The 57,671-nt window shown below is 43.2% G+C and carries 48 protein-coding genes (2 of these 48 cut by a window edge); 16 read left to right on the forward strand and 32 right to left on the reverse strand.

Features of this window, described 5'->3' with window-relative positions; genetic code table 11:
• The 6 genes in view from NPE20_RS06200 to NPE20_RS06225 are tightly spaced (at most 49 nt apart) and all read right to left on the reverse strand, a layout consistent with a single transcriptional unit that may run on beyond the window.
• On the reverse strand, window positions 1–3,575 hold the 5' end (the start) of the coding sequence (locus NPE20_RS06200; RefSeq protein ID WP_256537744.1) for an RHS repeat domain-containing protein. 5,308 nt of this gene lie to the left of the window's left edge; the window shows 3,575 of its 8,883 coding nt (coding positions 1–3,575); its start codon is at window positions 3,573–3,575; the stop codon falls past the left edge of the window.
• A 21-nt stretch (window positions 3,576–3,596) separates the two neighbouring features.
• A complete protein-coding gene (locus NPE20_RS06205; protein ID WP_256537745.1) occupies window positions 3,597–4,385 on the reverse strand; it encodes a hypothetical protein in 789 nt (262 codons plus the stop codon).
• 11 nt (window positions 4,386–4,396) lie between these two features.
• Complete coding sequence (locus NPE20_RS06210) at window positions 4,397–11,050, reverse strand: hypothetical protein (protein ID WP_256537746.1); 6,654 nt, start codon at window positions 11,048–11,050, stop codon at window positions 4,397–4,399.
• A gap of 49 nt (window positions 11,051–11,099) precedes the next feature.
• On the reverse strand, window positions 11,100–11,516 hold the full coding sequence (locus tag NPE20_RS06215) for a hypothetical protein (RefSeq protein ID WP_256537747.1): 417 nt from the start codon (window positions 11,514–11,516) through the stop codon (window positions 11,100–11,102).
• Between the two features lie 17 nt (window positions 11,517–11,533).
• Window positions 11,534–12,610, reverse strand: a complete 1,077-nt coding sequence (locus NPE20_RS06220; protein WP_256537748.1) for a DUF928 domain-containing protein — start codon at window positions 12,608–12,610, stop codon at window positions 11,534–11,536.
• Entirely contained in the window at window positions 12,610–15,732 is a 3,123-nt protein-coding gene (locus tag NPE20_RS06225; protein WP_256537749.1) for a hypothetical protein, read from the reverse strand. Before NPE20_RS06225 ends, NPE20_RS06220 begins: the two co-directional genes overlap by 1 nt.
• Before the next feature lie 307 nt (window positions 15,733–16,039).
• On the opposite strand from NPE20_RS06225, the gene NPE20_RS06230 reads away from it, so the two are divergent.
• Window positions 16,040–19,615 (forward strand): gliding motility-associated C-terminal domain-containing protein, encoded by a 3,576-nt coding sequence (locus NPE20_RS06230; RefSeq protein WP_256537750.1) that lies wholly within the window; start codon window positions 16,040–16,042, stop codon window positions 19,613–19,615.
• The gene (locus NPE20_RS06235) at window positions 19,612–20,649 is read left to right on the forward strand and encodes a PorP/SprF family type IX secretion system membrane protein (RefSeq protein WP_256537751.1); all 1,038 of its coding nucleotides are present in this window, start codon (window positions 19,612–19,614) and stop codon (window positions 20,647–20,649) included. The genes NPE20_RS06230 and NPE20_RS06235 overlap by 4 nt, the downstream gene beginning before the upstream one ends.
• Window positions 20,650–20,765: 116 nt before the next feature.
• On the opposite strand, the gene NPE20_RS06240 is transcribed toward NPE20_RS06235, so the two are convergent.
• The 3 genes from NPE20_RS06240 to mnmE form a co-directional block, all read right to left on the reverse strand.
• Entirely contained in the window at window positions 20,766–21,077 is a 312-nt protein-coding gene (locus tag NPE20_RS06240; RefSeq protein ID WP_256537752.1) for a hypothetical protein, read from the reverse strand.
• A complete protein-coding gene (locus NPE20_RS26930) occupies window positions 21,013–21,195 on the reverse strand; it encodes a class I SAM-dependent methyltransferase (protein WP_354003236.1) in 183 nt (60 codons plus the stop codon). Before NPE20_RS26930 ends, NPE20_RS06240 begins: the two co-directional genes overlap by 65 nt.
• 96 nt (window positions 21,196–21,291) lie before the next feature.
• Complete coding sequence (gene mnmE / locus NPE20_RS06245) at window positions 21,292–22,656, reverse strand: tRNA uridine-5-carboxymethylaminomethyl(34) synthesis GTPase MnmE (protein ID WP_256537753.1); 1,365 nt, start codon at window positions 22,654–22,656, stop codon at window positions 21,292–21,294.
• A gap of 59 nt (window positions 22,657–22,715) precedes the next feature.
• Between mnmE and NPE20_RS06250 the strand changes: the two genes are divergently transcribed.
• The 3 genes from NPE20_RS06250 to msrA all read left to right on the forward strand — a co-directional run bounded on the left by NPE20_RS06250 (window position 22,716) and on the right by msrA (window position 25,155).
• Window positions 22,716–23,774 carry a nucleoid-associated protein gene (locus tag NPE20_RS06250; RefSeq protein ID WP_256537754.1) on the forward strand — a complete coding sequence of 353 codons (1,059 nt, stop codon included), beginning with the start codon at window positions 22,716–22,718 and terminating at the stop codon, window positions 23,772–23,774.
• Window positions 23,775–24,150: 376 nt separating this feature from the next.
• Window positions 24,151–24,444 carry a hypothetical protein gene (locus NPE20_RS06255; protein WP_256537755.1) on the forward strand — a complete coding sequence of 98 codons (294 nt, stop codon included), beginning with the start codon at window positions 24,151–24,153 and terminating at the stop codon, window positions 24,442–24,444.
• Between the two features lie 219 nt (window positions 24,445–24,663).
• Window positions 24,664–25,155: a peptide-methionine (S)-S-oxide reductase MsrA gene (gene msrA, locus NPE20_RS06260; protein ID WP_256537756.1), complete on the forward strand. Its 492-nt coding sequence runs from the start codon at window positions 24,664–24,666 to the stop codon at window positions 25,153–25,155.
• Window positions 25,156–25,171: 16 nt separating this feature from the next.
• Here msrA and NPE20_RS06265 read toward each other — a convergent pair whose 3' ends face one another.
• The 4 genes from NPE20_RS06265 to proS form a co-directional block, all read right to left on the reverse strand.
• The gene (locus tag NPE20_RS06265; RefSeq protein ID WP_256537757.1) at window positions 25,172–25,540 is read right to left on the reverse strand and encodes a DUF5655 domain-containing protein; all 369 of its coding nucleotides are present in this window, start codon (window positions 25,538–25,540) and stop codon (window positions 25,172–25,174) included.
• 178 nt (window positions 25,541–25,718) lie between these two features.
• Entirely contained in the window at window positions 25,719–26,573 is an 855-nt protein-coding gene (locus NPE20_RS06270) for a TIGR02757 family protein (protein WP_256537758.1), read from the reverse strand.
• Window positions 26,574–26,702: 129 nt separating this feature from the next.
• Window positions 26,703–27,875, reverse strand: coding sequence for a cystathionine gamma-synthase (locus NPE20_RS06275; RefSeq protein WP_256538674.1), 1,173 nt, complete (start codon window positions 27,873–27,875; stop codon window positions 26,703–26,705).
• Window positions 27,876–27,921: 46 nt separating this feature from the next.
• Complete coding sequence (gene proS, locus NPE20_RS06280; protein WP_256537759.1) at window positions 27,922–29,394, reverse strand: proline--tRNA ligase; 1,473 nt, start codon at window positions 29,392–29,394, stop codon at window positions 27,922–27,924.
• A gap of 106 nt (window positions 29,395–29,500) precedes the next feature.
• Here proS and NPE20_RS06285 point away from each other — a divergent pair, with 106 nt between their 5' ends.
• A complete protein-coding gene (locus NPE20_RS06285; RefSeq protein ID WP_256537760.1) occupies window positions 29,501–30,340 on the forward strand; it encodes a hypothetical protein in 840 nt (279 codons plus the stop codon).
• A gap of 20 nt (window positions 30,341–30,360) precedes the next feature.
• Complete coding sequence (locus NPE20_RS06290) at window positions 30,361–31,860, forward strand: OmpP1/FadL family transporter (protein WP_256537761.1); 1,500 nt, start codon at window positions 30,361–30,363, stop codon at window positions 31,858–31,860.
• A 131-nt stretch (window positions 31,861–31,991) separates the two neighbouring features.
• Here the strand turns inward: NPE20_RS06290 and NPE20_RS06295 are convergent, their stop codons facing one another.
• On the reverse strand, window positions 31,992–32,471 hold the full coding sequence (locus NPE20_RS06295) for a Dps family protein (protein ID WP_256537762.1): 480 nt from the start codon (window positions 32,469–32,471) through the stop codon (window positions 31,992–31,994).
• 101 nt (window positions 32,472–32,572) lie between these two features.
• Here NPE20_RS06295 and NPE20_RS06300 point away from each other — a divergent pair, with 101 nt between their 5' ends.
• Genes NPE20_RS06300 through NPE20_RS06310 form a run of 3 tightly spaced genes read left to right on the forward strand, consistent with a single transcriptional unit; the run spans window position 32,573 to window position 34,991 of the window.
• Window positions 32,573–33,328: a DUF4905 domain-containing protein gene (locus NPE20_RS06300; protein WP_256537763.1), complete on the forward strand. Its 756-nt coding sequence runs from the start codon at window positions 32,573–32,575 to the stop codon at window positions 33,326–33,328.
• 21 nt (window positions 33,329–33,349) lie between these two features.
• A complete protein-coding gene (locus tag NPE20_RS06305) occupies window positions 33,350–34,360 on the forward strand; it encodes a LysM peptidoglycan-binding domain-containing protein (protein WP_256537764.1) in 1,011 nt (336 codons plus the stop codon).
• The gene (locus NPE20_RS06310; protein WP_256537765.1) at window positions 34,353–34,991 is read left to right on the forward strand and encodes a uridine kinase family protein; all 639 of its coding nucleotides are present in this window, start codon (window positions 34,353–34,355) and stop codon (window positions 34,989–34,991) included. Before NPE20_RS06305 ends, NPE20_RS06310 begins: the two co-directional genes overlap by 8 nt.
• A gap of 12 nt (window positions 34,992–35,003) precedes the next feature.
• Here NPE20_RS06310 and NPE20_RS06315 read toward each other — a convergent pair whose 3' ends face one another.
• The 4 genes from NPE20_RS06315 to rpsO all read right to left on the reverse strand — a co-directional run bounded on the left by NPE20_RS06315 (window position 35,004) and on the right by rpsO (window position 39,315).
• Window positions 35,004–36,218: an erythromycin esterase family protein gene (locus NPE20_RS06315; protein ID WP_256537766.1), complete on the reverse strand. Its 1,215-nt coding sequence runs from the start codon at window positions 36,216–36,218 to the stop codon at window positions 35,004–35,006.
• A 122-nt stretch (window positions 36,219–36,340) separates the two neighbouring features.
• Entirely contained in the window at window positions 36,341–36,610 is a 270-nt protein-coding gene (locus NPE20_RS06320) for a hypothetical protein (protein WP_256537767.1), read from the reverse strand.
• 157 nt (window positions 36,611–36,767) lie between these two features.
• Window positions 36,768–38,906, reverse strand: a complete 2,139-nt coding sequence (pnp, locus tag NPE20_RS06325) for a polyribonucleotide nucleotidyltransferase (protein WP_256537768.1) — start codon at window positions 38,904–38,906, stop codon at window positions 36,768–36,770.
• Between the two features lie 130 nt (window positions 38,907–39,036).
• On the reverse strand, window positions 39,037–39,315 hold the full coding sequence (gene rpsO / locus NPE20_RS06330; RefSeq protein WP_256537769.1) for a 30S ribosomal protein S15: 279 nt from the start codon (window positions 39,313–39,315) through the stop codon (window positions 39,037–39,039).
• Between the two features lie 314 nt (window positions 39,316–39,629).
• Between rpsO and NPE20_RS06335 the strand changes: the two genes are divergently transcribed.
• Entirely contained in the window at window positions 39,630–41,054 is a 1,425-nt protein-coding gene (locus tag NPE20_RS06335; protein ID WP_256537770.1) for an MATE family efflux transporter, read from the forward strand.
• A gap of 410 nt (window positions 41,055–41,464) precedes the next feature.
• On the opposite strand, the gene NPE20_RS06340 is transcribed toward NPE20_RS06335, so the two are convergent.
• On the reverse strand, window positions 41,465–43,264 hold the full coding sequence (locus tag NPE20_RS06340; RefSeq protein ID WP_256537771.1) for a M61 family metallopeptidase: 1,800 nt from the start codon (window positions 43,262–43,264) through the stop codon (window positions 41,465–41,467).
• Window positions 43,265–43,400: 136 nt separating this feature from the next.
• On the opposite strand from NPE20_RS06340, the gene NPE20_RS06345 reads away from it, so the two are divergent.
• The gene (locus NPE20_RS06345) at window positions 43,401–43,811 is read left to right on the forward strand and encodes an acyl-CoA thioesterase (protein ID WP_256537772.1); all 411 of its coding nucleotides are present in this window, start codon (window positions 43,401–43,403) and stop codon (window positions 43,809–43,811) included.
• A 102-nt stretch (window positions 43,812–43,913) separates the two neighbouring features.
• Here NPE20_RS06345 and NPE20_RS06350 read toward each other — a convergent pair whose 3' ends face one another.
• Both NPE20_RS06350 and NPE20_RS06355 read right to left on the reverse strand, forming a co-directional pair.
• On the reverse strand, window positions 43,914–44,345 hold the full coding sequence (locus NPE20_RS06350; RefSeq protein ID WP_256537773.1) for a DUF1801 domain-containing protein: 432 nt from the start codon (window positions 44,343–44,345) through the stop codon (window positions 43,914–43,916).
• Window positions 44,346–44,415: 70 nt separating this feature from the next.
• A complete protein-coding gene (locus NPE20_RS06355; RefSeq protein WP_256537774.1) occupies window positions 44,416–45,342 on the reverse strand; it encodes a TolB family protein in 927 nt (308 codons plus the stop codon).
• 97 nt (window positions 45,343–45,439) lie between these two features.
• On the opposite strand from NPE20_RS06355, the gene NPE20_RS06360 reads away from it, so the two are divergent.
• Complete coding sequence (locus tag NPE20_RS06360) at window positions 45,440–45,901, forward strand: Lrp/AsnC family transcriptional regulator (protein ID WP_256537775.1); 462 nt, start codon at window positions 45,440–45,442, stop codon at window positions 45,899–45,901.
• A gap of 16 nt (window positions 45,902–45,917) precedes the next feature.
• Here NPE20_RS06360 and NPE20_RS06365 read toward each other — a convergent pair whose 3' ends face one another.
• The 5 genes from NPE20_RS06365 to NPE20_RS06385 all read right to left on the reverse strand — a co-directional run bounded on the left by NPE20_RS06365 (window position 45,918) and on the right by NPE20_RS06385 (window position 48,620).
• The gene (locus NPE20_RS06365) at window positions 45,918–46,373 is read right to left on the reverse strand and encodes a YciI family protein (RefSeq protein ID WP_256537776.1); all 456 of its coding nucleotides are present in this window, start codon (window positions 46,371–46,373) and stop codon (window positions 45,918–45,920) included.
• Window positions 46,374–46,417: 44 nt separating this feature from the next.
• Window positions 46,418–47,854, reverse strand: a complete 1,437-nt coding sequence (locus NPE20_RS06370) for a DUF3943 domain-containing protein (protein ID WP_256537777.1) — start codon at window positions 47,852–47,854, stop codon at window positions 46,418–46,420.
• A 111-nt stretch (window positions 47,855–47,965) separates the two neighbouring features.
• Complete coding sequence (locus NPE20_RS06375; protein ID WP_256537778.1) at window positions 47,966–48,217, reverse strand: hypothetical protein; 252 nt, start codon at window positions 48,215–48,217, stop codon at window positions 47,966–47,968.
• A gap of 5 nt (window positions 48,218–48,222) precedes the next feature.
• Window positions 48,223–48,393, reverse strand: coding sequence for a hypothetical protein (locus NPE20_RS06380; protein ID WP_256537779.1), 171 nt, complete (start codon window positions 48,391–48,393; stop codon window positions 48,223–48,225).
• On the reverse strand, window positions 48,390–48,620 hold the full coding sequence (locus NPE20_RS06385; RefSeq protein ID WP_256537780.1) for a hypothetical protein: 231 nt from the start codon (window positions 48,618–48,620) through the stop codon (window positions 48,390–48,392). Before NPE20_RS06385 ends, NPE20_RS06380 begins: the two co-directional genes overlap by 4 nt.
• Before the next feature lie 459 nt (window positions 48,621–49,079).
• Between NPE20_RS06385 and NPE20_RS06390 the strand changes: the two genes are divergently transcribed.
• Complete coding sequence (locus NPE20_RS06390; protein WP_256537781.1) at window positions 49,080–49,529, forward strand: KTSC domain-containing protein; 450 nt, start codon at window positions 49,080–49,082, stop codon at window positions 49,527–49,529.
• Between the two features lie 78 nt (window positions 49,530–49,607).
• Window positions 49,608–50,255 (forward strand): START domain-containing protein, encoded by a 648-nt coding sequence (locus tag NPE20_RS06395; protein ID WP_256537782.1) that lies wholly within the window; start codon window positions 49,608–49,610, stop codon window positions 50,253–50,255.
• A 71-nt stretch (window positions 50,256–50,326) separates the two neighbouring features.
• Here NPE20_RS06395 and NPE20_RS06400 read toward each other — a convergent pair whose 3' ends face one another.
• Window positions 50,327–53,182, reverse strand: coding sequence for a M16 family metallopeptidase (locus NPE20_RS06400; protein ID WP_256537783.1), 2,856 nt, complete (start codon window positions 53,180–53,182; stop codon window positions 50,327–50,329).
• Between the two features lie 147 nt (window positions 53,183–53,329).
• Entirely contained in the window at window positions 53,330–53,893 is a 564-nt protein-coding gene (locus NPE20_RS06405) for a sugar O-acetyltransferase (protein WP_256537784.1), read from the reverse strand.
• Window positions 53,894–54,072: 179 nt separating this feature from the next.
• Between NPE20_RS06405 and NPE20_RS06410 the strand changes: the two genes are divergently transcribed.
• Window positions 54,073–54,480: a hypothetical protein gene (locus tag NPE20_RS06410; RefSeq protein WP_256537785.1), complete on the forward strand. Its 408-nt coding sequence runs from the start codon at window positions 54,073–54,075 to the stop codon at window positions 54,478–54,480.
• Between the two features lie 245 nt (window positions 54,481–54,725).
• On the opposite strand, the gene NPE20_RS06415 is transcribed toward NPE20_RS06410, so the two are convergent.
• The 4 genes from NPE20_RS06415 to NPE20_RS06430 form a co-directional block, all read right to left on the reverse strand.
• Window positions 54,726–55,310 (reverse strand): C40 family peptidase, encoded by a 585-nt coding sequence (locus NPE20_RS06415; protein ID WP_256537786.1) that lies wholly within the window; start codon window positions 55,308–55,310, stop codon window positions 54,726–54,728.
• 70 nt (window positions 55,311–55,380) lie between these two features.
• Window positions 55,381–55,851, reverse strand: a complete 471-nt coding sequence (locus NPE20_RS06420) for a hypothetical protein (protein ID WP_256537787.1) — start codon at window positions 55,849–55,851, stop codon at window positions 55,381–55,383.
• Window positions 55,852–55,981: 130 nt separating this feature from the next.
• The gene (locus NPE20_RS06425; RefSeq protein ID WP_256537788.1) at window positions 55,982–57,070 is read right to left on the reverse strand and encodes a hypothetical protein; all 1,089 of its coding nucleotides are present in this window, start codon (window positions 57,068–57,070) and stop codon (window positions 55,982–55,984) included.
• Between the two features lie 39 nt (window positions 57,071–57,109).
• Window positions 57,110–57,671 carry the 3' portion of a hypothetical protein gene (locus tag NPE20_RS06430; RefSeq protein WP_256537789.1) on the reverse strand. The gene runs 527 nt beyond the window's last position, so only the last 562 of its 1,089 coding nucleotides appear in the window; its start codon lies beyond the right edge, outside the window; it ends in the stop codon at window positions 57,110–57,112.

Genomic DNA, 57,671 nt, shown 5'->3' on the forward strand with positions numbered 1-57,671 from the left:
ATCTTTACGTCAGTGATCGAAGCATCTTTTGGAATACACACATAAGCATATTTTTGACCAGGTGTAAATGTTACATACCTTATCACAGGAACCGATCTTGGCCCAAGATCTCCGGGATAGCCGAAGTTATAAAGATAACTGTTAACACCCGGCGAATAATAAAGCTCCAAAGTTGTATTGCTATTGATCGCGCCACCTAAATAACTGATCCGAATCGGTTGAGACCAGTTATCACAAGGAGAATGATAACCTTCGTCTTTTTCAAGCGAGAAATTTATTGGCGTTGGGCAGTCTCCGGGCACTTGAACTATCGGCGCGCTTCCCCCCACAGGGCAACTTAACTTTCCGGAACAGGTGGTTGCATTCATTATTTTTTCATAATAAATCGCCTTTAGTTCCATGTACATGTCCCGGTACATGTTAAATTCCTTTTCGGGGGCGTTGCAAACAGGGGTGCAATCCTGCCAGGGTGCCCCTGTAGCACTCGAACTTTTGCAATACAGCAGGTATTTGATATAACGGGGCAGAGATACATTCGTATAAGCAGACCCCGAGCCCGTTATTTTAAGCACACGGTCTGTATAAGACTGCAGATCAGCTATAAAATTATTTCGATAATTATAACCAGTGGCATTGAGTTTAAAGAAGGGATCAAGGTTGTACAGCAGTAAGGGCGTATTTTCATTATAAGCAAGACTCACGCCTCCGTTAATCTTTTTCAGGTCAGCTATCCGGGTTACAAAGTGCTTTACCTGCTCATCCCAGTTTTTTGACCCTTCATTGGCCTGGCAAAAAGTCAGTTTACAAGATTCCGGATGATATGGTAAAAACTTATAAGCCCAGACCGGGTTCCAGTTTTGGACCATATTAAAAAGAGTAAACTCCGCGCTGTATACCGAAATTCTTTTACCGTTTACAGAAACAGAATCATCACCAGTAAGTGTTCCGGAAGGCAGGTTTGCCAAACCGAATACATCATTAAAATGCACATATAGAACATTAAAAACTGGCTCAACTGGTATTAAATTATCTTTAAATAAGGCGTATTGGCCGCCCGGGCTAACATCGGCAAGCATTTGGTTTTCGTAACTGCTGCAGGGTGCAAAAGAACAATTTGCCTGGAGCGCTTCACATTTAATCTTGAGATTATTGAACGTAGTTAACGACCATGCCTCAAAATCATTTTTTATGACCGGGTCAGTATTTACATCAACACCAAAGGCACTGAACCTTGTTTTTACCAAAGCGGTAAATGCCGGTTCGCCCTGTGTCAACATCACCTGGCAGGTAACACAGTCTTTATAACAATCGGCAAGTTGAAGCGTACTTAAGTACTTAGTTTTTATAAAGTTATACTTGCCTAACAATAAATTATTACTGAGCGAGTAATTAACATAGTTATCTGTATAATTATCAATAACCTGCTGGTCCATCAGGAATTCAACACTGATATGGTACTCACCGGGCTTTGCAAAGTCAACATTGGCGATTGTTTTAACAGGTTGCGGATCGGTATAGCCGGGGTTGGATGTGGCAGATCCGAATGTAGGTAGATCCAGGCCGTTATTCACCGGTATATTGTTACCACAATCATCGGTCACTTTTACAACCAGCCGATAAAAACAATTGCTACATAATATATTATCGGGATAGCGGTCCTTCAACTGTTCAATGTTAACCTGTAAGCTAACACTATGATCGGGGATCGCAGCCAGGTAAGTTGTATTGGCAGTGATTTTCAGTTCCGACCTGTTGAATATAAACTGTGCAGGGTTAAGTACCTTTATGTAATCAGATTTTACATTCTCGGTGTTTAAAGCCGGCAGCGGATCAAGGGTTGAGGGGTTGGGGCCTGTCAATGCAGTAGCTATGGTTTTACCGCTTGCATTAAGGTAACTTAAGCTGATCTGGCCGTTCGGGTCAATAACCATATTTTTTGTGTAATGCTCTGCGTAGCCAACATCATTACCAAACAACTGGTCAAGCTCCCATTGTTCGGGCTTACCATAGTAATATTTACTGGTACGGCTCATTGTATTTACCGTACCTGTACCCGGTTGAAACGCCGGGCCTACCCCACCCTGCAGCTTGATCCTGCCAGTATTGTCTGCTGTATATTGTGTAACAGAAAACGGATATCCCTGGGCATCAGGGATGGCCTTGTTAAATTTTGACTTGACCAGGTTTTTAAAAAGATTGTTCGGAGAGTAATATTTTGAGGAGCCACTCAAGTTATTCATAACATCTGGCAGCATTTCGCATCCGCCGGGCATTGCAATCCCATTGATATTTTTGACAGAATATGGGATGCCATCGTTATCCATGTTGAAGTTCTGGAAATAATGAAGGGTGGCCTCGGCGTCATTCACTTCTGCGGGAGCCGGTAAGATGGCAACCGATTTACGGCCAAAAACATCATACACATCTTCCTGTACAATAGGTACCGGCGGCGTATTTGGTTCTGTGCTTGCTAAAGTTACCGATTGCCTGTTTCGCAACGTGCCATCGAAGTAACTCATCACTTCTTTCTTTTTACCATCTTCTGCGTAGGCAACGGCATACTGAAAGTTTTTTGTTTGCTCGGCCCAACTCTTCGGCCAGATATTATACTTGAGCTGTGCAATACCGTTTTTCTGGCATTTGTAATTCCATGCCCCTCTTAACCGGTTACCTGCCGCATCATAATTTACGGTCCTTACCCGCGCTAATACATAATCGTTATCAAACAGGGTGAACTGATAGCTGCTTGTGGAATTAGTTATGCGGGTGGTATTATTTCTGAATAACGCATCCAGGTTTTCATTCGATACAGAATTATCTGCCAGCATAGCGTTGATAACGATCATATAGGGGCTGCCAATGTCTATTGGCGCTATCTCCACATCATACTCCTGAGCGAGGGCGGCCTCATAGTTCAAACTTAAAATACCGGCAGCGTTGTTAACGGAACCGGTAACTGTAAGTGGGCCAACATCAACTATTTTGTTAGCGGGTAAAGCATATTTGCGGGTAACCAAAATGCACTCAGATACTTCAAGTCCGCGAATACTATCTTTGGGTAAAACCGATGCCGGAAGTTCCGCACAACGCACATCGGTAACGGTCATCTCCATTTTATAGGCACCCACCGGCAGGTCATAGTTATCAAATGCTTTATAAGTTGTACCGGCAAGGCGGTTATAAGTCACCTTCAATGTTCTTGTTTGTGGTGCAGATGCCTGGGTAGGGTTGTTTGCATCCGTGTAAGCTACTACACTTACATCCACTTCGAAGCTGAGCGTATTACTCTGGGTGGGCAACTTTGTAAAGTCGGTTATCCTGAGGCTAATACTACTTTTTATAAACGCCACCGGAAATTTAACTTTGTCAAATAACGGGTCGTCGTATTTATCATCCTTTATTGTAACCACTCCGGGGGCAGTTAAATCATCCCTCTTAAAGCCATATACCGGTTTACCATCGTCACCTGACAAATTGCTATTCAATGCATCTACAACAGCATACGGTTTTGCTTCATTAACTAATGAAAATAAGGTTACTATTGCCAGCAATACGCCTCTTCTAACAAAGTTCATACAGTGTGATAAGGTTGTTTTTTAATTAAGTTTAATAAGCGTGTAATCTTTGTACACACCTTTTAGCAAACCGCCGGCATTTAAAACATCTGTTGTTTGAGGCTCCCCGGTAAAATCCGCCTTATCTGAAGAGTTGAGGAAAAGTACTTCTACATATCTGTCTTTCTTACTGTTAAGCGGCTCTTGCGGCGAGGTTAGCGTTGTGGATATTTTCACAATTTTCCCGCGTTCTGTATCTACCTCCATCGCGTAGCGTTTGCAACCTGGGTGCCGGTCATTATTGAGAATGAACGTCCTGAATTTGCCCGCAACTTTTATGCTCAGTTCGTAGTCCTCCTGCTGCAATAGCATTTGCAGGTTATTGTTGCTTAACAGGTTCATATTTTGAAAAGGTTTTTGCGGGCCGGCAAATATTTTTTTCTTGTCATTCATCACGTTTAAATTAACCCCATGATCACTGATCACCATTTCATCACCAATACGGTAAAAGAATTGCCGGCCCGAACGTGTAAGTTTAAACGGCAATACCATTTTAATTTGGCCTGTATCACCCGGCGCATCCACTTTGATCGTACCGCCTATCGTAAATTTGTCACGATCCTGATCAATTTGTCGTAGCCATGTGCTGAATTCTTTTACCGTGAGGCTGTCATATTTGCTTTGTCTGGGTTTGTCAACCCGGGCTACCTTTGGCTGCTTGATACCGGTTCCGGCGGTTATTCTGTTCCGCATGGACCAGCCTGCCAGGGTTATACCTACTAATACCGATGCTATTAACACAACCTTAAAAAATGTTTTTTTACTTTCCATTAATATTCGTTTTAGGGAGCGACAGATTTAACATAAGATGACTTTGATTCTTTAAGGGTCACGATCCCCCTTTCGGTCTCTTTTTTAACCCTTGCTAACTGGCCCTGGCTGTCGTATTCATAAAATGTAGCAAATCCGTTCTCGTCCAGTTCCGCCATCAGGCGCATGCTTTTATCGTCGTAAGCATACGTCTTCATTTGGGAAGCTATCGGATGGATCCGGATATCATCAATATATACAGGGCCGGTACCAACCGGCTGTATATCAATATTCACGTCGTTCTGGTACAGAGTAGTAATCTCGAACACACCTTCCACCAGTTTCCAGTCCTCCACTACCGCTCTCACGGTCAACGGAACATTGCTTAGGTTTTTCAACAGGGTAATGCCAGTGGCCTGTTTGTTATAAACATCATTATCCTTTACCCAGGCTGTGAATAAATATTTGCCACCGTTAGCGGGCGTTGGCTGAAAACCTATCGGATATTTTGCATTCGGATTTTTGATAAATTCATTTTTGGCATTGAATTCAAAATATGGAAAGCTTTTTTGCTCAAGATCAGCGTAGCTTACTGTTTTAAGAGTTATTCCTCCGGCTGGAACAATCACGCTATAATTCCCGCTGTGGGAAACTCCTTGCCTAAGCAGCGCATTCAAATTTGAATTGGTAATATTTGCACGCTGAAATTGAATTACAGGGCTGGCATCAACGTAATTTGCACCACCAATTTTAAAGTAGCCATCTTCAAAAGAAGCAGCAAAAATCTCCCGGTTACGGGCATTACTTGCTACTGCCGCAGGCAATTCCCCGTTAAAGTCAAATAAGGCCGCGCTATACCTGTTTAAGGCATCCACATTCTCAGTCTGCTGGCCATATTTATCATAAATGGTAACTGTGTTGGCGGTGGTCCAGCGTTCTGCTGCAAGGTCGAGGTTTTGCAGCCATTTTGGGTTATTAGCTACCTGCTCGCAAAACCAATAGCTGTAAAAACCATTAATGTAGCCGGCGTCCTTAACATTGACCAGGCCAGGTGCGCCGTCAGTGATCGTTTTATAAAGTCTATCCTTTTGCAGCACCTTGGTTTTATAAGGCTTCCAGTTACCTGCGTATCCATAAATGTAAGGATTGATGGATGTGACGGGGACCGTACAAGGGCTATAGGGTGTATCGAAACCATCATTGTAGATGGACTTATAAAATGGTGCACTAACCCCGCTCTTATTCAAGTAAACAATCGTATTGGGGTTATCTCCCACCAGCTCCTGCGTCGAAAAAATCGAAACCAGCAACTCACCATTCTGGTTATTGGCTATGGTTGCCGCGTCATTATCCAAGATCTCAAGATATGCATAATCCTCATCAGGATGCGGAGTGCCAACTGACGGTAATTCTATCCGTAAGTCATGATAGCCTTTGTTTAAATATTTTGGTGAAACAGAATATTTCCTTTGCATCGCCCCCTGGTTCATTAAATCATAGTTCCATGCCGCGGTCGAGCAGTTATCATCAAATCTTATTTTGAAACCGCTCCCCACTACGGAGGTTACAATTTGATAAGTCCCGTCATGAGGCACCCAGAACTTTGAAAAAAGACCAAGGAGGTTTACACCGCTGCTCCGGCTTCTTGAAATGGAACGTGTATTGGACCTATCCACAATCGCTTTAAGGCTGGAGCTTAAGGGCATAAATGGAGGATTTACAGTGTTGTTGTAATAAACTATAGGGTATGTACCCGCTTGCTCTTGTTTTACCGTACCGGCAGGCACGCTGAAGTCATCCCCGCTATTTGCATCAAAAGCATGTATATCCGGCATTTCGGTTGCCCAGGTCTCATCATAGGTGGTAACCGAGGCATTGATCACCTTTAGCGCCGATGTCAGGTCATTTTTGCCTACCAATTGTAATGCCCCCCCTGCGATGGGGTTATTGAGGCTTACCAACTGGGTGATGTCTGCATCCAATATATTACGGGCGCCCGACCTGATAATTTTGACCAGTTTGCTGCTAAAACCGGTCTGGATCTGACCGTACCGGTTCATGATATATTTTTTAATAACACCAGAACGGTTCTGCTCTACCACCCAATAGTGATTGCCGAACCTTGGCATATTAGTTGGCGTATCGGTCTCGTCCACCTGCATGTCAATAAACTCATCACCCGATTTAAAAAAAGCATAACTGTTTACCGGTATTTCGCCCGATGCACTTGCGGTAAGCGGCCCAAACAGCAAGCCGACTGTTTGGTAAGCGGCAGACATGCCCTCGTAAGCCCAATAGGCCGGTATCCTCATCGTGAAGATGTCCCTTTTAAACTCGTTTTGGGTACGGGTGATCAATGGATCCCCTGTAACACCATCAAAGGCAATATTTTCGGTAGTGATCGAAGACCCGTTTTGGGTTTTGACAACCTTTTCCAGGATGCCATACGATTGCACTACCTTAAAGGCACAGGCCGACCGAAACAACCGGTAATCATCATTGCGTTTGATAGGCAAGTGGACAAGAAAAGCCCAAAAAATACCTAAGTTTAAGGTTTCGGCACCTGTATTAACGGCTGTTCCAAGGTTGACTGTCTCCTGTTCCCTGAAATCAGTATACAGTTCGATATCCTGCCCTAAAACACCGTCAACTACGGTACCACCGGGTTTGACCACCTTGACCAGATTATTCAGCTTCTGCGTTCCGGAACCGGTCGGGGTACTTTTGTAAAAGTATTCTGTCGCGCTGATCTCGGCACCTGCATTATTATAGATTCTTGTGGATCTTAGCTTGCCGTTCATATCATTCAGCTCAATACTGTAACCCTGGGACATGATCAGCTCTGAATCGCTAAAGGTTTCAATGAGGCTGAAAAGGCTGCCTTTTACCGGGGCGTAGCGTTCAGGCTGCAGTGCATTCACCTTTACCGGATAGTCCCTGCCGGTATAAAAGTCATTAACCGTATAATAATCACTTTTTACAGTAGAAGCACTTCCGTTTTTACCCAAGTCCCTAACAGTTACACGGCTATAGGTTACAGACGGGGCCGGAAAAACCGACTCCCCGAAAGGTTCTTCCAGATCCATATAATTATCTATCCCGCCTTTTATCTTTTGAATATAAGGTACAGGCATTTTAAAGGGGTTTTCGTCGTTACCGATTCCGGGTTCATATGCCGCAACGCCAGTGCTGATCAGCAGTCCGTTTTCAACTTTTGTATAATCAAATACTTGTCCGTACTGTGCCGTTCGGTCTGTCTGGCTTCCATCGGGGTTCCAGTTGTCGGTAATATAAATACTTTTTACCCGGGCGCCCCCTCCTGTCTTGGCAATAACCTCCTGTCCCGGGCTTATTTCATAACCATTATATTTTGCGAGCCTGATAAAACTTTTATTGAGATCAACCTTGGTAGCATAATGGTTATTATTCGCCGTCTGATAAAAATTCTCAAAAAGTTCACCAAAATTTGAAGCGGCATTGATCACTGCGCTAATGATCGAAAGAATACTTGATGAAGCAGTCGCTTTGTCTTTTTGCTGATAACCAGGGTAAGCAAACCTCGGGTATTCGTTTTTAAGGCGCTGTAATGCGGCGAGCATAATAGTATTCGTATTTATGCCATTCTCCGTGTAACGCGCCATAAAGATATTTAACCCATTAGTCCCGTCAGTTGCCTTTGTAACGTTTGTCACCTGGATATATGCGGGTACAAAGTCATGGCTGTTCACAACCGACAGGTCATTTTTCGTTTTCATATCTACATTCATTTTGGTGTAGAGGTAGTCGCTTCCATTTAAAAAATTCTTTTTGAACCAGGCGGTAATGTCCTGTCCATCGGGAGGCATTTTAGAAGCCGGAAGTGATACCCTGATCCCCTGCGCATTATATAAATATCCATCTGCATTGGGGTCTGGCAGCAGTGCGCCTGAACTGTTAACCAACCCACTGATGGAATACATGGCCATCGCTTTCCGGTCCTGAACGAACATATAATCGTCCGCCTCGTAGTTAACATTGATCTGGCCGCCAGTCGGGAGACTTACAGCTGTTAATTGCCAAAGTGCCGCATTCTCATCTACCGTGGAGCGCGAATTTTGGTTAGCATAAGGATATTCCTCATTGGTCATCCCGCCGCCGTTCTCTGTTTGCTCTTTGTACATACCCCACCTGTCCATAGCCATTTCCTGGTAACCCTTGGTATTGTTGTAGGTAAAGCGGTATGGAAAAGAGAGGCCACGCGGGCTGTTCTGATATTCAAACCAAACTTTTTTCAGGGTTAGTTTTCCATTGCCTGATGTGGTCTCCCCCGTAAAATTCGGAACGTTGGCGCAAAGAGTGTAGTCATAAGAAAATTTCACGACCTTTATGGGCCTTGACATATCGGCTTTTGAATAAAGCCGGATCTCTTTCAATCTTTTAAGTTTTTGATTATCATCTTTGCCCCCGACAGACCAGTCGGCCTGTGCACCAAGCGCGTCTTGCCGGTCTTCTGTGATAAAATAAGCGATCTTTGTTTTTGACTCTATTGAACTTACATACCAGATCTCTTTTCTTCCGAGGATCACGCTTCCTTTATCATCATCCGGATCGGCCAGGAGCCCCCTGTTGATATTTGCGCCCGCGAAGGGTGTGCGCCAATTGTATAAATAGGATAAGCGCGAATAATTAAATTTAACTGCGGTACCCTGGTCATCATCGCTGACGCCATCCCCGGTCTTGTCCGTGTAGTCGGGAGAGAGCACGGCTGTAAGCAGAAAGCTGGTTGCGTAAGGAGGTTTGGTCTCTTTATGATAATAATGATCAACGCCTTTATTTCTTCCGGGATAACTGGTACGGTTAACCCCCGTAACCGCATAACCTTTGTCCAGGGCGAATGAGTATTCATTTTGTTTAACATTATAAACAGGCAAACCATAAACCATCCGTTTTCCGCTTTTGTCTGTAACGGTCATTTCGGATATATGATGGCCCTTACGAGCCGGGAAGCCGTCCGCGTCGGCAGGGCTTTCTGCAGATGCTGGGTAATCGGCTACATTACCGCCAACTTCTGAAAGCTGCGGGTCAACCCTGGGATAAGCTTTTATTAATTTAGGTTTGGCGGCGATATCAATTGTGGAATTTATATCAATAAGTTTGTAATTTTTGATCGTAGTTTCCAGGCCATTCGTATTGGCCTCTGCTGCCGTTAAATATGAAACAGACGTAGCCCTGGGCTGGCGTGATGTTTTAACAAGCCCTGCCCCAAGGTCATTAGATCCGGAAAAAAAAGATTCCGCACGGTAATCACCTTCATTCAGCTTGACTTTAACCGGTAAGGTACCATTCATTTTTAAAGTCAATCCTGCATCTTGCGGGGCTATCTCCCCTAAAACTTTGAAATGAGCATTTTCCTTTAACGGATTGATAAAATCATTATTCTGGAAATCTCCTTTGCTGCGGTAATTATTATTTTGTGTCCACTTGTGTGTGGTACTTCGGGAGTCCTGTTTAAAATAGTTGACACCGACATGGATAGCTGAAAAGCTTCCTCCAAAGTCTAGTCCCCCGGTATTGGTATCGCTGATGTCATCAACCCTATTGTCAAAGAAAATCCCGGATCCGCCGCGATATAATCTAAACTGGCCGCTGCTTACCTGATTTGTAAAAGAAAACATATCAGGCATTTGAATGGGGACAGCCAGATTAGGCAATTCCGGTATAACCGGATTTTCGTTTTCCCTGATAAAATCCATTACCGCATCCTCGCGGTCTTTACCATTTTCTGCGTAAAGCAAACCGTAAGTGGGTGTAAAAAGTGCCGGTTTAGCTACTTCCCTTACTGTTTTGTAACCGGTTATGCCGCCGCCGCCGAATATTCCGAAATCATCAAGGCCGCCGCTTACAGTAAATGACCCTGAAGTATTTTTATAGGGGACCTGAATTTTGGGGTTCACCGGTTCAGTGTTATAGGAATGATTCAACCCGGGGTTAATGAATTGTACTTTAGATCCAAAGGCGGCACCAAGAGAAAGGGATTTCATGCCGCTGCGTGTATTATAACCCAGGCTTGCGCTTAAGCCCTGGTGCTCTACTGCTTTACCAGTCGCGTTATCGTAAATGGCAAGAGACGCAAAGGGTGAGGCATCTACTCCTTTCTGTGAATCTGAGGTGATTCCAAGTCCAAGGCTTCCCGTAAAAAGCCCCCCGATGCTCGCGGCTGGCGACACTCCTGCATTTGCATTAAGCTGCGCGCCATAACCTGTATAATTATTAGAATAGATCCCTACGCTAAGCGATCCGGTCACCTTAAACAACGCGTTACCAAAAGCTTCTGTTTTCGAAGAAAAGTTACCACCAACAGTGATCATGGGTTTTGTATAATGATCCGTCTCCACGATATCACCTGACATATCATCCGGAACCCCCCTTACCTGCCTGTTGATCGCTCCTGTATTGAGCGTCCAGCCCAAGCCAACCCAGCTGGCTTCATCTTCCATTCCTGCACCTGCCTGATAACTCAGGTTGAGCGGGTAACCATCGATATCTATTAAAGGTATGTTATATTTAAAGTCCCCCGTCTGCAGGTCCACCATATCCGATACACCGGCCTGTTGGAAGGACTGTGCTTCCGGCTGCGCAGGTCCGGAGGTCAACGCGTACACGGAAACAGGGATACCCATATCTACCAGCCAAATGGCCAAAAACATGACCGCTATATATTTACGCCTGCGATTTATAAATTTATACTGCATGTCGTTACTGTACTAATAGGTTTAGGGTATATGATTTTTTAGAAATATTTTTATCCTGATACCTGAATTCAACACTATCCTTCAAACGCAGCGAAACGGTGGGGAATATGACCAGGTATTCATAGGTCCCTTTTACCCCGTTGGGAACCTGCTGCACCATTGCAGGATATATCTGCCGGCCACTTTGTTTCAGCGAAAAACAGCTGTCCATAGCAAACATCAAGGCGGTCTCATTTTTTTTCGCCGTTAGTATGGCCTCCCCTTTGGGTACCAGCTTTATTTTAAAGTTACGGTCGGCATTTTCTCCCGGGCTACCGGTAGGTTGCAGCCGGCCGATTTGAACGTTAAGGTCCTGATCCCCGGTTTCCAAAAAATTCCCTCCAGCAGTGTGGCACCCGGCCAGCATTAAGATTGCAAGCATTAAAATCATCATCGCTTTCATGGCTGTTCCCGGTATATAAATCTTAAGTTCTTTACTTTTCCATCCGGCAGCGTGACCTTTAAGATGTAGAATGTATTATTTTTAAAAGAACCGATATCATACAGGTCGATATCTATCTGGTTTGTTCCATTGATTATTTTCAATTTCGGCAGGTGTTTGATCTTTTTCTGCGGGTTATCAATACCAAAAATTTCGTAATTGAGTTTTCCCTCTCCGAATGCATTGATAAAAGAGAAACTTAAAACTCCTGTTGCAATATAAAAGTTCCCCTTCGACAGGTCTTCGATATCACGGTATCCATTAGCCGCAGTTCTTTTCATACTATCTTTACAATCAATAGCAAACTCCCATATTTCTGACCGGTTCAAAATGGTTTGATTCTTATAAGCTGTTACCTGCCATGCATACTTCTTTTTATTTTCAAGTTCTTTTGCAATAGAGGGGTAGGGCAATGTCGGTGACATGATTCCGCTTTGATTAACCAGCGCAAGGTTGTAGTTGAGTGCTTCTGTTGGGGTCTGTCCGGATTTCACCTCGGCAAGAACCAGTTGGTAAAGCGCGCCGGGGATAGCGGGCAGCAAGGGCTGCCAACTCAATAAAGGACGCTTGTCACATATTTTATCTTTGTTATAAGGGTCAATCAGATTGAGTTCGGCAAAGGGCGCCAGCGTATAATCAAAACATTGTTCAACCGGCGGGTTATCACTTCGGGTAAAGGTAATAGAGAAGCAATATTCGTAATCGCCTTCAGGGAATGAACGGGTAGAGGCGCTGATCTGCCCGATCCGATTATTAGAAAATTGAATAGCAGCTGATCTGGCGGCAGTAAGAGGGATCGGATTTGTTCCAGGCAATAAATTAAACTCCGGGGTTCTTATCGCGCAGATCACGCCGCTGGCCCGCTCTTTTACTGTAATGGTCAATTTAGCGGGGGTGCTGATCAGGCCACCGGTAATCCGGCAAGAAAATAACCCGTTCACGTTACGCCCATATATTTCGGGTATAAAGCTAACCTGAGCGGACAGCCTTGAAGAAATAAACAGCAGGAAACAACATATAATTCGATACTTCATTAAAATGCGTTTAGGTGATATTTTAAACTTAATTCCGCCCTGCAGCCCGGATAAAGGCCGCTATATAATGGCCTGATCATATCTTTTCTCAGGTCAACAAAACTCCCTACATCAAAATGACCGCCTGACACCAGGTTGAGGCTTTGCCGGATACCAGCCTGCCTGACGATACCCGTGTTGTCCAGATAAACAACTCCCGAAGACGCGGAAAGCCGCCTGAAAAGTGTATAAGAATAGGTCATATCCGTGTTCAGCATATTACCGATCATTTTAACAGCGGTTAGCTCCCTGTTATAGAACATGGTAAAACTAAGCACGTTACGTTTTAAGACCACGCTTTGTACATAATTCAAAATCAGCAGCCGCGATTGCCCCTCGGGTGATCCGCCAGACACCGGGCTGCTGATTGCCTGCGTTCCCATACCAAAATGACTGACCGAAAAATTCCGCCCAATCTTATACGAAGCATTACCGTCAAGCTGAAACTTTTCGAAACCATAAACCTGCGTGTTTAAACCGTCAACCCGTTTATCCGTGCCGTTATTGGTATATTTAAATATGGCATTTAACCCTTTGGATACGGTATAACGGCTTTCAAGTGATACCTGGTAATTTTTCCATCTGTCGTTACTGGTATAACTTATCGGCATATTGGTCATATCTGTACGCAGGTTTAAACTAAGCCGGTTTCCATAAAATGATTTTTTTATATTTCCTCCAAATTTCATTTTGGCACCGCCAAACCCATTGTTTGCCGGGTTTTGATACCCCATGCCAGAATAATTAAAGTATACATTATCAGTTGCCCCTATACTGTTGAGGTCCAGGTGATGAGAAACACCGAAAGAAAGCGCCTGGAACAGGTCGTTACTCAGATCCTGGTTTAAACCACCTTTCCGGTCGAGTATGACCTCCGCGCCCGGCTGAAATTTATTGGCATACAACGTAGTGGATTTGGAAACATCCAGGCCGAGCTGGCCCAGCTGGCCGATATTCACTCCTTTTGACAGGGTAAAGGCAACGGTGTTGGAGGAAACTGTGGGGATGGCGTAAAGGTTATTGCGTACTTCCCGGTTAAAGGAACTGATCACCGAGATTTTTAAATTGCCGCGGACAGCATTTTTCAATTCTGCACCAAAAAAAGTTACGTTACGCGGTTGGTTGTAAACCGACCCCTGATACTGGGCATCTTTTTGCGCGCTCATATCGTTGACGCTGCCGTAACCCAGCGTTAGCGGCACGAAACCGGATTTCACCGTGACATGCGCACCTGTTAAAAAAAGTTCTTGGTTCATTCCGCCGCCAGGAATTTGATTACTGTAGGAGCCAATCTTTAGCGCGCTAAATTTAGAAGCAACGGCTTGCAAACGGTTAACAGGTCCGCTTTTTTGTATCCCATCGCCAAATTCAGAAACCCCGCCACGGAAATCCCTGTTATCCAGAAATTTCTGCATTGCGATCATCCTGTTGACATCAAGGCCCTGATCTTGCAGCTTTTCTTTCACAGCCATAATTTCGTCGGCGATGTGGTAAATATTGGTGTCATTTGTGACTGAATCTAGCACTTTAGCTATAGGGGATGCTTTGAAGTCGGTAGGCCCAGCGTTTATTCCTGATAAAGTATCTGTCGTAATAACGCTGTCCAGCCCGCGGTCTGCAGCGCGCTTTTGCACCTCAAGTTCCGCGTTAAAATTTACTTTACTGAATTGGTGGGAGGACAGGAATATATGTTGAGCGATATTATCGATTACCTGTTCCCGCCCTGCAACTTTCGCCGCTAACAAGTTCCTGGTAAGTGCACTGATGTTAACTCCAGCAAATATCACGTCCGGACCGACAGTTTTTACAGCATCACCCTGCGCAGGGATCATTGCGGAGATCTTTTGACTGATCTGGCCTGGTCCCATTAAACTGATCTCTTTGATGTTGGCAGGATCACCAAAATATTGCTGAAGCCCGTTATTTGAAGACAGTTCGTTTACAGCGTTTTTTTTTGCTTTAACCTGTTCAAGAGCAGTACTCTTTAGCGCTGCTACTTTTTTTATGCCAGCTGTGGCTTTTACGCTATACTCTTTTGCCCGCCCTATCGACTCCTTCTTTAATTTGGCGACGATCGCGTTCCGGTCCATCCCCAGCAACTCCTGTATACTTGATGGATCGTCCAGGTATTTTGCATATGGCTGATCCTTAAGGGCCTGTTCGGCATTGTTTCTCTGTGCTTTTAAACGCTCTGTTAATTTTGATTTTGTATAGGCGCTCAAATCTTTTCCGCCCAACAAGTCCCTTCTTATTTCCGTGTATTTTAAAAGTTCATTTTTGTATAGGGAATTAAACCGGGCAGGGTCAAGATCAAATTTTACAAGGTTTGAATAGTTACCCATGGGCGGCATACCCGAAGCACGATCGGTGGTAAAATCAATATTAACAGGTAACCCGAAAGCCGTTAGTGTACCACGCGCAGAAAGTACATTCACAAATTTAGAGGTGGTATTCATGCCTAATGGCGGCACAGACTGATAGCGTTCGGCGTCCTCCAGGGTTAAAGCCAAACTAACATCGGGTTTGCGAAAGGTTTTCAGTTTTTCGTTCAGCTCGCTTTTTATAGCGGCCGCTTTCACCTGTTTTATATTGTCGTCAACACTGAATTTGGCCAACTTTGTGCGTGTTTCTTTTACAGCATTTTTAAAAGGCGCCAGCTTCTTAAGACTGTCTGCCAATCCGCTTACCTGATTACCCGCGCCCTTTAGCTGTATGCCGGCTTTGTCAAGTGTCGCGTTTGCAGCTTTTACGGGATTTTGTTCCCTTGCTTTGTTTCTGAGGTCAATTATACTCTTATTAATTCCAATAGCGGATATCAGCGTGTCTTTCAAACCCGAAACTTTGAGGCTATCTTTTAAAAGTGTCGAATCCAGCCCTCCTTTTACCTGTACCTGCGGAAGTTTAGGCACAAGATATTTGAGTTGCTTTGCCGCATTATCCACACGGCCGTTGACTTTGCTTTTTAACACACGGGCTAAAGATGCCGAATCTGACGGCTGTGGGATGATCGTTTGCGCAAGGCAAATCACCCCGGGACAGGCAAAAAGAAGTACGAGAGTTAAATAGCGTAAAATTCCACCCATAATCCTACCGAAAATTATCTAAGAGGATCAGCGTTAGGGGGATGGGATAATTGTTCGCCAGGAGAAAGGCTTCAAATAACAACATTAGATATGGTTTAGGTTAATAATTTTTAGAAAGAGTTATATATTGGCGCAACAATTAAAATCAAACAAATACTTTTAACTGCAACCGCTTTTTAATAACTTTGGTGAAAATAGATGTTAAAAAAATAGATAGCAAATATTTTTTAATAAATATTTAGAATAAAATGGACCTTATCACGTTGCCAGTCTTTATCTCTGGCAAGACACTATTATCAAAGTGTACTTGCTGATTTTCTTATCTCGTTTTAAGGGATGGTTTAAGCAAGCGGGCAATGCCTCCTTCCTGTCCATCTTGCTGCTTATGTTTTCTGAAGTTACAGCCTCAGGACAAATAACATCAAATAGCGGGTCGGAATTTTGGATAACCTTTCCCACGCATAAACCTGATATCAATGCCACTACCTATCAGGAAGAACTTGCCAATATCAGCGTATTTATTACCAGTAACCATGCCTCTTCCGGTAAGATTACAGCAGGAAATTTTAGTGTCCCTTTTTCAATTGCCGCCAATTCTGTGATGGAAATACGTGTTCCCAGGATTAACGCGTATATAAATGAGGAGGAAAGCGGGGTCGTGCTTAACAACCGGGCAATTCATGTAACCGTGGATGTTGGCCAACCAAAAGTAGTAGTGTACGCGCATATTTTTGCCGGAAACCGGTCTGCAGCCTCCCTTATTTTACCCGTGGATGCCCTCGGGAAGCAATATTATAGCATGAACTATAATCAATCTAACTTTGAGGGCAAAAACTTTATTACTTTAGTCGCTACAGAACCCAATACCCGGGTATTCATAAAAAAAGATGGTACCGAGCTTATACCTGGGGGTGTCCTATTGGAACATGCGGGAGATGTGTATGAATATTTAACCGTTAATGACCTTACCGGTGCTTACGTTAGGACAGAAGGACCTGCCGCCTCGTCCTGCAACAGATTCGCCGTTTTTTCCGGCAGCTCGGGCGTAATCATCTCCTCGCCAAGGTGTAGCGCTGCCACCCTTGACCCGCTTTACCAGCAATGTTATCCTGTAGAAAGCTGGGGAACGAACTATGGCCTCATTCCATTCTCCAAAGAGTCTTCCGCTAATCCCTATCTGGTGAGGACGGCCGGACAAATGGTAAGAATAGTTGCTAAAGATGACGGCACAGCAGTCAGTTTTAACGGCGTAGAGGTTGCTCATTTAAATAGCGGTGAATTTTACTCGACGCCGAACCCGCTTTCCGAGCCAACTTATATTAGCACCAACAGCCCGGTCAGCGTGGCCCAGTTCGCTCTTTCCCAATCCTGTAGTAATACTTACCCCAATCTTCCGTACACGGGAACAATAGGCGATCCTGATATGGTGTTATTGAACCCCGTAAGTTATAATATAAAAGATATCACTATTTTTTCTTCAAACAGGGAACATATACAGGAACAATTTATCAATGTGCTGATCAAAGCAGCGGATACCGCGTCCTTCCGGATAAACGGGGTTGCTCCTACGAAAGCCTTCACCCCTTTTTCCGCAATGCCAGATTACGCTTACCTTCAGTTGTTACTGCCACGGCAAACCAGCGGAAGTTTTCACCTCAACGCAAATGGTGGTTTCAATGCTATTGCCTACGGGTTTGGTAAGGTTGAATCATACGCTTACTCGGCCGGAACAAGTCTGGCAGCAAGCGAAAAAATAAGCGGTTACAGTGACATTTTGCAAAAAGAGATCGACAGCGCCTGTGTGAACGAAGACTTTTACTTCCGGCTCACCCTACCCTATCCTAGCCCGAAAATAAGTTGGAAACTTGATGCGCAGGAACAGGCAACAGTACAGTTTAACCCCACAGCTACACAGGTTACCGAAAACAACAAGACATCCTATGTTTACAAATTCCCTAAATCGCCTGCTTACAATCAACCAGGCGTACACCAGGTCAACATCATCGCGGCTTACGGTTTGGCTAATTGCGCCGGGGGGAACCAGGAGATAAATTATAGTTTCACCAGCCTTCCTGTACCTGTTCCTAACTTTCGGCCTACGATGCTAAACTGTTCAAACAGTTACCGATTCACTGACCAGAGTACCGGTATAGGGGCATTAAAGTATGCCTGGGACTTTGGTGATCAAAATTCCGGTCTGGCCAATTTATCAACAGAACAAAACCCGGCTCATACTTTTTCCGGATCCGGTACATTCCAGATAACCCTTACTATAAGCTCTGCCGCTGGCTGCAAGGCAGTAAAGATCATCCCGCTGGTTATTACTAATTTCACCCCGTCATTTACAGCGTCTACACCTGCCTGTGCAGGTAATAAAATTACCTTTACGGATATGACCGGTTCAGCAGCTTTCGGCCCGGTTACATGGCAATGGGATTTTGGCGACGGAAGCGCAGTACTGGAAACTCCTGATAAAACTGCACAGCATATTTACCAGGCGGGCGGTAATTATACTGTTCGGCTAACATTATTGAATGCACAAGGTTGTTCCAGTGGTACTTTCGAAAAGATAGAAACGATAAACCCCGAAATACTAACCGACTTTACCTTCCCCGAAAGCTGCAGCCAGGATGCCCTCACCACCTTCAGCAATAACTCATCTGCTGCAGGCAATGCCAACCTGCATTACCAGTGGAATTTCGGAGATCCGCTGTCGCCAGACAACCAATCATCTGATAAAGATGCCCGGCACCATTTTTCTGCCCCGGGATCTTACCAGGTTTCGTTAACAGTAAGCTCAGATCAGGGGTGTGCAAAACCAATTGAGAAAACCGTTATTATCAGCGGGCCTCCAAAGGCCGCAATGGAATTCCCGGACGGAACAAATCTTTGCGGGAATCGTTTAACGCTTAAAAACACCTCTTACGCAGAAAGTTTCGGGCAGGTAAGTAAACTGGAAGTTTATTTCGATGTACTAGGGCAACCAAGTCAAAAAATGCTTGTTACCACGCCACAATCCGGGCAACTATTAACATTTGATTACCCGCCGCTTAGCGGAAGTGAAGCCCGCGACCATCCTATCCGGTTAGTTGCTTACTCGGGTGCCGATTGTACCGATGTGAAGGAAATAGTTGTCACACAATTTCCACCTCCTCAAATCGACTTCCCCGCTATTCAGCCGGTATGTGTAACGGCACCATCCATGCTGTTGAAAGCAAAGGAACAAAACGGGCTGGCAGGTTTAGGGAAATACTCTGGGCCCGGTGTTAACGAAAAGGGTATCTTCTCGCCCGCAGCAGCCGGCACCGGCAAGCACGAAATAAGGTTCGAGTATACAACAGCGGGCAATTGCATCGATTTTAAAACGCAACAGGTAAATGTATTGGCTGAACCATTAGTTGACGACCAAACATTCCATACCAATAGCGGCACACCTATAAAACTGAAACCGGCATACCAGGGTACAGGGCTCACCTATAGCTGGGAACCTGCTACCGGGTTAGACCATACAGATATCGCTTATCCGGTTAGCAGCGCTACAGAAACGACTACCTACCATGTCAGTATATCTAATGGTGCCTGTACAGATATTGCCGCCATTGCCCTCGAGGTTGCCCGCATCCCGTTGGTACGCAACACGTTCACACCAAATGGCGACGGTAAAAACGACCTGTGGGAAATTGATAACCTAGAGTATTATCCACATGTGGTTACCAATGTTTTCAATCGTTACGGTATTGTTGTATTCCATACCACAGGCCCGGATAAATTTTGGGATGGCAGGTATAAAGGACAAGATGTACCAACAGGCACTTATTATTACACCATTGACCCCGGGAACGGCCAAAAATCATTCTCGGGATATGTAACTGTACTGCGATGATTGTTAGAAGCCCAATTAAACTGCTCTGTGCTTTCCTGGCAACCATCCTGTTGTGCGGGTCGTTGGGTTTGCACGCGCAGCAACGCCCGCAGTACAGCCAGTATATTTTTAACAACTACCTGCTTAATCCCGCCCTTTCCGGAATAGAGAATTATACCGATGTAAAACTGGGTTACCGAGGCCAGTGGACAGGATTAGAAGGTGCGCCGGTAACTTCTTTTTTTTCTATAAACGCTCCTATTGGGAATACTTTCGTTAATGGTGACGCCAACTCTTTCGCATCTGAGGAAAGTCAAAACCCGTTCAGCCGCTTTGATCCGTCTGCTTATCAGGCTTCTGACCCGCACCACGGTATTGGCATGATGATCGTATCGGACAAAACCGGGGCAATCACCCAAACCGATATTCAGGGTACCTATGCCTACCACCTCGGTATCAGCCGCGGGCTAAACCTGTCCTTGGGCATATCGGCCGGGTACACCCACCAACAGATCAACATATCGATGCTGACGGTGAAGGATGGCAATGACCAGACCCTTTCGAACCTTAGCGCCAATACCTGGGCGCCGAACCTTGGTTTTGGCATCTGGGTTTATGCGCGCAGTTATTTCGCCGGCTTCTCAGTACAACAACTGCTACCCCGTCAAAACTTTGAACAATACAATAATCACAATTTAAATAACCCAGCGGTACAGCATTATTTTTTTACGGCGGGCATCAAAGTATTCCTTAACGAGGATATCAGTATAACGCCATCGGCACTGCTAAAATTCACAAAACCCGTACCTGTATCTTTTGATGTAAATACTAAGGTTTCTTTCCGCAACAAGTTTTGGCTTGGGGCATCTTATCGCCGTAACGATTCGTATACCGGCATGGCTGGTTTCAATCTTAGCTCTTTCTTGAATTTTGGTTACGGTTACGATATGAATAGCGCACCGCTACGCACGGTTCCCGGCGGAACGCATGAGGTGTTTATCGGCTTGTTGCTAAACAACCGTTTTAAACTCAACTGCCCTACCCATGGCTTTTAACCATCAACGATATTAGTAATTTGGAGATATTAACAGTCCTATTTAAAAAACTGTAACGTAGTGGTTGCCACTCCGAGCGCCTTGTCCCGCAAATCTGCAGGGTTTATTTATGTACCTTATTTTCTTAAACTTCCGTACAATCGGTCCAGGTAAGTCTCAGATAAAGGACCTCCCTTCTTAACAGGGCCCGCTTTGAAGAAATACAATCCGCCCCACTCCACAAGATCACATGCTGCTTCTTTTGCAGTTGGCCTGACAGAGAAGAGTCCAACTTTTTCAATTGATATTTCCACAAAACCGGCATCCTGTAATAATGGTGTTATGACAACTTCATCATGCATCGGGGTCGCAAGATTAGAAGATTCAGGTAATGACTCTTCCAGGTATTGCTCGGCAATAGATCTGCAGGTATATATAGGATGCGGCATTATTCTCCAATTTATCCCAGGTGGTAAATAAAAATAAGCCGCCCGGTTTTAGTACCCGGTATACTTCTGCAAATGCCTTCGGCTTATCCGGAGCAAACATATAAGCAAGCGAGGCAATAAATTACCATGTCGATACTATTGTCGTCAAATAAAGTGAGATTTTTACTTTCTGAAATGAATTCACAACTATTTAATTATCAATTATTTGCGCTGTTTACTTGCCAATACAGAACTTACTAAATATATTCTCCAGCAAATCATCCGTTGTAACGGCGCCGGTTATTTCGCCCAGGTAATGCAGGGCTTGTTTTATATCCATTGATAAAAAATCTGATGTTACAGTATCTATTCCCGCTAAAACCCGTATCAGCGCCTCTTCTGTTTTTTGCAGTGCTTCGAGATGACGGATGTTGGTTACCAGTGTTTCGTGGCCCGTTAGCTGATCTTTTACAGCAGCCCCATATATTTTATGCTTCAATTCGTTAATATGATGTTTCTCTTTGGCAGAGATGATGATGGCTTTATCGGTATGCGGCAAAGCAGCTAATTGCTCGGCATTCAACAGATCTGCTTTGTTGGCGATGATCAGCATGGTTACACCGGGCTTTTGCAAGCCCTCTATGTCACTGTTTAAATCGGCAAGGCTTATCTCTCCGGCATCATAAACGTACAACAGCAATGCACTCTGGCTTATTTTTTCCATGGTACGCTGCACCCCTATCTGCTCAATGGTGTCTGTAGCTTCGCGAATGCCGGCCGTATCAATCAGCCGGAAGTTGATGCCTTGTATATTCAGTACCTCTTCGATAGTATCCCGTGTAGTACCCGGGATATGGCTCACAATAGCACGTTCCTCGTTAAGTAAAGCATTCAACAAGGTAGATTTCCCGGCGTTTGGCCGACCGGCTATCACCGTATTTACACCATTTTTAATGGCATTACCTAATTCAAAGGATTGGATGAGGCTGCCAATAACACGGGTAATATCGTGCGTTAGTTTTTTTAGCTGGTCGCGGTTAGCAAATTCTACATCCTCTTCGGCAAAATCAAGCTCCAGTTCTATAAGGGATGCAAACTGAACCAGCTGATCGCGCAGTTGTTGTAACTGGTTACTAAAGCCTCCGCGTAATTGCTGCAGGGCTACCTGCTGCGATGCTTTAGAGTTTGACGCGATCAGATCGGCAACGGCCTCGGCTTGCGAAAGGTCAAGCTGGCCATTCAAAAATGCCCTCAGTGTAAATTCGCCTGCTTTAGCAGCGCGCGCGCCATTCCTTATCAGTAGTTTTATAATAGATTCGATAATATAATTTGATCCATGGCACGAGATCTCTACCACGTTCTCGCGCGTATACGAACGTGGCGCTATAAATAAGGAAGCCACCACCTCATCAAGTTCCAGCTCGCCATCTACTATACGCCCAAAGTGCAGGGTATGCGATGCTTGTTGCGTAAGGTCTTTACCTTTCCAAACCTTTTGCGCGATAGTTATCGCGTCCGGCCCCGAAAGCCTGATCACCCCTATTGCCCCTATGCCGTTTGGTGTAGCAAGCGCTACTATAGTCTCTTCTGTTTGTGCCATTTTACTATCTGCAAAAGTCGCAATTTACTATGAACTAAAAGTTTTATTTTCGCCACACTATGGTAACTTTTTTTGAAGCTTCGCTCGATACTATTTCTGTTCATCACGTAGGTAACCAATCGCAGGGCGAAATGTACGCCTTGTCTGCCCAACCGCTTGAGTTGAAGGATGATATTATCCCCAACCTGTTGATGCAGTATTTTCTGAAACCTTTTGAAAAGGCCAACGAAGTTTACCACCTGATGCATAGCAGTGGCGACCTTGCCCTTAACGAGCTGCATAACTTTGCTACAAAAGTATTTGAGGATAAGGAAAGATTCCAGGAAATGTCTGAACAGATTGCCAAGCACCTGTACAAAGTAAGCACCCATCCCAACATTAAAGGCGGTGAACTTTACGTGGTTTACTTTAATAAGGTACAAATAGAAGGCAACCCGCTTGATGCCATAGGGATCTTTAAATCGGAAAATAAGGAAACCTACCTGAAGGTTTACCCGGATCAGGGTGGTTTCGCGGTAGATTATGAGCAGGATGCCATTAACATTAACAAACTGGATAAAGGTGTGCTGATCTTTAATATCGAAAAAGAGAATGGTTACAAAGTGGTTGTAGTTGATAAAGTTAGCAGCGGGCAAGATGCCGCTGTGTACTGGAAGGATGAGTTTTTACAGTTAAAGATCCGTAATGATAGTTTTAACCAAACCACCAATACATTAGGCGTATACAAAAACTTTGTTACTCAAAAGCTTGACGATGAGTTTGCCATGAGCAAAACCGATAAGATAGACCTGCTTAACCGCTCAATGAAGTATTTTAAGGAAAAAGAAACCTTTGATTTGGATGAGTTTAGCGAAGAAGTGATCAGCAACCCTGAAGCTATTACGTCCTTCAAAAACTTTAAAAGCCAGTACGAGGAGGAATTTGATACTACCATAGCCGATAGCTTTGAGATATCCGGCAACGCCGTAAAAAAACAGGCCCGGGTTTATAAAAGCGTTTTAAAACTGGACAAAAATTTCCACATTTATATTCACGGGGATAACAAGCTGATTGAGAAAGGCTTTGACGACGATAAGTCTATGAACTACTATAAGGTTTATTTTAAGGAAGAAGCGTAGATTTGAGATATGGACGGCATAGAGATAGTACTTCTTTTATTAGTTATAGCTCATGCTTTTCTTGCCATATATACTATTATCAGAATAGGTAGTACAACACTTTTTACAAAAAAGCAAAAGCGAATAAACAGCTGGTTTACAGTGCTTGTACCGTTCATTTGGTCGGCGTTGGTATTTTATATCCTTAAAAAGGAGTCAGATTATAGCGATGTTAGAAACAGACCGGCCCCTTCTAACGATTTCTATGAGAGCGGGATAGCAATGATCGATTCCGGCACACGCCATAATTCTGAATAATCTTTTTTAAAAGCCTAAACCTTGGGTTACGGAGCAAGTCATACAGGTATACAAATGCACTATTTTATACCTGAACTTTATGAAAAAGTTATCCCTTATTTTATTATTGCTTACCGTTATTATCAGCAGTTGCAGCATGCAAAACTATGCTTTGGGCACATCAGAAACTGAGTTTAAAAAACGCAACAAGTGGCTCACTGCCCAATTAGTTGAAACATCTGCAGAAAGAACCGTTTACAAAATAATTAACGGGCAGGAAAACGGCCATAATACCTACTTATACTATTATTTTGTTGATAGCAAATTAGTAAGGATAGATGAAGGTGAAAAGACCCCGACTGTTGTTGTTGAACATGTTCGGGCTCAACAATAACGCGACACCAAAACCAGCCTAAAAAGCAGTAGCCATAATATTAACTTACGGGCTGGTTCTACCATTCAGCGGTAATGTATTTCAATATCTGCCCAAAACAAAATCCCTTACTATCACCTTTAATGTGTAAGCTAAGGGTAAAATGAACGGAGAGTACCACAGTTTATTACTGCCATTTAATTATTTGTACTTACCTTAGTTTATTATAAATAAAGCTATATGAACACTGAAAAAGCTATTTTGGCAGGCGGTTGTTTTTGGGGAGTAGAAGAGCTTCTCAGGAATTATCCCGGTGTTATTTCTACTGTTGTGGGATACACTGGTGGCAACGTGCCGAATGCAACCTACCGGAACCATGGTACACATGCTGAAGCTATAGCAGTAGTATTTGATCCGGCAGTTTTATCGTATCGTAAACTATTGGAATACTTTTTCCAGATCCATGACCCAACAACGCGAAACCGGCAAGGCAACGATATTGGTGCCTCTTATCGTTCTGCCATTTTTTATAGTAATGAAAGCCAGCGCGAGACAGCAAATGCGTTGATCGCAGAAATGGAAGCTTCTGGTGTATGGCCAGGTAAGATAGTTACCGAAGTAGTACCTGAAACTGATTTTTGGGATGCAGAAGAGGAACATCAAAATTATTTACAAAAGCATCCGTATGGTTATACCTGCCATTTTGAAAGGCCCGACTGGAAACTGAGTTAGATAGCGCTGCTTATTTTCAAGCTTCTTCGCGGTAAGCCAGCTGCATAAATCCCAGTACTTCATCGTTCACATCCTCCAAATTCAGCATCCTGAAATGATGATTGAACTGTTGCTGGCCGGGTACCTGGGCTATTTTCTGGAAACAAAGATTATCCGGATATTCCTGTTTAAAAGGGAACACTACATGGATAAAGTTTTTACCTAACTGGGTGATATAGGCAATACGCTTATGACCATTATCCAGGCCTATCATGCTTTTTAAAGGCACTACCTCTACTTTACCAATAGTATTAAAGCTATTTATAAAATGATCAAACAGCGCAAGCGTGTGCCCGCTTTTGCCGTTTAGGAAATTGGATAGGTGGTATTCTTCTGATGGTGCCAATAGAATAGTTTTTACTAATGTAAAAAACTATTGTCATTTCGAACGAGGTATGAGGAGAAACTTTCTCTTGAGCGTAGCGAAAAATCTTATTTATATGCAAAGTCGCCACTTTTTAAGTCGAACAAGATTTCTCGTCGCTGCGCTTCCCTCGAAATGACAGGTTGGTGAAACGGGGATTCTAAAACTCCGGCATTATCCCTTCAATTCCCCAACGCTCTTCGATGCCCAAACCAAACAGGGCGAAATCATATTTAACGGGGTCAAGCGGGTCAAGTTCCTTTAAGCCCTCGGTTAGTTCAACAGCGGTTTGCCAATCTGTTTGCTTGCGGGTGATGAGTTTGAGGTGACGAGCCACGCGATCAACATGCAGGTCGCAGGGACAGATGAGGTCGGCAGGTTTTAGTTTGTTCCAGATACTGAAGTCAACGCCGTTATTATCGTTACGTACCATCCAGCGTAAAAACATATTCAGCCGCTTGCAGGTTGATTTTTGCGATGGCGAGGATACATGTTTTTTAGTACGATGCGGAAAATCGGGCAGGGAAAAGAAATAAGAACGGAAGTAGTTGAGGGCAGTTTCAACTGTCGGGTCACCCTCAGCTTGTTGAAGGGCATATTCGCGAATAGATCCTTCACTATCGTTCAGGATGACAGATTTATTTGAGGGTACAAATGCATCCTCCAAACTATCATAGTTCTCATAATGCTGCCTAAAAAAAGCTATGAAATATAGCGTATCAATATCATTAAAGGTGCGGTGCTTAAAGTGCAGGAGTTTTTTTAGGTCGGGTTCTTCGTGATTGATGATAAAGTCGTACGGCGCGCCGTCCATCAGGGTTATCAATTCCCTGCATTTTTTTATGATGGTGACCCGCTGCCCCCAGGCCAGTGTTGCCGCCCAAAATCCCATGATCTCGATATCCTGCTTCTTTGTGAACATATGCGGGATACTCACCGGGTCATTCGCGATAAACTCCGGGCGGTTATATTGGGCAACTTTTTGGTCGAGGAAAGACTTGAGGTTATCGTTCATTTTTAATTAAAAACGTCATTGCGAGGTACGAAGCAATCTCTTTAAGCAAATCCCCCATGCAGGGTGTACAATTGTCCTAAAGAGATTGTTTCGTACCTCGCAATGACGCGTGGGTTTATTGGCTCTTTGTTAAGCTAATGCCTGTTTCAAATCCTCTAACAAGTCTTCAATATCCTCTACACCTACGCTTAGGCGTAACAGGTTATCTACCACACCAGCTTTCTCACGCTCGGTTTTAGGGATAGATCCGTGGGTCATGCTTACGGGATGATTAATTAACGATTCTACACCGCCCAATGATTCGGCCAGAGCGAATACTTTAAATGATGATGCGATGCGGAAGGTTTCCTGCAGGTCGGCACCTTTTAAAACGATAGAGATCATGCCGCCAAAGTCGCGCATTTGCTTTTTGGCTATATCGTGATTCTTTGAATCAGGGAAACCCGGCCAGTAAATTTTTTCTACACGCGGGTGATCTTTCAAAAATTCGGCAACCTGTCTGCCGTTCTCGCAATGCGCTTTCATACGCAGGTGCAGGGTTTTTATACCGCGTAGCACCAAAAAGCTATCCATAGGGCCCGGTGTAGCGCCACAGGCATTATAAATGAACCAAAGCCTTTTGTAAAGTTCCTCGTCGTTTAACATCAGTGCACCCATTACCACATCGCTGTGGCCGCCAATGTATTTGGTAACCGAGTGCATTACCACATCGGCACCCATATCAATAGGGTTTTGCAGGTATGGCGATGCAAAGGTATTATCTACCACAAACAGCAGATTTTTCGCTTTCGTTATTTTACCTACCGCCTCAATATCTACCACCTGCATGGTTGGGTTGGTCGGCGTTTCTATCCAAACCAATTTGGTTTTATCGTTCACATATTCGTTGATAATATCGGGGTTCGACAGATCAAGGAAATGGAATTTGATACCATAGTTCGCAAATATCTTAGTAAAGATACGGTACGAACCTCCATAAAGGTCATTACCCGTAATCACCTCATCGCCCGGTGCAAGCAGTTTCATTACCGCATCGGTAGCACCCATACCGCTCGAAAAAGCCAGTCCGTATTTTGCATTTTCCAATGCTGCCAAACAATCTTCCAGCGCCTTGCGGGTTGGGTTGGTACCGCGCGAGTACTCATAACCTTTATTATCGCCCGGCGATTTTTGCCAGTAGGTTGATGTCTGGTATATCGGCGTCATAATAGCGCCGGTAGTTGGGTCGGGCTCCTGCCCTGCGTGAATTGCTTTTGTTCCGAATTTCATGGGGTTGGTTTTGTGGTGCGGGGAGCTAGGAATTGGCCTAATGAAAACATCGCACCGATAACCCGCACCCCGCACTAAATTAATACGCTCGTGCAAACAGTACTCTCTGCGTAGACGGTTTACCCGTCAAAATACATTTGCCTTCTTCCTGTTTATTATTCAAAGGTATACAACGGATTGTAGCCTTAGTTTCATCTTTTATTTTTTGTTCAGTTTCGGCGGTGCCATCCCAATGGGCCGATAAAAAGCCCGGTTGCTCATCAAGCATTCGCTTAAACTCGTCGTAGGTATCCACTTCGGTCGTATTTTCCTCGCGGAATGTCGCTGCCTTCGCGTAAATATTTGTTTGTATCTCTTCTAACAAAGCTTCGATATGCGCTGCAAGACCTTCCTGGTTTACCGTTTCTTTGGTTTTGGTATCGCGGCGGGCAAGCTCAACTGTACCGTTTTGCATATCCCTGCTGCCAATAGCAACGCGTAGTGGTACGCCTTTCAATTCGTACTCGGCAAACTTAGCACCCGGGCGGTGGGTATCGCGTTTATCAAACTTAACAGATATATCTTTTGAACGCAGCTCTTTTGTAAGCGCATTAACAAACGTAGTTATGTTCTCCAGTTCTTCGTCGTGTTTGTAAATTGGCACAACCACAACCTGGATAGGCGCCAGTTTTGGTGGCAATACCAGACCGGCATCGTCAGAGTGGGCCATTATTAGCGCACCAATTAAACGGGTTGATACCCCCCATGAGGTTGCCCAAACAAAATCCTGTACGTTATCTTTGGTAGTGAACTTTACATCAAATGCCTTGGCAAAATTTTGCCCTAAAAAGTGCGATGTACCCGCCTGCAAGGCTTTACCATCCTGCATTAATGCTTCAATGCAATAGGTATCTAAAGCACCGGCGAAACGTTCGTTTGGTGTTTTACGGCCTTTTACAACGGGCAATGCCATCCAGTTTTCGGCAAAATCTGCATAAACATTCAGCATTTGTTCTGTTTCGGCTATGGCTTCGTCGGCTGTTGCGTGGGCGGTATGGCCTTCCTGCCATAAAAATTCGCTGGTACGCAAAAACAAACGGGTACGCATTTCCCAGCGCATAACGTTGGCCCATTGGTTCACCAAAATAGGCAGATCGCGGTAGCTTTGGATCCATCCGCGGTAGGTATTCCAGATGATAGTTTCTGATGTTGGGCGGATGATTAATTCTTCTTCTAATTTTGCTTCTTCATCCACAACAATATTCCCGTTTCCATCGTTCTTTAGCCTGTAGTGGGTAACCACGGCACATTCTTTAGCGAAGCCCTCTACGTGGCTGGCTTCTTTTGAGAAAAAGGATTTTGGTATCAGCAACGGAAAGTAAGCATTTTGGTGCCCTGTTTCTTTAAACATTTTATCGAGCACAGCCTGTATTTTTTCCCAGATAGAATAACCATATGGTTTAATGATCATGCACCCCCTGACAGGCGAATATTCGGCCATATCAGATTTAATTATTAAGTCGTTAAACCATTGCGAGTAATCTTCGTCTTTACTAATAACACCTTTGCTCATATATTGATTTTTGGAATAGAAATTGACTTTGTTATTAAAATTAATAACGCCCAAATTTATAAATTTATACGTTTATTTGACCTTAGAACTTTACATCCTTACAAAAATGAAAAGGAACCTTATTAAAGGAATGATTTTGATCAGTGCTATAGCGCTGAGTTCCTGCTCCGTTAACAAAACCGCATCCACCTCAAAGAACGACGATGACGTGTATTTCTCGCACGCGACCGCGGCCGAAGAGCCTGTGTACATTACCCGAAATGATGAATACGACCAGGATGGCGGCAACGACCAATATGATGACGAAGACAATTATTTTTACTATGATGATTATGCATCCCGCATAAATCGCTTCGGTTATTATTCCCCTTTCGGATATTATGACAATTTTTATTCGCCTTACGGCTACGGCGGCTGGAATATGGGCCTGGGCTTTGGTTACGGTGGCTACGGTTATGGCGGCTTCGGCTGGAATATTGGACTTGGTTATGGCTACGGCGGTTATGGATGGGGCTCGCCGTGGGGTTATGGCTTTGGCTATTCGCCATGGGGTTACTCACCATACTCTTTCTGGGGTATTGGTTATGGATATGGCTATGGTGGTAACTATTGGGGTGGCTACTCGGCATATCGCAACAACCCGCGTCCTTATAGAGGCAATGGCAGCCCGGGCAGCACCGCATTTGGTAACCGCCCACGTACAGCTTATGGCAACAACAATGGCATAGGCTACATTCCAAACCGGGGTTCGCGCCCTGCAAACGGTAGTGCGGGCAGGCCGGCTTATGGTGATACTCGTGCAACACGTGGTGTACGTACCGATAGGCCAACTTATCAGCCAAGTGAACGTTCTTCTATGCCGGCACCATCAAGTAGTGGTGGCTCAAGAGGCGGCGGCGGTTCAAGTGGTGGTGGCGGCGGTGGCGGCAGGCCGGTAAGGAACTAATTTTAACATACCTAAAGTTTATGAAAATTAAATATATACTAAGTGTAATTGCTATAGTAGCACTTACCCAAAATAGTTTTGCTCAGTATTCGCAAGATGCCATCCGGTTCTCGCAAACTACAAACGGATCTACCTCGCGTATAAAAGCGGTTGGTAATGCCGGTACTGCAGTTGGCGGCGACTTAAGCAACGTTAGTGGCAACCCCGCTGGTTTGGGCTTTTTTACCCGGTCGGAGTTTAGCATTACACCCGAGTTTGATGGTTCAAAATCTAAATCTACCTACTTTGGGCAAGCCAACTCAGCTTCCCGTAACACCGTTAATTTAAATAATGCAGCCCTTGTTATTTACAACCAGCTAAGTAAACCAGCCGGTGCCGATAAAAATAAAGGTTGGTTAAGCGTTAACTATGGCGTTGGTTTTAGCCGCACAAACGATTTTAACCAAAACATTCATTACGGTGGTACAAATAGTACTAACTCTATCAACAATTATTATGCAGGGCAAGCTAATCAATTTGGTATTGATCAAGGTACGTTAGCAGGTTGGGCTTATGATCATCAACTGATAGATCTGTATGAGCTTACCCCTACTACATCCGAGTATAGGGCTAATAACGTAAGCGCAAATCCACCGAGCCCAATTTCAACTGCCCAGGAAGCATTTATTAACCGCAGGGGAAGTCAATCATCTGTCGATTTTTCTATCGGCGGTAATTACAGCAACAAGCTTTATTTGGGTTTAGGCCTTAGTTTTACCGATATTGATTATACATCTTTTAGTACGTTTTACGAAGATGGCACTGTATCTGTACTGGAAAACAACCTACCTGTAAAGCGTGATTATAGCTCGGCATATTCACAGAACCAAAGAACAACCGGTACCGGGTTTACCGCAAAGCTTGGTGTTATTTATAAACCTACCGAAGCAGTACGTTTAGGTGCGGTATTCACCTCCCCTACATTTTATAATATAGACGATGCTTATAATGAAGGGCTTGCTTCAAAAATAGGAAACAATTCTACAACCAGCAACCAATCTGACGATTACACACTGAACTATAATTTACGTACACCGCTAAAATTAGCGGGTGGCGCGTCGGTATTTATTAAGCATTTTGGTTTTATTACCGGCGATGTTGAGTATGTTGATTACAGCACAGCGCACCTAAGCAGCAACCCCGATTATAATGCCGATAGAATTGATAACCCGGATATTAAATCTTTATATAAATCAACCGTTAACGCGCACATTGGTGCCGAGGCCCGGTTAACCAACTTCTTCTTACTTCGTGGTGGTTACGGTATACAAGGCAATGCCCGTAAAGAAAACGGCAGCGATATTAAAACCGTGAGTGGCGGTGTTGGCCTGCGTTTTGGCAGCTATTACGTAGATGCTACTTACGCGCACTCTTCCGGCAACCAAAATGTATTCCCTTATGATGTTGGCACCGCAAGCCCATCTGCTATGTTAAGGAACAGCAATAACAACGGTTACTTAACTTTGGGATACCGGTTTTAATACGATTTGAGATATTAGATGTGAGATTTGAGACAGAATCCTACAGCAATAATAAAGGGATGAGTAAAACTCATCCCTTTTTCAGTTACAATATCTTTTATCCTTATCTTTTCGTCCTTCGTCCAAAGAGATTAGTCTTCGTTCACAAACGAACGCAGCATCCAGGTGTTCTTTTCTTTGAACTGCATAAAGCGGTTCACCATATCGTTGGTACCATCATCTCCGGCATCAGCGGTAATGTCTAGTAACTGGCGTTCCATTTCAATAAGGGTAGCCATATCTTCAATCAGCGCCCGCACCATATCGGTATCTTTCATACCAATGGTATTAACTTCCTTTAGGCTTGATGTGGTGATATAATCGTTAAATGTGCTATATGGTGGTTTACCCAGGGTAAGGATACGTTCGGCAAGTTCATCAATAGTCGTAAGGGCTTCGGTATATAACTCCTCAAATTTAACGTGCAGGGTAAAAAAGCTTTTCCCCTTAACATTCCAGTGGCAGCCACGTAATTTTTGGTAATGGATATGATAGTTTGCCAGCAGGTCGTTCAGGTGGTCAACTACGGGTTTTACTTTAACTTCTTCTAAGCTTATTTTTTCAGCGTCCATGATAATAGTTTTTTTGTTGTGATAACACCCTTTGGGTAGGGATTGTTTATCAAAGTTAACAGGTTTTAATATAAATAGCCATATTTGCACACTTAATGACAATGCTACAACCATTCATTTCCCAAACCCTAAACGGCACCATATGGCGGCTGCAAATTGATGGGGAAACAGGTATAATGGCCATCGAGATCCGCAACGAAACGGATAAGCAAACCAGCTTTGCATCGCTTAATATATTAACCGGCCAAACATATTTCACTGCCCTTACCCTACCCGAACGCTGGCTTACCGGTATTGAAGCTATTTACAAGGGCATAATGCTTTTGCATTATTACAAGCACGAAAGCGGCCCCGAGCACAAATCCATAATAGCCATTAATGCCATAACATCGGCAGAGCTTTGGAGCAACTACAGCCTGGCTTTTGACCACCTGTCAATTAATGGCCCGGTGGTGTACAATACCAATATACAACCCAAAAAGTTATTTGTTGTTGATGTGCTTACCGGCCAAACATTAAGGCCTTATGATGCGGGCACGGATAAACCTTTGGAGAATGATATAGTCATACCTGAGATGACACCCGTAAACCAAATGGTTCCCGGTATTTTGCCCGATGAACCCTACGGAAATATGGTGCATTATCTAAACCATAATAGTTACAGAATTGTATCTTTGCACACTTTAAAAAATGGGGCTTTACAACAGCATCTTTATATTATAAATAATAATGATGTTGTATACCACGATTTATTGAACCAGGATATACAAAAATTACAACCCGAGGCGTTTGTATTACATAAAAACGCACTAATTTATATAAAAAACAAGGCCGAAATAAAGGTTTTAAAACTATAAATTACTGAATAAGAATTTATTATGAAATTTAAAATACTACTATTAACCTCCGTTTTGCTTACCATTTCTTCTGCCATATTTGCATCGGCATTGCCCGATTCTATAGGTGTTGAAAACCTGAACGGCAAAAAGGTGATCCTCCATAAACTCGATCCTAAAGATAATTACTACTCACTGGGCCGTAAATACGGCGTTAGCCCAAAGGTTATCCAAAAGTTTAATAATAACGCCAGTATGCAAATTGGCCAAATTATTAAAGTACCTACCGAAAGGTCAATAGTGGAAACGGTTAAGCCAACTCCTGCAGTGCAGCAACCGGTAACACAACCACAAACTAAACCTACCGAGCAGGCTGCGGTTAAAACACAACCCCAAACCAAACCTGCCGAACAAGCACCTATTAAAACACAGCCACCTGTAGTAACGCAACAGCAGCCGGTTCAGAACAAGGACCAGAAGCCTGCGCAAACACCTGCAGCAACTGCCACTTCACAACAATACAAGGTATCGGCACACGAAACGCTGTATGCTATTGCCAAACGCTTTAATACTACCGTTGAAGCTATTACCGCGTTAAATAATTTAAAGTCGACCAGTTTAACGCCGGGTCAGGTTTTACTGGTGCCTAATGGTGTTGCACCTGCACCTATTGAAGCAGCACCTACTGATACCATGCAACGCGACTCTACCTACGTTGCTGCCGCGGATAGCATAGCTAACCACAAAGCAGGGGCAAACAAATACGGTTTATTCGAGAAAAACGAAAAAGGTGTGGCCACCTGGATAGATGATGCCAGCCTTGACCCTAATAAGAAACTTATTTTGCACCGTACAGCCCCAATAGGCACAGTTATGCGTATAACTAACCCTATGAATAACCGCACCACCTTTGCTAAGGTAGTTGGCCGCTTTACCGATAGCGAGTCGACCAAGGATGCTATAATTGTGATGACCAAAAATGTTGCTGAAGCATTGGGCGCACTCGACAAACGTTTTCATGTAAATATCAGCTACGGTACCCCTAATGAATAAACCTTACGTAATTGGCGTTGCCGGTGGCAGCGGATCTGGCAAAACCTTCTTTTTAAAATGCTTTTTAGAACACTTCAGTGCCGACGAGGTGTGTTTGGTATCGCAGGATGACTATTACTTCCCGGTGGCGCATAACATGACCAAGGAGGAGAATAAGGAGTATAACTTCGACCTGCCATCAACAATAGATCACGACCACTTTGAGAGCGATATTTTCAAGCTACTGAATAATGAAAGTTTTGTAAAGCAGGAATACACTTTTAACAACTCCAGTGCAGTCCCCAAAATGCTGGAGATAAAACCTGCTCCTATCATAATTGTAGAAGGTTTATTCATCATGCACTTCGGCAAAATTAAGGATGTGCTGGATATGACCATCTTTATCGAGGCCGACGAAGACATCGCCCTGCAACGCCGCCTTAAACGCGACCTGGAAGAACGCGGCTACTCAAACGACGATGCGTACTATAAATGGGTAAACCATGTTGTACCGGCCTATAAAGAGTATTTATTGCCCTACCGCAACCAGGCAGATAAGATCATTGAGAACAACACCCATGTTGCAGATGATATTATTAAAGTAACAGGAGAAATTTCGAGAGAGTTGCGGGAAAAGGTTTTCGGCGAATAATTATAACTGCTATCAATTTAAAACAGTAGTTGGCGTTGTTTCTTTGATAAATATAAGGGCATCAAAATCAATTCCTGGCCGCATGGGTAAGCGTCTCATGTTACCCAGGTTAGCAAACAGGTTGGTAATATAATTACTTTTATTATATAAAGGGCCTGTTGCTTTATCAAGATTAATAAAAAATGCCGGGACTTTTGCTTGTGCAAACAACGCGGAAAAAGATGCCGGCTGCGCCTCAAATCTATCGGCTACAAATTTGTCATCGTCCAGTACATTCACACTGCCTTTAAACGTGTCGAATCCAACTACATAGTACTGTTTTTTATATTTTTGGCGTACATAATAGCCCATGCCTTTACATTGCGCCATCGTGGTGTCTTTAGCCAGATGTACATTGTGCCCCCAAATAATCGTTTTCAGCTTATTTCCCTGCTGAAACTCTGCCAGATTTTGAGCCATAAACTCGTCGCGCGCCAATGGATTAGATAATAGCGTGCCTTGGTATAACAACGAAATACGTTTTTTAAATTCGGCGGAGAAGTTGGCTACAGAGCCGCCTTTGGCTTCCACCTCGTTATTTAAATAAGCAAGAGTGGCCCTTTCCTCATCAGATAGCTCGTATATATTATTTACTTCGGGCGTATTTAATCTTTTTAGCACCGGGATGGCAGCTTTTCCCCTAATGTACACATCCGGATGCTGATGTAAATAGTTTAAGCAATATACAGCGGATGAATCGTTATCGACCTTGAAGAAATCGTTGTCGAAGCCGAAAAGGATAACCTTCTCTTTAACCATGTGACTATCGTTATATACCTTGATAGATTGAAAAAGGTCGAACATTTCCTTTGTGTTAAACAATCGCAAATCGACCATAAGATTTTTCAGATCACCTTTGCCAGTTTGCAAATAGTTGTTTATGGCGGCCATTTTAGTATAGCCAAATTCAAATCCTATAGATTTATAACCAGCATTGGCGATAAGATACTGAACAATATGGTTCTTCTCAACCGAAAACTCATGTGTGCCATGGGAAGCCTCACCTAAGCCCAGAATAGCATTTCCTTTTAATTGATCTACTAAATAACGTAAGTACTTATCATCGTTATTAATTGATAACGCATGGTCATTAACCCAGCTTAGAGATGCTTGCTGAGCAACAGCGTTAACAAAACAAAAAGTGGTAAGTGCAAGGCTTAGTAAAATTCTTTTGGGCGCATTCGGCATAATTCAGAATAATAAATTGAATAATCAAATATATTACTTTTTTATTCCGAAAAAATAAAATTAACAAAATTATATTCTGAATTATTTACAAGTAAAATTGATGTAGTATTTTGGAGGGACTATCAATCGCAGTTAAGCAACAGGTCGTAGTATTTTTTCATTAAAACGGTATCGTAATTCACCAGTGAATTGTAGGCCTCGGTAACCAGCTCGTTCAAAATAGAAGAGCCAAGCTGCCCTGCCCCATTTGGGATGGAGTCGTAATAAGTAATGAGCTCTTTTACCCTAATAATTTCGTACAATAACTTCTGGATCAGATCAGTTTGTGCACCGGTCTGTATCCCTTGAGAGTTATTGAGAAAATCTAAAGGATCATTAGGAGTAGATGTCATTAGCAAAATAGTACCGGCTTAATTATAGTGTTGTTCATACAGTTATACTTAACTATATTCAACAACCAATGTTTTAATTTTGTTTTAATTAAATTTTTTTTTCTGTAAATAGCAAAACCCTCTTTTTAGAGGGTTTTGCATTATGGGTTAATCCTGATTAGTTATTCTCAGGTTTGCTGCTTTCCGGGCGTGGCAATAAGGCTTTACGAGAAAGCTTTAATTTACCTTGCTTATCAACATCAAGTAATTTTACACGTACTTCATCGCCTACATTAAAGATACCATCCATGGTCTCAATTCTGCGGTGATCAATTTCAGATATGTGTAACAGACCATCTTTACCCGGCATAATTTCAACAAATGCACCAAACGGCATAATTGATTTCACTTTACCTTCGTAGATCTCGCCAACTTCTGGTTTAGAAGCAATAGCGCGGATACGGCCTAAAGCCTGGTCAATAGCTGCTTTGTTATCGGCAAATATTTGAACAATACCCTGGTTGTCTTTTTCCTCGATAGAGATGGTAGCACCTGTTTCGCGCTGCATTTCCTGAATAATTTTACCACCGGGCCCTATTACTGCACCAATAAATTCTTTATCAATTTTGATCATTACAATACGCGGAGCGTGTGGTTTGTAATCCTCACGTGGCGCGGTCATGGTTTTGGCCATTTCGCCTAAGATATGTAAACGACCATCTTTAGCCTGGTTTAACGCGTTGGTTAAAACTTCGTATGATAAACCGTTTATCTTTAAGTCCATTTGTACAGCAACAATACCTTTTTCGGTACCGGTTACTTTAAAGTCCATATCACCTAAGTGATCTTCATCACCAAGGATATCAGAAAGGATAGCATATTTAGTACCCATTTCGTTGGTGATCAGTCCCATTGCGATACCAGATACCGGATTGGTAATTTTGATACCTGCATCCATCAAAGCCAATGTACCGGCACAAACCGTAGCCATTGATGATGAACCGTTAGACTCTAAAATATCAGAAACAATACGGATAGTATATGGGTTTTGATCTTCGGCAGGTAAAACACGTTTTAACGAACGCATAGCTAAGTTACCATGACCGATCTCGCGACGACCTGCACCCCTGTTAGGGCGAACTTCACCGGTTGAGAAACCAGGGAAATTGTAGTGTAACAGGAATTTCTGGTAACCATTAATGAACGCGCCATCAATCATTTGCTCATCATCCTTAGCACCTAAGGTAACAGTGGTTAATGATTGTGTTTCGCCACGGGTAAATACCGCAGAACCGTGTGCAGATGGCAAGTAACCAACTTCGCTCCATATAGGGCGGATCTGGGTAGTAGTACGGCCGTCTAAACGTTTGCCCTCGTCTAATACAAGGTTACGGATAGCATCGTACTCTACATCGTGGTAATATTTTTTAGCTAACGATTTAGTAATGTCGTCTATCTCGCCTAAAGTTTCGATGTAAGCATCACGTACCGCTTTAAAGCTTGCAGAACGCTCTTCTTTTGCAGAAGCAGAAGAAGCTATAGCGTAAACTTGCTCATAAGTAGCAGCGTAGATGGCTTTTTTCAAATCTTCGTTGCTGTGTTCGTGGTTGTAAACACGTTTTACAGTTTTGTTAAGCTCGGCAGTTAATTCTTTTTGAGCTAAACACTGTATTTTAATAGCGGTGTGTGCAAATTTGATAGCTTCAACAAGTTCAGCTTCCTGTATTTCGGCACTTTCACCTTCAACCATGTTAATGTCATGCTCGCTACCGGCAACAATAAACTCTAATGTTGCAGTTTGCAACTGGGTTAAAGTTGGGTTGATAACTAACTGGCCATCAACTTTAGCTACACGCACTTCAGATATTGGCCCGTTAAAAGGGATATCAGAACAAGCTAATGCAGCCGAAGCAGCTAAACCTGCAAGGCAATCTGGCATAATATCTTTATCTGCAGATATTAATGAAATCATTACCTGTGTATCGGCATGATAATCATCAGGGAACATTGGGCGCAATGCGCGGTCAACCAAACGAGAGATCAAAACCTCATAGTCTGATAAACGTGCCTCACGGCGTAAAAATCCACCGGGGATACGACCGGTAGCAGCGTATTTTTCTTGATAATCAACAGAAAGGGGTAAAAAATCGATACCTTCTTTTGCTTCTTGCGATGATACTACCGTAGCCAATAACATGGTATCACCCATCTTAATTACTACAGAGCCATCGGCTTGTTTGGCCAGTTTACCGGTTTCGATCTCAATGGTGCGGCCGTCACCTAAATCAATAACCTTTTTAATTACGTTTAAACTCATCTTGTTTGTTTTGTGATGCGCTTTTCATCTTTCGGAGCGCATCGGTTTTTTATGTGTGTGTATATTTGTTGCAAAAGTAAAAAAGCCATCCTGCATATGCGGACGGCTTTTTTTAAAAAATAAAGAAAAGTTATTTGATAATATCCCTCAGCTGTAGAGCTTTGATGATAGCACGATATCTTTCAATGTCTTTTTTGAACAGGTATGCCAACAAACCGCGGCGTTTACCTACTAATTTTTGCAGAGATAACTGGGTTGAATAGTCATGTTTGTTCTTTTTCAAGTGACCAGTTAAATGCGCGATGCGGTAAGTGAATAATGCTACCTGACCTTCGGTTGAACCTGTATCAGTAGCTGCTTTACCATGTTTTGCAAAGATCTCTGCCTTTGCTTCTTTACCTAAATACATTACGTGAATAATATTAAAGCGTGAATATTTAATTAATTGAGCGCAAAGATACGGTTAGTGTTACATATATGCAAGGGTTTTCACAAGTACATTTAGTGGATTGGTGAGTGGTTGATTGAGTTTATTGGTGAGTGGTTTTATTGATTACAATCCCTTGGCACGTCTTCATTAAGTTGTCGCAATTCACCCTTGTTTATGTCTTTTTTACACTGCATGGGTAACTAAATTTAAATATAGATTTGTATAAGTTACATTTCACTACATTATGCCGTAAGGCTATATGTTTAATAAGTACCAGTTTAAATAACCTTTATATGTCACAAACCGTTCAATCCCGGGGTAAAGTGTTTTCATTTTTCAGCGTTTTAAAGCAGTCAATAAGAGGCGAACAAGTTGATCTGACCGCTATCAGCATAAAAAGGGCTATTGTTTTATTGGCTATCCCCATGATGCTGGAAATGGCCATGGAATCTGTTTTCGCATTGGTCGATCTGTATTTTGTTGGCCACTTAGAAAATAGCAGCCATGCTATTCAAACAGTAGGATTAACCGAATCTGTACTAACCGTAATATATTCTTTGGCTATAGGTTTAAGCATGGCCGCAACAGCAGTTGTTGCCCGCCGCATTGGCGAAAAAAATCCGGAAGCAGCGTCAAAAGCAGGCATGCAAACTATAGTAATCGCTGTAGCTATAAACATAATTATCAGCATTTTTGGATTATTACATGCCCGCGACCTGCTACTGATCATGGGCGCCTCAACAGAAACGGCAGACCATGGCACACCATTCGTCCGTATCATGATGGGCGGAAGCCTCATTATCGTATTATTATTTTTAATAAACGGCATTTTCAGAGGCGCGGGCAATGCAGCCGTTGCCATGCGCAGCCTGTTCATAGCCAATTTGGCTAACATTATTTTATGCCCAATATTTATCAGGGGGCTCGGCCCCATACCCGCGTTTGGTTTAACGGGTGCCGCCATAGCCACAAGTATTGGCCGTGGTTTAGGGGTATTGTACCAGGTTTATAATTTGTTTAATAACAAAAACATTTTAAGAATACGTTTAAGCTACTTTATACCCGACTGGACGCAGATCAAAGCGATCATAAAAGTAGCGGCGCCTGGTATCCTGCAATTTGTAATAGCCAGTTGCAGCTGGATATTTTTAGCGCAGCTGGTTGCCACCACAGGTGGTGATGTAGGTTCTGCGGGTTATCAAACCTCCTTGCGGTTAATGATGTTCTTCCTGTTACCTGCCTGGGGCCTTAGTAACGCCGCGGCTACACTGGTTGGGCAAAATCTGGGTGCGGGCCGTGTAGACAGGGCCGAGCAATCGGTATTTCAGACCATAAAATATACCGTTGTTTTTTTAGGTGTGGTAAGTGTATTGTTTTTAACCTGCGGGCATCTGTTCGCATCTTTTTTTACCGAAGACGATGGTGTAAAAAAGGTAGCCACCCGCTCCTTGCAAATATTAAGCGGGGGCTTTATTATTTTTGGCATGGGCATGGTTTTCACCAGTGCTTTTAATGGCGCCGGCGATACCTGGACACCTACCAAAATAAATTTATTTACGTTTTGGCTATTCCAAATCCCGTTTGCCTATTTATTGGCTAAGTATTTTGAAATGGGGCCAACCGGTGTTTTTATTGCCGTCCCCGTTGCCGAAGTTGGCCTAACCATAGCCGCTTATATATTGTTTAAGAAAGGCAAATGGAAAAAAACATTGGTTTAAGAATAGCCGGCTTCAAATTGAGCTGGTCTCCTCTTAAGAGGGGTTAGGGGTGTGTTTATCGAGCTATTTATGATTTCACACAAAGACGCAATTGAATTAGGCTTTGAGTGAAATCTTTACTCTATTGTCTTTTATCTTTTGTCCAATAATAGCGTTGCCTGCGGCCCGGGCTATGCGCTCATACTGCGCAGGCATTAGCCACAGGCCGGTATCCACTCCTATCCCTAACGCTGGGAACAGCGTAGTAGGAGACGCGAAGTATCGCGTCTCTACGGAATCTGATAATGTAGAGACGCGATACTTCGCGTCTTTGACAACATACAGGTAGCCCCCTTCTTCCGCCCGTCATTGCTGTAAAGGTTACCTAATTCTGCCTATTTTTTTTCAATTTTTGCTTTTTCTGCTTCTACCTACTTCCCTACCCAACTTTTATAAATAGCCGCCTGCAATGCATCGGGCTTTGCCACCGGGGTTATCTTAAAGTTCTTTTCGAGTTTTTTGGCAAGGGTTATGGTTACATCTTTTTTAACGCCATCTTTCTCCAGCCCAAGCACCATGGTGTCGCCGGCGTTATGGGTTTCATAAGTTTTAAAAAGCAGTGCTCTTGTAGCCGGCGCGCCGTTTACAGTTAAAATTTTGGTGCGGCCGCGTACACCCGCATCCCAGGCGGGTGATTTATAATCCACAGTAGTAATACGCAGTGTATCCTTTTGCTGCCTAACATTCAACCCGTCCCACACGGTAGATGTAACCGTGTTAGTGGTATCTATGTTTAAACCACCGTAAGCAAAGTATTTAGGATAATTGGGTGGCTTAACGGTTGAAGCGTACTCAAACACCTCCGGCAATTTAGTACCGGCCATTTTTTCGCACTCGTCCCTAAATTCCTGCTCGGTAAAGCCACGATTTAGCTGCTTATAGTATTTGTAATACAGCAATCGCATTACATCATCAAGCGATTTTTTGTTTTGGGTATAATGGCGAATACTAAAATCGAGCATCAAACCAAGGATGGGGCCTTTATCATAATAGGATATGGTTTTGTTAAAATCATCATCCACCCGCCCGTTTGGCCCGTCGCCCCAGGTGTTATAACTTGCCTGTGTGGCCGATTGATACAAATGCCCGGGTTGGTTCTCGTAATTCCGCAGGTTAGTTTGAAAATCGCCGAACATATCCTCTTGTGTCATGAGGCCTGCGCGGCGGGTGATCAGGTATTCGTAATAAACAGTAAACCCTTCGCTCACCCAAAGCATATTGGTATGGTTCTCTTTCGAGTAATCAAACGGCCCCAGCTCAACAGGCCTAATGCGCTTTACGTTATAATGATGAAAATACTCGTGTGCAATAAAATTATAAAGCCTTTTACGGGCTTCGGGCGTGTTAAAACCCTCGCCCCCGCTAAAGCTTAACGATGATGAGTTTAAATGCTCGATACCACCACCACCCGCACCTATCGATAAAAAGGTGTAATGCGTATAAGGTACTTCACCAATTATATCACTGCCTGTTTGCACTATCTTTTTAAGGTCATCCATAAATTCCTGCCTGTTAAACGCGGGCAGTTGGTAACCAATAAAATTGTGTGGCTTATTTTGCACGGTAAAGGGTGGCAGTACCTCCAGTTGGCCCATTAAAAACGGACTATCATATAACACATCAAAATCATTAGCTTTAAAGGTGTGGTACTTACCTGGGATGGTATCTAAGCCTGTAGCAACCAGGCTGCTCCACTTGCTGTATGGCTTCATTTGTACGGTAACGGGATGGCGCAGTTCTTTGTCGAGGTACATAAACAAACCACCCGGCGTAATATAGCCCCGGGTTTCGTCAAGGTAAACGTTACCTACAAAGGGCACCGTTGCCTTAACATCATAGCTTATTTTTACCGGCGCATTATTACTGTAAACACGCCAAATGTTTTTTGATGGCTGCTCCCATTTTAAAGTGGCGCCTTTACTATCTGTAACCGTAAAGTTTTGTACCGCGCCTGCAAAATCTATCAGTTGGTAATAGCCGGGTGTCCATACGCACATTTTAAAATCGAGCGTTTTACCGGGTGCGGTGCTGTTTAGCTCTACGTGGTATAGATGATCGGCAGCCTTTTCCATGCTAACTGTGTATTGTAAGTTAGCCTGTTTGTGTTGGGCATGTACTGTGGTACCGAATAATAAAAAAGCAGAGAGGAGAAGTTTAAGCAATGTTTTCATTATGGCAATGGCTTTAACCGAAGATAAAAACAATAATTGTATTACTAACAATTGTAAATATTTGTTGCCACGATATCCATATAAAACATTATAATCGATTTTTACTTTCTACTTTTGAATTTTAACTTTCAACCCCATGCCCTACTCTACATTTGAAACCGAACTGCGCGTACGCCCCGATGATATAGACATGTTTCAGCATGTGCATAACAGCAAGTATTTTGATTATGTACTGGCTGCCCGTTACGACCAGATGGAACGCTGCTACGGCATGGCTATGGAGAAGTTTATGGAGCGCGGCTTTGGCTGGGTGATAAGCACCGCCCATGTAAATTACAAGCGCGCCCTTACCATGGGCGACTACTTCATCGTAAAAACCGGGATAGAAACCATTAACGATAAAGGCTGCCGTGTAGCCTTCACCCTAACCAACAAGGCCACCAACAAAGTTTGCTGCGATGGTTACTTTGATTATGTAATGATAGATATGGCAACCGGCCGTGGGGTAAAAGTGCCCGCTGATGTAATTGAACATTACGGGATATAGGCAGCTGTTACTTGCGCTGCATATTTAATTTTGTAATAGGTGTGGCACAAAAAAATAGGAATAAATGCGAGGCTGAATCGGGGTAGTATTTCAGTTTGAAATTTAATTTTCACTTGTAAACTCAACCCCATGTCGTATTGCCGCTTCAAGTATGTTAATGTTTATATCTTTTAATTTTTTGAACTTAATGCAATACCCGGTCACACTCGCCTTTCCTATTTTTTTACCATACGTTTGGGGTAAGTAGGTCTTATCTTTGATACCCAGGATATAGACAGATATCCCGGTTGTATTTGCGCTCAAACCAATTTGAAAAAAATCCCTGGTCTTTCCATCCGCATATTTTATGGTGTAAGATCCATATCCTATATTAGGGTTGCTAACCGTTTTATTTTCGCTGTTTTTACCATCATCGAACCATAATTTACAACCCGGTAAAGTTTCAAGTATGTGTTGGTGCAGCTCTTGCATATCACTACGCTTTGGTTCAGGTTTGCTGGTGATATACTCTTTGATTTGCTCTTGTACGTCCATATGAAATATTGATTTACGGGTTACTTACTCGGTCTCTCAAATTTCGTTTAATTTTTAGTTAGAAACTAATTCATTTCAGCACACCAAAATCTACCGTGTAAATATCTGCAAGGCTGTTGCCCGCACTTTGCAGCCTGCGGTTAAACTGTTGTATGGTTTCGGGCTTTGCAGGTGTGGTTGCCCATCTGTTGCGTGTGCTGGAGAAATAAAAAAGCTTTTTATCCCTGGTAACTTTTGGCGCCCAGTCTATCCCATCAGAGCTTAGGGGTAGCGGCAGCTTCTTAGCTTTTGTCCATTTGCCATTTTGGTTATAGCTGATATAAAAATCAAGTCCGCTAAGCCCGGCAGTGGTCGAGTTATAAATGAGATAACTTTCATCAGGCGCAATAAAGGCCTCGAAATCATTACCTGGGTTATTAATGGCTTCGCCCAGGTTTTCTAAAGGCTGGTATTTACCATTCACCAAGCGGCAGCGGTAAATATCGCAGCCCCCCAGGCCGCCTTTACGGGTAGAGCCGAAGTATAGATTACCATTATCAGCAAAGGTGGGGTAATACTCATCACCGCTACTGTTTACAGGGGCATCTAAATGCACCGGCTTGCCCCAGCCTGTTGCTGTTAAGCTTACCTTCCATATATCGCTATCCTCTTTTACAGGGCCGTTAGTGGTTACCGGCCGGTTAGATATGAAGTAAAGTGTTTTACCATCTTTAGTTACAAAAGGATCGGCATCCATATACCGGCCTGAGAAGGACGCTATTTGCGGTGCTGTCCATTTGTTATTACGCTTATACGAAACACATATGGCAGATAACTTAAGGTCATAGCTGCATTTAATAAAGTATATAGTATCGCCGGTTGGCGAAAAAACAGCATGCGATTCATAATCGCCTTTGCTGATAACCCCGGGTTGAAAGACCTGCGGCGTTTTATTGTTTTGCGCCCGGGTTAAACCACACAGGCAAAGGCATAATAATAAGGTAATGAGTGCTTTCATAATATATAATTGGTACCCAAAGTTATCGGGCTGCAATAAAATCCGTATTTGCATTTTAAGGCATAAGCCATATATTGCATATGATTTAAAGGTATTTATGGATAAAAAATTAATTACCAAAGCAGTTGGCGAATTAAACGCCCGTATACTTAAAGAGATGGAGACGGATGCCCGCCTTTCTATCACTGAAATTGGTAAACGCGTAGGCCTTAGCGGCCCCGCCGTAAGCGAACGCATTAAAAAGATGGAGGATGAAGGCATTATTACCGGCTATACAACCGTTGTAGACCATGACCAGCTGGGCTTAGCGGTAAACGCTTTTATCACCCTAAAATCAAGCCTCACACATTCCGGGGTGATAAAAAAGATAGAAGAGGTCCCCGAAATACTGGAATGCTATAGCATAACCGGCAACCACTGCATCATCATGAAAGTGGCTACCTCTACAACCAAACGGCTGGAAGCTATTATTGGTCATCTGCAACAATTCGGCGAAACCAATACATCGGTAATACTATCGGCCACGTTTGAAAAGCGGGGAATATTTAAGAGTTTGTAAATCTTCGCGCAAAAGGTTAGTGAGAGGTTTTCTCTATTTTTTTGTGCGTTTCCAGGTAAACAGGCAGCGCGGCCGAGCCATACCAAGGATATAATTCGGCATCTAAAAGCTTTGATTTAAAGGCCGGATCGGTAGCTAATAACCCTTTGGCTTCCTCAACAGTTTTGGTATTGAAAATAAATATCCCCCGGTAATTTTTATCGTTTTTGCCGATAGGGCCGGCAACAACCAGTTTACCATTAGCAGCTAAACGACCAATGTTAGCCATATGCCCTTTAAACAAGCTATCGATGGTGGCCTTATCCGTCGTTTTGTTTTCGCCTGTTTTTAGGATCACCAGCACATACATTTTCATGCCGTATTCGTCGGCGCCAAGCGAATCTGCCAGGGCTTTGTTGTATTGGGTTGTACCTTGCGCTTTTGCGCCTGCCGCTAAAATACAAAACAGCGCAAATAGGTATATATTTTTCATGAGGGGTAATTTATACAACTAAGATAAGCAATTAATTAAATGTCTTAAAAATCAACACTGTAACGTGTGGATACACGCAGATACGGGTAGCGCTTGTTAACATCGGGATGCTCGTCGTACTTGCCGCGTAAAAAGAAATAACCCGACTCGGCGGCTAATGAAAGCGATTTGGAAAATGCATACCTTACCTCGCTGGTTACTGTGTGTAAAAAGTAATGAGATTTATTGCCGTTTACCGTATAGAGCCATCCCCCGCGATAATCAATACCCGCAAAAAAACGTTCGGCGAATTTTAAACCAGCCCCGCCATTTATGCTAAACCCCGACGTATAATCGTAATTACGACCGTTGGAATTATAGGTATTTGGCACCGCGGCCAATAATACCGGGCCAAGGCCGATATTGGTGTTAAAGGTAAATTTCTTGCTCATATCATACGTCGAAAACAGGTTTGCCTTAACACTTTGCCCGCCATAAAAAAAGGCCTCGTTACTAATGTAATCGTAATTTGCAGATATGATAACCAAATGCTTAAGGTCGCGGTTAGAGCGCAGCTCCCAGCCCGCCAGCGAGCCATACACGCTAAGCAGGTTCACCATTGAGCTATCGTCCTTACCCACTTCTATGTTGATGAAAATATTACTGAACGGTGTGCTATAATCCTTGTAGCGGTTGCCATACATTAGTTTAGCCCTGCCGAATATGCCTGTTTTTTTACCGTTGCCACCATCATTGCCGATAATACTGTTAAAAGTACGGGCGCCGAGGTCAAACTCTGCCGATACCTGCGATGAATCGCGATCTTTTGGATTACCGTAAACCCTGCCCCACCTGCCATCAAGCAGGCGGTTAAGGCCGTTCATGGGGTTAGCTAAAAACGCGGCTATCTCTTCCAATTGCCTGCCAAAACCCCGGTGGCGGTTATTTACAATTTTGTTTGATAGCCGGTAACTCATCTCGCCCAGCACTATACCCCCAAAGCTGGTATTTACAAAATCATTGGGCGATGGGCGCTCGTTTTCTCCAAAGGTTTCCCATACGTAGCTTCCGGCCAGTGCAGCCGGTGCCGATTGCCAGAAAGTATAACCATTAGCGCGAAACGCGCTAAAGTAAAGGCTGCCCTGGTACGGGTGGCCAAACTGGTTGGTCCTAAATATATCCTTATCCCACTGCCAGCTCCCCGGGTTTAAATTACGGGTTATTGTTGCGCCGGTTACCCTTGCATAAACTGCATTAGCTACAAACCTGTTATAACTAAAAGGTATAGCTTGTGCCAGGCCCCACTCAGCAGCAGCACGGCCAAAACGTTTGGTATCTGGCGGGGCGGGGCCAAAAAATGATGTGCGCTGCCTTTTAGGTTTTGGTACACTATCTACGATAAGTTTTTCGGCGTCTTGCGCGGTTTGGGAATAGACAAAGACAGGGGCTAATAACAAAACTATTACAAGCGCTACTATAAACTGGCGTGGTAAAAATTTCAATATATTATGCTTTGATCAAGGTTAAGTAAATAACAACCATACGTTATGGTATTGTTATTAAAGTATCACACTTGAATAATGCATTTTACCCCTAAATGTTTTGAGAATTTGTTATTGATATTTATTCTGTACAATCTGCTCCTGTATCTTTTCGCCTTCAAGCGCAAGGCCAATATTCACCAGAAATTCTGCATCAACGTGGTGGTCATCTGCAGATTGCCACTTGCCTAAGCGGTTTATTATTAAAAAGCTTGAACCATTTTCATGCATTATACGAAAACCATGCAAACCATTAATATTCTCGGGCTTTACCTGTAAGTATAACAATGCCCCTGTAGATGGATCTTTCACTCCTATTTTCATGGCATCTAATTTTTAGTGTTATCGTCTCCCCTGTTCTTTAACTCAGCAGCTACAGCTGCTTCTTTTGAATTATCTGAGTTCTGTGCATTTAATTCGGCCTGCTTTATTGCGTTTTTATCGGGCAAAGCATCAATATTTTCCTTTTTATTTTTCTTGTTGGTTTTTAACTGTTTCATTGGTTTATCTCCTCATCAATAGCCACCCCAAGCGCTTCTACGTCTTCAGGTTCCAGGCACGGCGAACCCGGCCGCTCCAATTGCCATTTATTATCTTTTTTGGATATAATAATTGGGTTAGCAATTCCTGTTATCGTTTCAGCTACGAAACGGTCCTTGCCCAACGCTCTTATTATAAAGCCAACAGAAAAACCACGCACGGCGCTTTTTACGGTGAAAACATTCATATCTAAACAGGTCTTCGTTTTAATACAGGTAGCTACATACCCCATATTAAAGAGCGGATATACCGCTACCTTTTATATAACAATATTGGCCGTAAGGAGTTTACATTATTTTTGCTTTTATTAAAACCAAGTTTGTCAAATTATGTTGTGGTTGTTTATTTTCTTAATGTAGGTATCTGGGCCCGGGTTTATATATTTATATATAAGTGCCGAAATTGTAGAGCTCCATGGTGGTAAAATAGGTGTAGTAAGCGAAGCTGGGATAGGGAGCACCTTCTGGTTCACTATACCATGCAGGAATAAATACTATTGCAAAATCAGACCCTTTTTTAGCACATCCACAACCATTATTTTAATTTTTAAATTAAGCATCGCCACGTGGTGCAGAAAGCGTACCTTTGCAAAATTATTTTCTTTGAATAAAGTTTTCACTGACAATAACATTACCCTATTAATACAATGAAAAAAATTGTCGATTACAGAAAACTTTTAGGTGTTGCCGAAACTACCGAACTTCAGGAACTTAAAACTACTTACCGCAGCTTAATGAAAGCCTGGCACCCGGATAAGTTTCAGGAGAGCGAAGAAAGTAAGCTGGAAGCTGAAGAAAAAAGCAAAACTATTATTGAAGCCTATCACTTTTTAGTGAGCATTGCACCAGAAACCCGTGCTCAATCATTAGCTGAATATACTACAACAACCACAACCGCTGCTATTGTTGATTTTGAATACAAATCGCAGGTGTTGCGGGTTGATTTTACCGACGGCAACTCTTACGAGTACTTTGATGTGCCACGCGCGGTTTACGTTAAACTGGTAAACGCCGATTCGCCGGGCAGGTTTGCACGCAGGCACATTTACAACGAGTTTGTTTACCGCAGCACCAGCAAATTAGTAGCTACCGCTTAACAATTTTAATTTGTGTTGAACCGATGACACGCAGTTTACCCCGGATAATTAGATTTGCCGGGTAATTTTTGCTGCTTTATGTTCAATAAACTAATTTTCTTTATACTGCTTATCACAACGTCTTTTACAGCGTCGGCCCAATACAACTGGGCACTGAAAAGTGATAAGGATGGGATTAAGATATACACCAGCCCGGTTGTCAATTCAAAACTGAAGGCTTTAAGGATAGAATGCAATTACCAATCTACCCTAACACAGATGGTAGCTGCACTGCTTGATCTTAAAACACGCACCGAATGGATCTATCATACTAAATCTATTCGCCTGGTTAAACAGGTGTCCCCTTCCGAACTTTTTTATTATTCAGAAATAAACCTGCCCTGGCCTGCTCAAAACCGCGACTTTGTGGCACACCTGATAACCACCCAGGACGAAAACACCAAAGTGGTGACCATGGATGGCCCGGTAGCCCCAACAATGGTACCCGAAAAGGATGGCATTGTAAGGGTAAAAAACTCGATAAGTAAATGGCTTATTTTCCCGTTAAACAAAAACGAGGTTAAGGTAGAGTACACCATACAGCTTGATCCCGGCGGTGCTATACCCGCATGGCTCACCAATATGTTTGCATCTGAAGGGCCTACACAAAGCTTTAAAGCGCTCAGGCTGCAATTGAAAAAGCCCGAATACAGATCAGCCAGCGTACCATTCATTAAGAATTATTAATTAAGTATTTCAATACAAAAAGCCCTCTTAACAAATGTTAAGAGGGCTTTTTGTATTATACTGTTTAGTACTTATTGTTTGGGTTTACCGTCGCTGTCTACCTCTACAATTGGGTAACCTAATTTTTGCAGGCCGGGCAGTATCCGTGCCTTATCGCCCACAACCAATATGATCATGTTATCGGTATTCAGGTATTTTGCCGATAGCTGGTTAAGCTCGGCCGGGGTAATGGTTGATAAGATCTTGTTCTGCTCATCGGCATAAGTAGGTTTCAGATCATACTCCAGTATACGCGATAGGAACGCCGCTTTCTGTCCGTTAGTTTCGTACTTGCGGGCATCGCTTTGGCCTATTGATGTTTGGGTGAACTTCAACTCATCAGGGGTGATACCTCCTTTTTGGTAATCTTTTATCTCTTTGATAAATTCATACACCGAACTATCGGTAGCTGTAGCCAGCACACCTGCCGAAGCGGTAAACTCGCCACCGTATTTGCCCGAGTTAAAGCCGGAGCGTGCACCGTAGGTCCAGCCCCTTTTTTCGCGCAGGTTAAGGTTAATGTGGCTGTTGAATGCGCCGCCTAAAATGTAGTTGGCTATCCCTAACTTATAGTAATCGCCGGTTGCATCGTAGTTCAGCTTATCAAGGTAACCTATCCTTATTTCTGACTGTGCAGCGCCCGGGATATCAACAAGATATAAAGTTGTTTTGTCAAAGGTTTTTCCTTCCGCAGGTGTAGGGATAGTTACTGCTTTATCTTTCCAGGCATTAAGGAAAGCCAGGTTGCCTTTTGCAGTACCTTCGTTAACATCGCCCACAACAACAATTTGTGTTTGCGATGGGGTGAAGTAATTATCATAATAATCCTGAACATCCTGCAGGGTAATTGCAGCTACCGTTTCTTCGTTACCATTTGTTGAATAGGTACGCACATTATCGGTTCCGTAAAGCAATTTACTGTACACCGTTGATGCTACACCCGCAGGCTGTGTTTTTGCTTGCTTAAGGCCTTCAATAGTTTGCTTTTTGATCCGGTCTAAAGCATCCTGCGTAAATTTGGGGTTAAACAATTTCTCTTGCAGCAAGGTCATTGTTTTTGGCAGGTTCTTAGTTAATGACGAAACACTAATAAAGATCTCTTCGCTGCCTGCAAATACGCTGATATTACTACCCAGTTTATCCAGCTCGGAGTTAAATTCTTCTGCAGTATAGGTTTTTGTTTCCTCGTTCATCATGCGGGCCACAATACCGGCTAAACCTGCCTTTGCAGGGTTGTTAACCGCGTACAAACCGCCGCCTTTTATCGACATAGAGATAGATACCGATGGGATCTCGCTATTTTGAGTGCCTATCATTTTAATACCATTTGGCGTAGTACCAATCCATATAGCCGGAACCTTAATAGCCGGGTTTGCACCAACAGCAGGTTTAGCCGCGCGGTCAAAATTATCCGTGGCTTTTTTGTAGGTTAAGCCGTTGTATCCGTAATCGGGTGCTTTGTAATTCGCCGTGTTTACGGTGTAATTATCGGGTGCAGCAGCTGTAATTGTGCCCCCTTTTGGCAATACGCTTAATATAACCGCAGGCTTATCTTTTATGTATTTGTTGTAAACACGCATCACATCATCTTTGGTAATCGCACGTATATCGGCCAGGTCGCGGCCAATTTGATTAGGGTTACCCGTTAAATATTGCGACTGTGCCAACTCAGATACTTTACCGCTAACACTTGATAAGCCATTAATAGCATTTGCCTCGGCACTTGCTTTAAAACGTACCAGCGCGTCATCAGTTACACCGGTTTTTTCAAATTCGGCCAACGATTCATCTATCAGCTTTTTAGCATCGGTTAAAGTTTGCCCCGGGAACGGAACTACACGCATGGTGATCTCGCCGGCCAGCTCGGTGTTTGACGAACTCATGGATGCCTGCGCCGCCTTACGCGTTTTCACAAAGTTTTTGTAAAATATAGAGTTACGGCCCTGACCAATGATCTCTGACAATGCATCCAGTGCCGACATGTCTTTGTCGTACACCTTAACACCCGGATAGGTGACTGACAATAACGGAAGCTTAGCATAGTTATCTGTGTAGGATACGTAACGATCGGCCGTTAAAACCGGCGCTGGGAAAGAAGCATTTTTAACAACCGGCCCACGTGGAATGCTACCGAAATACTTACTTACCCATGCCAATGTTTGTTTAGAGTTAAGATCGCCGCCAATGGTAAGCGTGGCGTTATTTGGGCCATACCATCTTAAAAAGAAATTTTTAAGATCGTTTACACCCACTTTGTTCAATTCTTCGATATAACCAATGGTTAACCATGAATATGGGTGGCCGTATGGATAAAGGTTTTTAGAGGTGTATTCGCTGGCCAAACCGTAAGGGCGGTTATCGTAATTTTGGCCACGCTCATTCTTTACTGTTGCACGCTGCACCTCAAATTTTTGTTGGGTAACCGCGTCAAGCAAAAAGCCCATGCGGTCGCTTTCCAGCCAAAGCATTTTTTCCAGCTGATTGGCCGGAACAGTTTCGTAATAGTTGGTGCGGTCGCGGTTTGTTGAACCATTTAGGGTACCACCGGCTTCGGTTATGATTTTGAAGTGATCGCCATTGGCAACATGGTCACTTCCCTGGAACATCATATGCTCAAAGAAGTGGGCAAAGCCCGATTTGCCGATCTCCTCGCGTGCCGAACCAACGTGGTAAGTTATATCTACATGTACCAGGGGATCAGAGTGATCTTCGGTTAAAATTACGGTTAACCCGTTGGGGAGCACATACTTTTCGTATGGTATAACCAGCTCCGTACCCTTCCTGGTTACCTTCTCAACCAGCTTGGGTTGTACTGTTTGGGCGCCGGCACTTAGTGCCATAACCAAAACGGATTGCGCAACTAATGCACATTTTAAAGTTTTGTTCATATAATTAAATTTAGTCAGTAAATTTTTCCGGCGGGTGGCTTAGACATTCGCCCTGCAAAAACATAATATTAAGGAATTAACTTATGAGTTACAATTACATATTATAAATCTGTGTAACAGGTTTGTGACCAAGTATTTACTGACTTATCATTCGCTTTTTTCCAGTTTCCTGATCACTACCGCCGGGTTGCCCACAGCAAGCGAATCATCCGGTATATTTTTAGTGACCACTGCTCCCGCACCTATTACGCAACGGTTGCCTATAGTTACCCCCGGACAGATCACCGCGCCGCCTCCTATCCAGCAATCATCACCAATAACAACGGGTTTGGCGTTTTCCCTGCTGCGGCGTAAAACCGCGTCTAAGGGGTGTGTAGCGGTATAAATTTGTACGCCGGGCGCGCAGAAAACGTTATTGCCCAGCTTAACTTCCATCACATCAAGCACAACACAGTTTACGTTGAAATATACATTTTCACCGCAGGTAATATTGTAGCCATAATCGCAATGGAAGGGTGGTTCTATATAAAGGCTTTTTGGCGCGCTGGGTATAAGCTGCAGCAGGATGGCATCGGTACGGTCAGATACTACATACTCGTCAACATTAAGCTGCTTTAGCAATTGTTTGCAGTGTTGCCTTTCCTGCGCCAGGGTTTCATCGGTAGCGATATAATACTCGCCTGATAACATTTTTTCTTTTTCTGTTTTCATAGGTCTGTCTTGAACAGCAATATCACCAAAAGATAGGGTTTCTCAAAATAACAGTAACGCATGATTGACCCCACAACAATTTATAATTTCGAGCCGTATGTACTATTCCGCACCTACAAAGCGTTGCATTTAAGCTTTGGCTTGCTATTTGTAACATACAAGGCATCTATAACATCACTATGAAAAAGAACCTTTTACTACTCGCTATACTTGCCTTTTTAAGCATTCCCATATTTGCGCAAAAACCGGTTTTGGCCAGCATAGATAAAGGCTTAGTGGTTAAAGATCTAAAAGCAGCTAATAATGGCAAATCGCCTTATTGGATCATCGTGTCGAACGAAAAAGAATTTCAGATAGATACCTTAAGTGCCATTAAATACCTCGACCCGCAATGGATGTCGGCCATTGATTTCCCGGATAACGACTTTATTAAAGCAAAGTATGGACGCATGGCCCCGCAAGGCCTGGTTGTTGTTACCATCAACGATAAAAAGTTCCCAAATGCTTTTGGAGAATTAAAAGATCATATGGCTTTTATAGACGAGCATGAAGAGTTGCCTTTTTATGATTTTACAACGCTGCCGTAGGGATAAAACCATATATATTCGGAAAATTAGAGTTTGGGCTAAAGCCCATTTTCTGCTCTGTCTATCCGTCCCATAAATGGGACGGCAATGAATTAGAATTATAAGAAACACTTGTATGTATCATTGCCGTTGGCTTCAGCCAACGGATTGCAAACAAAGCGTAAGGCTTTAGCCAAAATCCGGAGTATGAGCGTTATTTTGATTATCCCGAACCCCTATGATGATAACCCGCCACAACCTAACTTTTACTGATCGTTCTGCGGAAATATGCGAACGGTTTTCATATAACGACTTTTGTAATAAGAATTAAAAGGTGTTTCGGTGACACCATCGGCCTTGCCCGATGTGGAATGGATAAAGGTTAATTCTTTACCTGCCGAAGCGACTATTATCCCCATATGTCCTACCACTCTTTCCGTACTATCGGTACCTGTAAAGAGTATCAGGTCGCCGGTTTTAGCATCCTGCAGATTTATTTGCTTGTTCATAAACGTAAAATCAACCGAACGCCGGGGTACCGGTATCTTGAAATGATTAAACACAAATGTTATAAATCCGGAACAGTCAAAACCTTCTGTAGGATCGGTAGAAGCATATTTATAGGGAATGCCTTTTAAGCTATTAGCAAATGCAACCAATTCGGCCGGAGTGGTACCGCCTGTTTCAATTTTTGTGAAATAACCGGCGCTATCCGGCTCGGGTGGCGGCAGAGTGTCTTGCCTGGCTACAATTATGGTGTCGCCTTTTCCTGTAATTACATAAGTGGGTTTGCGATCTGTACAAGAAAAAACAAGAACTGCTAAAACTAAAAGCAATGGGTTGTAGCGCATATATAACACTACAGCCCATTCAGTATTAAGTTTTACAGTGCGGATAACAGGCGAAAATAAAGTCCGGCTTCTATACAGAACTTTGCACTTGCCCGTATCTATACCTCATTAAAACAATGGGTAAGGCTATACAAACTATCAGTATCAGCATATTTTTTATCGCACCTGTAAGTGTAATTGTATTGGTAACCTGCGTTAACGGTAATACAAGCAGGTTCATCACCACCCACACAAAAATACCGTAAATAATAGCAACCAAAACCGCCCTTTTCCTTATTACAGGAATAAGATCATATAAAATGAAAAATAGAGTGGTGAATATGGCAGCTATTAAATAATGAAAAGCCACACCTGCCCAAATCATTTCCGAACCGCCTGCAAATGCTTGCTTGCCATATACGGCGCTGGCAATATATTTAAATGCCATAGCCGCTTGCCCCTTAGCCAATATAAAAACCGCGGCAAGGCCATCCAATGTACCGGCAATTAACGAGGCAAGTAAAATGGTTAGTATTAATGCTTTAGTGTTTTTATTTGCCATAGCAATAGGTTTGGATATGTAAATATGCAGGTTTAACCCTAAACAAAAAAATCCGTGATTGCAAATCCGGCATAATAATAAAGGGCCTACCTCAAGGTAAGCCCTTTGTTATTCGCCTTCTATAATTATGTCAGAAATCAATATTTACATCGGCGTTCCAGGCTTGGTTTAGATAGATGTTAAACTGCTGGGGGGAAGTATTTGGTGTAAACAGGTGCCCCGATAATATGGTACGTTTGTTTTTACTAAACTGTACATTATCTATACGTTTAAATGTGATCAGGTTTTGTTGACTATCAAACGCCTTTACTACTATACTAATGGGGGTAGTTATATTCATGATGTAGCCCGCTACCTTAAAGTTTGTCGTCCCAATATCGGCAGCAGTTACCTGGCGGGTAATAAAATTATAAGTGACTTCATCTTCAATATAACCTGGTTCTGCAGAGGTTTCGCTGTTAAACAAAAAAGCAGAATGATTACCTATTGCTGCAATGCTTATACTTGATACATTGGCTGGTATCGCATCTTCAATGTTTACTTCCACCTGGCCAACCACCCTATTTATGGTTATACCATGCGCTGAGTCGCCACTGCCAACAGTAATGGTGGTTTTGCCAAAGTAAATTACCTGCGAAACGGGCCTAACATCAAGAGCCTGACTCTGGTAAACTTTTGCCTGCACAAGCGGGTAATACACTATATTCTCAAAATCCGCCCATTGGCTGTTATGATTGTTAGCTGATAGTTCGTCATCAGAACCGGTTATTACTATAGTATAAGTACCGGCTGCAAGGGAATCTGTTATTACATTATATGGATCGGTGGTCGCCCGGTATTCGAGCCCCAGGGGGTCACTTGTGCTATAATAAACCCCATCTTCATGATAATAATTATCGACGGGTGCACCGTAAAACCGTTTGATCCGCTTAATTTCGTCGCCAGCGCTGTTATAAACGATATAATAAAATTCCGTTATTGCCTGTGACAGCGAATCTACGGCGGCTGTTTTAATTTTTTTGGCCGACCTGGCCGACGCCTTTAAACTGATTGGTTTTGTTGTTTGTGAAAAACCGTCGAGTGTATAGGTTACTTTATATTTTTTGCCATTATTTGCATTACCGGCTGGTTTATCCCGCCCGGTTTGTGTTCGTATATCTTTTTTGCAGGATGCGGCCAAAAGGCTTATGGCTGCTATCGCGATTAGTATTTTTTTCATAATATCATAATTGGATAATACGCCTCTTAAATGATTTAATTAAAAGTGAATAGTGGTTACGTCAGGGTCCCAGGCCTGATTGGCAGTGATTGTAAACTGCTGGGGCGAAGTATTTGGTGTAAATAGGTGGCCTGATAATATGGTACGTTTGTTTTTACTAAATTGTACATTATCTATACGTTTAAACGTGATCAGGTTTTGTTGACTATCAAACGCTCTTACAACTATACTAATAGGGGTAGTTGTATTCATGATGTAACCTGCTACCTTAAAGTTTGTCGTCCCAATATCAGCAGCAGTTACCTGGCGGGTAATAAAATTATAAGTAACTTCATCTTCTTCACCAGAAGCTGATTCTGCCGAAGTTTCACTGTTAAACAAAAAAGCTACATGATTACCTACGCTCGCAATGCTTATACTGGATACATTGGCCGGTATCGCATCTTCAATGTTTACTTCCACCTGGCCAACCACCCGGTTTATGCTGATACCTTGCGCTGAGTCGCTACTGCCAACGGTAATAGTGGTTTTGCCAAAGTAAATTACCTGCGAAACAGGAGTAATATCAAGGGCATGGCTCTGATAAACTCTAGCCTGTGCA

This window comes from Mucilaginibacter aquariorum, assembly GCF_024498135.1.
Classification (GTDB): domain Bacteria; phylum Bacteroidota; class Bacteroidia; order Sphingobacteriales; family Sphingobacteriaceae; genus Mucilaginibacter; species Mucilaginibacter aquariorum.

Bases quoted from the DNA above. Each gene is read 5' to 3' on its own strand.
- NPE20_RS06315 (WP_256537766.1), bottom strand. From the start codon at position 36,218: ATGCCGAATGCGCCCAAAAGAATTTTACTAAGCCTTGCACTTACCACT.
- NPE20_RS06340 (WP_256537771.1), bottom strand. From the start codon at position 43,264: ATGAAAACATTGCTTAAACTTCTCCTCTCTGCTTTTTTATTATTCGGT.
- NPE20_RS06310 (WP_256537765.1), top strand. From the start codon at position 34,353: ATGAATAAACCTTACGTAATTGGCGTTGCCGGTGGCAGCGGATCTGGC.
- NPE20_RS06235 (WP_256537751.1), top strand. From the start codon at position 19,612: ATGATTGTTAGAAGCCCAATTAAACTGCTCTGTGCTTTCCTGGCAACC.
- NPE20_RS06375 (WP_256537778.1), bottom strand. From the start codon at position 48,217: ATGAAAATAGGAGTGAAAGATCCATCTACAGGGGCATTGTTATACTTA.
- NPE20_RS06335 (WP_256537770.1), top strand. From the start codon at position 39,630: ATGTCACAAACCGTTCAATCCCGGGGTAAAGTGTTTTCATTTTTCAGC.
- NPE20_RS06405 (WP_256537784.1), bottom strand. From the start codon at position 53,893: ATGAAAACAGAAAAAGAAAAAATGTTATCAGGCGAGTATTATATCGCT.
- NPE20_RS06215 (WP_256537747.1), bottom strand. From the start codon at position 11,516: ATGCTTGCAATCTTAATGCTGGCCGGGTGCCACACTGCTGGAGGGAAT.
- NPE20_RS06270 (WP_256537758.1), bottom strand. From the start codon at position 26,573: ATGAACGATAACCTCAAGTCTTTCCTCGACCAAAAAGTTGCCCAATAT.
- NPE20_RS06410 (WP_256537785.1), top strand. From the start codon at position 54,073: ATGAAAAAGAACCTTTTACTACTCGCTATACTTGCCTTTTTAAGCATT.
- NPE20_RS06390 (WP_256537781.1), top strand. From the start codon at position 49,080: ATGAAAAAAATTGTCGATTACAGAAAACTTTTAGGTGTTGCCGAAACT.
- NPE20_RS06255 (WP_256537755.1), top strand. From the start codon at position 24,151: ATGAAAAAGTTATCCCTTATTTTATTATTGCTTACCGTTATTATCAGC.
- NPE20_RS06420 (WP_256537787.1), bottom strand. From the start codon at position 55,851: ATGGCAAATAAAAACACTAAAGCATTAATACTAACCATTTTACTTGCC.
- NPE20_RS06205 (WP_256537745.1), bottom strand. From the start codon at position 4,385: ATGGAAAGTAAAAAAACATTTTTTAAGGTTGTGTTAATAGCATCGGTA.
- NPE20_RS06290 (WP_256537761.1), top strand. From the start codon at position 30,361: ATGAAAATTAAATATATACTAAGTGTAATTGCTATAGTAGCACTTACC.
- NPE20_RS06400 (WP_256537783.1), bottom strand. From the start codon at position 53,182: ATGAACAAAACTTTAAAATGTGCATTAGTTGCGCAATCCGTTTTGGTT.
- NPE20_RS06360 (WP_256537775.1), top strand. From the start codon at position 45,440: ATGGATAAAAAATTAATTACCAAAGCAGTTGGCGAATTAAACGCCCGT.
- NPE20_RS06300 (WP_256537763.1), top strand. From the start codon at position 32,573: ATGCTACAACCATTCATTTCCCAAACCCTAAACGGCACCATATGGCGG.
- NPE20_RS06295 (WP_256537762.1), bottom strand. From the start codon at position 32,471: ATGGACGCTGAAAAAATAAGCTTAGAAGAAGTTAAAGTAAAACCCGTA.
- NPE20_RS06240 (WP_256537752.1), bottom strand. From the start codon at position 21,077: ATGCCGCATCCTATATATACCTGCAGATCTATTGCCGAGCAATACCTG.
- NPE20_RS06385 (WP_256537780.1), bottom strand. From the start codon at position 48,620: ATGAATGTTTTCACCGTAAAAAGCGCCGTGCGTGGTTTTTCTGTTGGC.
- NPE20_RS06415 (WP_256537786.1), bottom strand. From the start codon at position 55,310: ATGCGCTACAACCCATTGCTTTTAGTTTTAGCAGTTCTTGTTTTTTCT.
- rpsO (WP_256537769.1), bottom strand. From the start codon at position 39,315: ATGTATTTAGGTAAAGAAGCAAAGGCAGAGATCTTTGCAAAACATGGT.
- NPE20_RS06350 (WP_256537773.1), bottom strand. From the start codon at position 44,345: ATGGACGTACAAGAGCAAATCAAAGAGTATATCACCAGCAAACCTGAA.
- NPE20_RS06225 (WP_256537749.1), bottom strand. From the start codon at position 15,732: ATGGGTGGAATTTTACGCTATTTAACTCTCGTACTTCTTTTTGCCTGT.
- NPE20_RS06395 (WP_256537782.1), top strand. From the start codon at position 49,608: ATGTTCAATAAACTAATTTTCTTTATACTGCTTATCACAACGTCTTTT.
- NPE20_RS06345 (WP_256537772.1), top strand. From the start codon at position 43,401: ATGCCCTACTCTACATTTGAAACCGAACTGCGCGTACGCCCCGATGAT.
- NPE20_RS06425 (WP_256537788.1), bottom strand. From the start codon at position 57,070: ATGAAAAAAATACTAATCGCGATAGCAGCCATAAGCCTTTTGGCCGCA.
- msrA (WP_256537756.1), top strand. From the start codon at position 24,664: ATGAACACTGAAAAAGCTATTTTGGCAGGCGGTTGTTTTTGGGGAGTA.
- NPE20_RS06320 (WP_256537767.1), bottom strand. From the start codon at position 36,610: ATGACATCTACTCCTAATGATCCTTTAGATTTTCTCAATAACTCTCAA.
- NPE20_RS06365 (WP_256537776.1), bottom strand. From the start codon at position 46,373: ATGAAAAATATATACCTATTTGCGCTGTTTTGTATTTTAGCGGCAGGC.
- NPE20_RS06220 (WP_256537748.1), bottom strand. From the start codon at position 12,610: ATGAAGTATCGAATTATATGTTGTTTCCTGCTGTTTATTTCTTCAAGG.
- NPE20_RS06285 (WP_256537760.1), top strand. From the start codon at position 29,501: ATGAAAAGGAACCTTATTAAAGGAATGATTTTGATCAGTGCTATAGCG.
- pnp (WP_256537768.1), bottom strand. From the start codon at position 38,906: ATGAGTTTAAACGTAATTAAAAAGGTTATTGATTTAGGTGACGGCCGC.
- NPE20_RS06380 (WP_256537779.1), bottom strand. From the start codon at position 48,393: ATGAAACAGTTAAAAACCAACAAGAAAAATAAAAAGGAAAATATTGAT.
- NPE20_RS06210 (WP_256537746.1), bottom strand. From the start codon at position 11,050: ATGTTTTTGGCCATTTGGCTGGTAGATATGGGTATCCCTGTTTCCGTG.
- proS (WP_256537759.1), bottom strand. From the start codon at position 29,394: ATGAGCAAAGGTGTTATTAGTAAAGACGAAGATTACTCGCAATGGTTT.
- NPE20_RS06250 (WP_256537754.1), top strand. From the start codon at position 22,716: ATGGTAACTTTTTTTGAAGCTTCGCTCGATACTATTTCTGTTCATCAC.
- mnmE (WP_256537753.1), bottom strand. From the start codon at position 22,656: ATGGCACAAACAGAAGAGACTATAGTAGCGCTTGCTACACCAAACGGC.
- NPE20_RS06305 (WP_256537764.1), top strand. From the start codon at position 33,350: ATGAAATTTAAAATACTACTATTAACCTCCGTTTTGCTTACCATTTCT.
- NPE20_RS06355 (WP_256537774.1), bottom strand. From the start codon at position 45,342: ATGAAAGCACTCATTACCTTATTATTATGCCTTTGCCTGTGTGGTTTA.